Below are 54637 nucleotides of genomic sequence, written 5' to 3' on the forward strand. Positions count from 1 at the left end.
CCACCGGCCAACGCAGCACGCTGGCAAAGCAGGGTGAAATAGTCCGGTATGTGACCAGGTCGGTGCATTCCGTCGGTATGTAGATGGCCACCGAACCGGGTGTCGGAGTAGCGAGCGGACCGGCTGCTGGTGATGTCGGCGCCACGATCCCGGACCTCGCGGACCTGCTCCCCCTCGAAGTCCTGCGGCATCACCTTGCCGAGCATGCGGGAGACGGCGATCAGCAGCGCCTTGGCTTCGGCCAAGGGCGGAGCGGGAGGGGTTTGAATGACGAGGTATCCGCGACCGTGCTCCAGTTCGCGATAGGCGGCCTGCTGGAGCGCCGAGGTGACGGTGGCGGGAATGTCGTTCTGGCTGATCCTCACGGCCACACTTGCGTCGAAGACGAGGTCAGTACTGCTGGCCATGCTCGTTCCTCCTTGCGAAGTGGCGAACTCATCATCGGTGACGCGAGCTTCGCGTTCGCGTCACGGTGGACCTCGGGGTCAAAGGCGTGACTAGCGCGGTGTGTCATCCCCGGAGGTCGTGCGCAGAGGCGCGTCGACAGACCTGCCGCGCTGGCGAGGGCGGTTGCCGTTCTTTCCGTTCGCCGCTTGCCCGCGGTCGGCACGGCAACCCGTCGTGGCGAGACCCGCGTCGTCACGATCATGGAAATGTCGACCGCGTGTCCGACGGATCCGTGGCAGCTTCCGCATTTCGAGCGAAGTCGTTACGAGATCATCCCCCGCCAATCCACGTGAGACAACCAGGTGATGGAACGAATTCCAGCCAAAGTGCTTCGCAGGTTCATCGATTTGCCGAGTTCTCTTGACCTGGAACGGGTCGACGGGGTCGATCCAGAAAGTCGCAAGCGTAAATATTCAGCCGTCAACTGTCAGCGGCTAAGGCCCTTCGGTCTCGACGAAAAATCGCAATGATCACGCCATATCACCACTGGCCCTCTAGTGGATCTACAGTCATAATCTAGACAATTTGTAACAAATTTCACATGGGTCATCCCTGAATTTTCTGGCTTGACTCCCTCCGGTCCGTTATCAATCCCGTTGACCGATCGGATTCAGCTGCTTAGCTTTATTTCGGCGCCCATCCGTTCCTTGTGTGACGCGAGAAGGGTGCCGGTAATGCGAAACGAAACATTGCCCCCCCCAAAAGGTGGGCTCAGGGTTTCGCCCTCAATGCGACGACCGCCCTCGCGTCTCTGCTCGATGTGGAGTGTCGTGATTTCGAAACGTCGCCCCTTGCTCGGTGCGGAGTGCGATTTCGGCAGTCGCATCAGTCAGTACAACGCGCACTATCGCGAGTAGCACGCATGTGTGAAAGGATGTGAAGGGCCATGGATTGGTCCCGTAGCGTAGTGGTAGTGGTGAGCCCGGATTCTTTCATCCGCGGCGTAGGGTGCCGCATCGTGGACGAATTGCTCATGTCCGACTGTGAAGAAGTCGCGGCTCGTGTCGTTCAGCCCGGCAGCCTGCTGCTGGATGTAATTTACGATGATCTCGCTCGGAGGCGAGTGTATTTCGGCACGTACCGGTACCGTGCCATAGACGCGCTCTACAGTCTCGGCCCCTCGCTGGCGCTCGTTCTGCGGGGATCGTCCGGGATACATCAGCGCTTCACCGAGCTCAAGGGTTCCGGCCCGCTGGAGAAGGCGGCCCGCACATCCCTCCGGCTCCGATTCGGCGCGGTCAACACGATTCTGGGGCTTCTGCACATCTCGGACAGCCCCGAAGAGGCGGAACTCGACTGGAAGACCTTCTTTGTCAGAGACTGGAACAACCTCGGGCCCAGTGAACTGCCCGATTCTCCTGCTCGTCTGGGCACTCCTGGGGCACGTGAGCTCGCCAGTCTTCTTGACAATCCGCCCGGCAGCGGCGAGAGCCGTGGCTTCTTCCAAGTACGCGACCAGCTTCGGCGCAGCCTCGTGGCACATCTGTGGGAGCTCTTGCCTCCGGCAGAGACGATTCCCGTGGCCCGGACCCTGGCCGCACTCGACGGGGCCCCGCTGAGCAACGAATTCGTAACCCAGATGGCTGAGAGCTTGGACGGTGCCGCCGATCTCCTGCTGCGACGGACGCTCACCGCTTCCTTCACGCCTGACGAACCGGCACTGGACACGGGCAGGCTGTGGCGGAGCCTGGAGGGCCACGGTGTCAGAGTCGATCCCTGGGCCCGTGCCGTACTCACGACCTCCCAGTACTTCCCTCCCCTCATCCACACCGAGGAATCGCGGATGGCCACACGCTCCGCCATAGAGCCGGCAGCCCATGGCTGAGGCGGCGACGACACGGCTCTGGGTCGGAGGAGAACGGGCAGCCCCACGCCACACCCCACGATGGGCCCAGGAGGAGCGGCAACGGGTACGCGGTACCCTCCTCGGTGCTCACCCCTCTCCGTACCCTTGCCACTTCGGGTCCATCGGTGAGAACAGGGGCACCAACCACTACACCTACTGGGACCTGCATCAGGACTTCGCGAGTGAGGCGCAGGCCACCGCGCGTGCTTTACGGGTGTTCATCGAGATGCAACTCGCCTCGCCGGACGAGCGCCTTTCCCTCCTCATCTTGGCAGGACCTCCCTCGGTGGACGCTGATTTCGCCTGGTACCGAGACCTTTTCTGGCGCATGCTATCCACCGTGCACGAACACGATCAGATTTCGTGGCCCGTGGGCACACTGGGTGATCCAGAGGACCCGAATTGGGAATTCACCTTCGCGGGAGAACCGCTCTTCACCTTCGGCACCTGCCCCGCCTACGGTCCGCGTCGCAGTCGCGTACTCGGTGAATGTCTGGTGATCGGTGTGCAGTGCAGAAGAGTGTTCGATTCGATCAGCGGGTCCACGGCGGCTGGGCGCGCGGCGAAGAAGCGGATACGCCAGAGCCTTGCAGAGTACGAGAGCGTGCCCGTGCTCGAGGACGCTGGGGACGGCCAAGGCTCTACTCTGGAGAAGTGGAAGCAGTACTTTCCTGAGGTCGACGGCAAGCCGTTGAGTGGAAAGTGCCCTGTCCAATGGGAGAAACGGTGAAGCGTTCGAGGTCGGCCCCCACCGGCGCTCCGGTTCTCGTCGTCGACGAGGAACTTCCGGACCAGTGGCCAGAGGGCACATTCCTCACCTCGCCCGCGTGGTTGAGGATGATGGGTGACCGGCCGCCCGGTCGTGCCTACTACTTTCGGCTCCTCCGGGGCGGCCGCACCATCGCTGCAACCACCGGCTACCTCATCGAGGACGCTGACTGTTACGAGTCGTTCAACATCCACGATCTGCTGTGGCGATACCCACCCGTGTTCCCGGATCAGGAAAGACCCTCCACCCGGGTGCCGGAACGGGCTGCTCTCTTCCCCTTCCTCGCGATCGTGCAGCCCGGCTACGAATGCGAGGTGGTCACCCGGGAAGCACGCGTGGAAGAAGCGGTTCGCGACCTCCTCGCCGAGGTCAACCGGTGGGCGCGACAGTCGGGCGCGGTCTGTACGGCCGTGCTCTACGCCGCCGGTCCCGCACTGGCTGCGGCACTGGACGCCGAACAAGGCTGGCACCGCCGCAGCGGCACGGTGCGGTCCGTCCTCGACGTTCCCACCGGAAGTTTCGACGACTACCTGGCCCGACTGTCGAAGAGCGGTCGTCAGAAAGTCCGTTGGGACCTGCGTGACCTGTTGCGCGCGGGAGTTCGCACCACGCTCGTCGACGCAACCGGACTAGGGGACACCGAAGTGCGGCTGCGGATGAATCTCGTCGCCAAGTACGGGGGGTACAGCAGTCTGGCAGTGGAACGGTCCAGGTTGGAGCGGTTGGCCACGCTGTTCCCCTCGGAACGCCTCCGACTGTTCCACTCCACCACGACCGGCGGCGACGTGGTTGGCTTCAGCCTCTTCATATCGTACGGCGACCAGTGGCACGTGTTCTGGTGCGGGTTCGACTACGAGAATCCGGCGTCACGCAGGACGTACTTCGACGCCATGTTCTACTCCCCGGTCCGCGTCGCGCAGACCGAAGAGGTCAGGACGATCGACTACGGCCTGGGCTACGAGAAGAGCAAGAAGTGGCGGGGGTGCCACACCACGCCACGCGACATGTGGGTCACTGACCTTCGCGGAGACGTCGCTCGTTGGTGGGAGCCCGTCGCCTAGAGCGATGAGCCAGATGGAACGCCAACACCCGACGGGAAGACCGCTGCCGGATGACCGAAGCAATGACTGGCCGACTGGAGACGCCGTCTTGGACTTAAGTGTCGAACCACAGGCAGTTGAGCACACCGCACTGATCAACGAGGTATTCGAAGCGGGATTCGACTTCGTCACAGGCGTGCCGGACTCTCATCTGGCCGGATTCCTGAAAGCCCTGGCAGCAGACGAGCGCGCCGGAGAGTGCTTCCTTCCCGGAACCCGAGAGGACAACTGCATCGGCCTTGCGGTGGGAGCGTACCTCGCGGGGGCGACACCTCTGGTGTTCATGAAGAGTGCGGGGCTCGGGACCTGTCTCGACGCGTTGACCAGCCTCGCACTGGTCTATCGGATTCCAGTCGTGCTGCTGGTTTCCTGGGCCGGACACGACGGCCGCGACGTTCCGCACCACAACGTGATCGGTCAGCCCGCTCCGGCCGTGCTCCAAGCGCTTGGCGTTCCGGCCTTGCTCAGCCGGTTCGACGATCCCGCGGACACGGCGGAACAACTGCGCGCGGCACTACGAGAAGCGGTACGCGTCAGCAGCCCCGTCGCGGTGCTGTGTGCGCCCGAAGGGGAGTGACGACGGATGCTGACCAGGGACGACGTGCTCGCACGGCTTGCCTGCACGGCCGAGCGCGAAGACGCGGCGGTGTTCATCGGTAACGGGCTCAATCCCCGAGCACTGCACGCGATCGCCGACCGTGATGAGAACTTCTACATGATGGGCAGCATGGGTCTCGCGCTGCCCCTTGCCATCGGCTTCTCCCGGTGGTCGGGCAGAACCGTGCTCGCCGTCGAGGGTGACGGGAACACCCTCATGGGCGCATCCGCCATGGCATTGGCTCCCACCGCACGCGGGTCCCTCGTACACGTCGTCCTGGACAACCAGGTCTACGAGAGCACCGGTGGGCAGAGCTCACCCGCGCCTGGCTTCTCCTTCGTCGGAGCTGCTCGGGCTGCCGGGTACGCGACGGCGGTGTCGGTCACCGAGGATCTCGATACGTTCTCCGAGGCCCTGTCGGAGGCCGCCGGCGCGAGGCAGCCCGGCTTCGTCCACGTCCGTACGGCAGCCAACTCCGGGCCGCCACCCCCCCGGGTCCCGTACCACCCCGCAGAGATCACCACACGGTTCACCACTTGCTATCGCGTGTACGACACCTGACGAAACGAGGTGACCCCCATGAACGAGCTGCGCATGGGCATAGGCGTGCACAGTCCCATCACAGCGCTCCTGGCGGAGGAAGCCGGCGCCGACGTCCTCTGGCTCGGCAGCCTGGAGATGTCCACCAGCCTCGGAGTGCCCGACCGGGAAGTGCTGGAGCCGCACCAGATAGCCGGGATCGTTCGCGCGATACGGGCTGTGACCGAGCTGCCGATCTACGTTGACGCGGACACCGGTCGGGGCAGCGATGAACTGGCTGTCCTTGCGACCAAACTGTACGAGGAGGCCGGGGCCGACGCGATCTGCGTGGAGGACAACCTCTTCCCCAAGCGGAACTCGCTGGACGACCGTTTCGGGGGCCGGGAGCTGCTGGCCCCGGATGCCTTCGCTGCCCGGATATCCGCCATGGTGGCCGCTCGTCGCTCCCTGAAGGTCATCGCGAGAACCGAAGCGCTGGTGGCCGGCCACGGGGCGGATGCCGCCGTCGATCGACTGCGCTGCTACGCGACGGCCGGCGCAGATGCCCTGTTCGCGCAGGCCAACCGGGCCAGCTCCGACCAGTTGATGTCGGTGGTGGCAGAGATCGCGCCGCTGCGGCCCATGGTGTTGGCGCCTACGGTGCTGCCCGACACCGATGCTGAGACGTTCGCAGCGTGCGGACCGGTGACGGTCCTCTTCGCCAATGTGATCATGCGGAGCCTGGTGGAAGGGACGTCCCGGATACTGCGTGAGGTCATGAGCACCCGCCGCCTGACCTCAGTCTCAGCGGAACTCTCCAGCGTGGAGCGGCTGTTCGAGCTCACCGAACGGATATCGGTGGCCGGTCGGGGCCCGGGTTCCGGCGCTCGGATGTCGGACGGGCGACAACCCGACGGCGCCAAGGCCTCGGAGCAATGGGCCGTACCCGATGTCAAGGCCGTGGCGGACGCCCCGACCGATCGTGAGCGGGCCCGCTCGCTGATGGTGGAGGCGGCGTTCGACTACTGCGCAGGCGGCGCGGGCGACGAGTCCGGTGTCCGGCGCAACATCGATCAACTGGACGCCGTCATGCACGTTCCGCGGGTCCTGCGCGACGTTTCGGAACGCAGCACTGCCGCCGAGCTGTTCGGCAAGCGGTTGGCCGCGCCGATCCTCGTGACCCCGATGGGTCTACAGGCGTTGTGCCATCCGGACGCAGAGGTGGCCACCGCAACGGCAGCCCACTCACTCGGTCTCGGCTTCACCCTGTCCATGTTCAGCTCGCGACCTGTTGAGGACGTCGCGCCGGCAGCGCCCGGTCTGTGGCAGCAGATCTACCTGCTGCGCCAGCGCGAGGTCAGTTGGTCGATGCTTCGCAGGGCCGAAGAAGCCGGGGCAGGTGCGGTGGTGGTCACCGTGGACGTGCCGGTCGTGGGCCGACGCAGCCGGGACGCACGCAACCGGTTCAGCCGGTTCGACGCAGCACCACCCGCCATCGTGCAGGATCCGTCCTTCCTCGACCTCCTCGGGCACCGCAGGAGGCGCACGCCCTCGCTCACCGCGGCCGACCTCGTCTCAGAGATTTTCCCCGACCCCACCGTGTCCTGGGAGGACCTTGCGAGCCTGCGGTCACGCACCCGTCTCCCATTGATCGTGAAGGGAATCCTGAATCCGACAGACGCCGAACGTGCGGTGGGGGCGGGCGCGAACGCGGTGCAGGTGTCGACACACGGCGGCCGGCAGTCCGACCGGCACGTGGCGTCGGTGGACGCGCTTCCCGCCGTGGTGTCGGCCGTGGGCGGCCAGGTGCCCGTTCTCTTTGATTCCGGTGTACGCAACGGGGCGCACATCGCCTCCGCGTTGAGCCTGGGCGCGAGCGCCGTCCTCGTCGGGAGGCCGGTGCTGTGGGGGCTCGCGTCGGGCGGCCAGGAAGGCGTCGCACAGGTACTCGCTTCATTTGTGTCTGACCTGGGCCACGCCATGGACCTGCTCGGGGCCCCCGTCATCACTGACATGAGCCACCAACTGACCGGTTCACGGGAGCAAGCATGACCTCATCGGACTCCAGCCACAGCACCACGGCGCATCGCCATTGGGATGAGATATGGAAGACCACGGGTGGCCGTGCCGATTGGTCCACGGTCGACCCCTGGGTCGCGGACACCATCGACCTGCTGCGCAAGCGGAAGGTACGGGACGTACTGGACCTGGCCTGTGGGATAGGTCGGCACGCCGTCTTCTTGGCTCGGTCCGGCTTCGTTTGCTGGGCGATCGACGCGAGCGATACCGCGATCGACCAGAGTCGCGCGGCGGCGGAGGAAGCGGGCGTGGACCTCGACCTGCGGATCGGGCCGATGAACCGCCTGCCGTATCCCGACGACCACTTCGACTATGTGCTGGCGTACAACGCGATCTACCACGGCGACCGGAACGCGGTGCGCAGCCACGTACGCGAGATCCACCGCGTGCTGAGGCCCGGGGGCCTGTACCAACTGACCATGCTCTCGCGCCGCAACCATCATCACGGCAGGGGCATCGAGGTCGGGCCCGGGGCCTTCGTCCAGCCGGAGGCAACGGACGACAAGGTGCATCCGCACTTCTACTGTGACGCCGCAGAGATGATCGCGATCCATGAACCGGCGGCGCTGGTCAGGGCGCACGACGAGGAGCACGTGGCCCCCGGTTCGTTCCACTGGCACTGCCTGTTCGAGCTGCCCAAGGGGGGAGGGGGGCTCAAGTGACACCGGAGCCCCGGTCGACCCTGCTGGTACGGATCGGGCGCTCGCCGCAGCTCCAGCCCTTCAGGAAGAAGAACTTCCGCTATCTGTGGACCGGGTTCGCCGTCTCGCTCCTGGGCGACGGCATGATGTTCGTCGCCCTGCCGTGGCTGGTGCTGTCGCTGAGTGACACGACTACCGCACTGGCCGCTATCGGCGTGGTGATGGCGGTGACCGCTCTGCCCGCTGCTCTCCTCGCCGGCACCTGGGTGAACAGGTACGGGGCCCGTAGAGTGATGCTCGCCGGGGACCTGCTGCGTGCGGTCGTGATGGCGGCCATCGGGCTGCTGAGCCTGGCGGACCTGCTCACCCCTTGGTACCTCTATCTGGGGCTGGCCGTCTTCTCCGCTGCGGAAGCCGCCTTCGTCCCGGCCTTCAACACCATGGTGCAGACGGTGGTACCGGCGGAGCACCTGGTCGGTGCCAACTCCGCCGACCAGGTCATTCGCCCCCTGATGTGGCGGCTGATCGGGCCGGCCCTCGGTGGCGCGTTGGTCGCCAGCTCGGGCGCCGACTGGGTGTTTGTGGTGAACGGGCTGACCTTCATCGTGTCGTTCGTCCTCCTGCGCAAGGTGAGCGCCGAGCACGAGCCATTGGAAGAGCAGGGCCCCGGGAGCATGTTGGCGGAGAGCCTCGACGGTTTCCGGTACGTATGGCGGCACAAGTGGTTGCTCTACGCGTTCGCAGCCGGAGCCGTGACTGTGATCTGCGTGATGGGACCGTGGAACGTCCTCGTGCCCTTCATCCTCCACGATGACGGGGCACACGGCGCTCAGACCTACGGCCTGGTGCTGGCCGTCGGCGGGGTCGGTCAGATCTGCGGAGCGCTCCTCGTCGGCGGGAAGTCATTGGGCCGACGGTCGCTGGTCTGGCTCTATCTCGCCTGGGGCGGCATGGCGGGCGGACTCGTGGGATTCACCTTCGACGCTGCGCTCGTGCCCGCACTGATCGGGAGCTTTGTGATCAACGCGGCGCTTGCCGTCTCCGCGGTTCTCTGGGGGGCCCTCTTGCAAAGCGCCGTGTCACGGGCCTACGTGGCGCGCATGTTCGGGATCGACTGGGCACTGTCCCAGGTGCTGGTCCCGATTTCGTACTCGCTGACCGGTGCGTTCGCCGGTATCACCTCGACCGATACCACGCTGTTGGCTGCCGCAGTCGGCGGCCTGATCTGCGTCCCGGCCGTGTTGCTCGTGCGGCAGGCACGCCGCCTACCGGAGATGAGGAACTCTTGAGCGACGACGCCCTTAGTGCCATGGCTGCCCAGGACGACTGCACGCGAGCCATCGTCGACGATCTCAAATGGCTGGGGCGGCGCTTCCCCTGGCCCGAGGAGAGCAGCGTCCTCCTCGTCGGATCCACCGCTGAGGGCGTGGCCATGCGTGGCTCCAACGTGAACGTGCTGGTGCTCGATGCACCGGACGATTGGACGCCGGACCACGAAGACACCAGGTCGGTTCTTCGACCGATGAGCCTGGTCCGGAACCACATCATCCCTGGCAACCCCGTCATCAACATGGACGTCCTACGACCACGCCCTTTGCATGACCTGGCCACCCTCGCATCAGGCATGTCCCGCGTCCAGGACCCAGCCACCCCCGATCTGGAACTCCCCGTGCTCGACGTGTTGGAGATCCGCTTCCTCGCCAGGCTCCGCGGGGGGAAGGTCCTCCACGGGCCCGAGACGACGGAACTCTGGCGGGAACGCACAGGAGTTCGCTGGCTGCCTGCCTTCCACTGCGCCACCACTTACCTCACGGCCGTCCACTTCCGCAACAAGGCCATGTCCGCCCACGCCGACCGGTTGCCCCTCGACGCCTTGGTCCTGTTCAGGCTGGCCGTGGAACACCTACTCCTCAGCGCGCTAGCCGCCGAGGGCCGCGTCCTCCACGAGGTGAAGAACCTCGGTCGCCACATCGGCGCGGTCCTTGCCATCCGAAATCAGCCGCCACGGCTGTTCCAGGAGGCCGGGAGCCTTCTGGAACATGGTTCGGAGCCCGGTCCCGCTATCTTCGCCCGTTTCGACCAGTGCTCGGCAGATCTCCTGCGCGGCCTAGGTGGGGCCCCGCACGGCCGTACCGCGGTCGACTACCTCGCGGGACAGGGCCATGCCGAGGCCGAATCGGGCCGTACCCAGAAGGAGCTGGAATGAGCACAACCGAGTCGCAGGCCCCCGAACTCCCCTCAACGGTCCGCGCCGTCGTCGATGGCTTGGCCGGTCTCCCCCAGGTTAGGTCCGTCCGCATCGCCGGTTCGCGAGCGAGGGGCAAGCCCACCAGCCCTGACAGCGACTGGGACATTCTCGCGTACACGGAGGAAGCGCTCCCGACACTCGGCGAGCTGCACCGGCTCCTCCCGTCCGGCACCGAACAGGCGCATCCGTATCCGTTGCACACCGCCAACCCCGGACATCCCTTCCAAGAGTCGGAGTTCACGCTCCCGGTGTCCCCGAGGATCGATGTCTGCCTCCGGCCGTTCGCCCATCTGCAGCAAGAGCAGCAACGGGCCGCCCTCGGAACGTTCACCGTGCACTCCTATCCCAAGACCGCAGGTGGTGTGCCCTCTTACATCCTGCTGAGCGAGGCAGCACTGTCGGCCCCGGTCCACGGTGACGTGGGCAAACCGGTCTGTCCCGACGCACTCGTCGCCGCCGCAGGACCATGGTGGCGGGGGCGGGCCTCCTGCGCCTTGCTGCTGGCGATCGATCACGTCGCAGCAGGTGAACTGCTGGGCGCACTTGAACACATACTCGCAGCAGCCACCTCGGTCGCCCACTCCAGGCTGATATCAGGAGGCAGCTGGTACCCCATCACCAAACGTCTGCTCGATGAGACCGGCGCCATTGAGGACGGGGTACGTGAGCACCTTGCCGGGTTGTCCGCCAGCCGGCTGACCGCAGCCACGGTGCGTCAGGTTGCGGACGGCCTCGGGGTCGACGTGGACGAAGGGCTCGATTGGCTCCAGCGGGGCGAGCACATGGGACCCATCCGTGGGGATCAGGGGCCTGTACGCGTCATCAGTCACCAGAACGAAAGGTAGGGCGCCTCCCCATGCCAGACATCCGAATCCGCAACTGCGTCCCGCACGGCACCGGTCGCCTGCCCAAGTGCTGCCGTCCTACCGAACCGGCCCCGGTGTCCGGCCGGTCCGTCCGCTCGGCCGGAGCGACATCATGAGCCCGCCACGGACGGCGGGCTCCGACGACCACGTCCGACGGGACCTCGACCGTCCCGTCCGCATCCTCGTCGTGGGCTGTGGCGACCTTTCGCTGCGGGTGCTCCACGGGCTGACCACCACCCCCCACCCGCGACACCTGGCACTCCTCGGGCGAGACGGAGAGGCGGTCATCCGCGCGGCCAACACGGTGGCACTCGCCGCCACGCAGTTGGGCCGGGACTGCCCGGTCGAACCCCTCGTGCAGGACCTCGCCGACGTGTCGGGCACTGCGGAGACCATTGCCCGGTTCGACCCGGACATCATCTTCTCGGCAGCCAGCCGCCAGTCCTGGTACGTCATCTCCGATCTTCCTGCCGTCCGTTTCGCCCGCATCGGCGCCGCCCATTTCGGGCCCTGGCTCCCCATGCACCTGGACCCAGTGTTCAAGCTCATGAAGGCGGTGCGCGCTTCAGGCACCAGTGCGGTCGTGGTGAACGCCGCCTACCCGGATGCGGTGCACCCTGTGCTCGCCGGGGCCGGTCTCAGCCCCGCGCTCGGCATCGGCAACGTGGCGAACTCCGTGCCCGCGCTCAGGACGAGCGCGGCCGCGTTCCTCGGATGCGGGCCCGCCGATGTGCAACCCCGCTTCGTGGCACACCACTTCGTCAGCCACCGGATCTCCCGGACCGGCAACAGCGGCGGCGCGGCCTACGACCTGACCTTCTGGCGGGGGGACGAGGAGGTCACCGACCACCTGTCGGTCGACGGCCTGTTCCACTCGTTGCGCTCCCAGTACCGCAGAACAGGGGGACGCCAGGGTCAATTGCTGACCTCGGCCTCTGCACTCAGTGTGCTGGAACCGTTGGTGACCGGGGTGGAGGCGACCGTCCACGTACCTGGCTGGCACGGACTGCCCGGCGGCTACCCGGTGCGGATCACCCGAGAAGGGAGTTCGTTGGACCTGCCTCCGCGGCTTGGCCAGCGGGAGGCCGAGGAGATCAACCGGGATGGTCAGCGCCACGACGGGATCGCTCGGATCACCGCGGATGGGCTGGTCGAGTTCACCGACGAGTCCATGGAGATCATGCAGGAGGAACTCGGCTACACCTGCAAACAATTGACTCTGACCGATGTGGAGGAGGCGGCCACCGAGCTGGCCGCCCGCTACGCCTTGTGCGGCAAGCGATGAGTGTACTGCGCAGGCATGTGCTGGTGATCGACCACATCGGGTACCGGTACTACCAGGACGTGGACGGTCGGAAGTTCCTGCCTGCGGACGAGAACCGAGTCCATCTCCTCACGGACATCCGCAAGCTGGACCAAGCGCGCGGTGACGAGTTGGAAACGGTCATAGGCATTCCCCGGGGCGACGACACACTGTTGGAGGCCGCGGCGCTCATGCGCCACGACGCTCCCGACTTGCCCGTGGACAGTGTCGTGGCCATCAGCGAGGGGCTGCTGCTGACCGCCGCCAGACTGAGGGACAAGCTGGGGGTGCCGGGACCCACCGAACAGCAGGTCCTGGGCTACCGCGACAAGGTCATCATGAAGGATCGACTGAGAGAGAACGGCATCCGCGTTCCCGACTACGCGCCCTTCACCGAGAGTGCCGCACAACGCCTTCTCGCTCGACACGGCAAAGTGGTGGCCAAGCCGCGCCGCAGTGAAAGCTCCGCCGGGATCGCTATCCTGGGTTGCCTCGATGACCTGTGCGGATTCCTCGACGCGACGACCGAGGGCGATCTCACCCCCGATGCGTACGAGGTGGAGGAGCACATCGACGGCACCCTCTTCCACATCGACAGCGTCGTCAGCGGGGGCGTGCCGCTCGCCGCAACCGCCGGCAGGAGCATCGAGGAGACGACGTCCTACCGTCACTTGGGGGCATTCCGGGACGTCGCTGTGGGACAAGGGGAGACACTCGACCGGCTGCTGCGCTTCAATCGTGAGGTACTGGCCTGCTATCCGCACTTCAGCGGGGTCACCCATCACGAGGTGTTCCTGAGCGGGGAGGACGTGGTCTTCTGCGAGATCGGCGGCCGCCCGGGTGGTGGCGGCATCATTCCCGGCTTCTACTCCCGGACCGGAGTCAACCTCGACGAGATGGCCGTCCGGGCGCACCTGGGTGAGGAGATCACCCCGCCGGCTCCCCCGGCCGACCACCTCACCGGGTACGCCCTGGTGTACGCGCCCCCCGGCCGTCTGGAGGCCGACCTCACGCTGCCCGACACCGAGTGGATCATCGACACACAGTTGCGCTTTCGTCCCGGTGACCTGATGGCGCGGCCCACGGCCTGGAATCAGGCAGCGGCCACGGTCACGGTACGGGGGCGGTCCGAGGACGAGGTCACGTCCCGCCTCGATCAGGTGATCGACATGGTCCAGGGTCGACTGCGTGAGGGAGAGGGAAGCGGGGTGAGGTGACATGACGGGGATCGAGGAAGTCGCCATCAGAATCGCGCGGCGCGCGGCGGTGGAGATCCGTACCACGGCTCGTCGGCGATACCGGGTGAGCCGGAAGAGCGGGTTGGGCGATCTGCTGACCGAGGCAGACATCAGGGCTGAATCGGTTATTACGGACCTGCTGGGCAAGATGCGGCCCGGTGACGCCATTCTCGCGGAGGAGTCCGGCTACCAGCCGGGCCACACTGGCGTGACCTGGGTCGTCGATCCACTTGACGGGACGGCGAACTTCGTCCGCGCATCACCGCACTACGCGGTGAGTGTCGCCGCGCTGTCCGACTCGGGGTGCCTGGCCGCCGCGATCGTCCGCCCGGCGGACGGGCAGTGGATGGCTCTGCGTGACGGCGCACTGGACGGCGACGTCAGACACTGCCTGCCTGCGGTGGACACGGGCGCGCGAGTGGCTGTTGCACTTCCGTACGGTGCCGCCGAACTCGTCGAGGCGCGAGCGATCCTCCGCCTGGTGGGGCAGCGTTACGTCGTGGAGCGCACCGGTTCGGCGGCATGCGACCTCCTACGGGTGGTCACCGGCTCGGTGGACGCGCACATCTCGGTGGCGCTTCCGTGGTGGGACACGGCCGCGGGCCACGGCCTTGTCCAATCCAGTGGCCGGATTGTGATGCACCGGCGATCCGCCAGGCGCACCAGGATCGACGTTTCGGGGCGGCCGGAGGTGGTGCGCTCACTGGTACAGCTGCTGGCAGAGCATTCCCATGTCAGCGAGGGCATGGCGTGACCGCGTCCGGTTCCCGCCGCGCAGGGCGCCCCGTGCTGCTGCTGGTTGTGAGCAGACGCCGGAGCTTCACCCGGCACGTTCTCGAACGGTCGGACATCGACACGGTACTGCTGCGTCCACAGACGTCGAGCGTGGAAGTGCCGGACGGCAGACCGGTGTTCCCACTCCGTGCCGGAATCTCGGCAGAGGCGGAAGCTGAACGGTATCAACGGTGGCTCTCACGCATGGGCTTGCCCCGTCCTACGTTCTTCTGCAACCCCGACGAGTCGGCGCAGTCCTTGGCGCACCGGTTCGCGTCTGCCGCCGGACTTCCGCACCTGTCTCCCCGGCAGGTACGGCTGTCTACCGACAAGCTCGCCATGAAGGAACTGTTCGCCGCCGCAGGACTCCCGGCAGCGCGATTCCGCGAGGTCGCCTCGATCGCGGAGGTGAAGGAATTCGCCGACCGGTACGGATGGCCCGTCATCGTCAAACCAGCCGTCTCCGGTTCGGCGGTGGACACCTGGAAAGTGGACGTCGACCAGCTGGGCACGGTCGACCTGGCACTGCGGAGCCGCCCCGAGAGGCGATGGCTTGCCGAGGAGTACGTACAGGGCGTCGAGCATCAGCTGTGTGCCCTGGTGCATGAGGGCCGGGTGCAGGACGCGTACGTTGCTGTCAATCCGGCGCCCGTGCTGGATGCCCTAGCGGGGGCGATGAATGCGGACATCACGTTGGCCCCTTCGGAGCCCGAACCGGTTGACGGACGCGCGGTGGCCCAACGCCTCGCCGGCGCCCTTGCTTTCCGCAGCGGCTATCTGCATGCCGAGTTCTTCATCGGTCATGACGGATCCTTCGTCATGGGAGAGATCGCGGCTCGTATTGGCGGAGCCGAATTGCCCACCAGTCATGGGCTTTCCCGGGGGTTCGATATGTTGGCCGCTGTAACGGACGTCTATGTCGGCCGCCCGCCGCTACTGGAATACACTCGTGACCGCTCAGTGGGTCACTTGCTTTTGCCGGTCCGTCGCGGCGTCGTATCGGGTATCTCGCCTCTTGCGGAACTAACCTCCATGCCCGGTGTGTTGTCCGGCGTGCTCACCGTAGAGGTGGGCGATCGTCTCGACCCGCCAAGGGCTTCCAATGCTTCTAGCGGCCATGTTCATATCGAGGGGACTGATTCGAAAGTCGTACAGGAACGCATGGCTGATGTACTGTCCCGTTTCCGACTAGAGGTGTCAGAGGGCCACCACTAGGATGCACTCCATCCGCAGCCCGGATGAACGCTGGCTGCCTTCCAGTATCCGATGTCTTCGAAGGGTCACCAGATGGTCGCAAGTGTCGCTGTCCTGTCCGACATTCATGGCGTGCTACCGGCCCTGGAGGCGGTACTGGACGAGCCTGATGTCCTGGCTGCCGACCTGATCGTCATCACCGGTGACCATGCGGCCGGTCCGCAGCCGGTCGAGGTGCTCGACCGGCTGCGCGCCCTCGGGGACAAGGCGGTCCTGGTCCGCGGCAACGCCGATCGAGAGCTCGTCGAGATGGCACGGGGGGAGTACCCGGTCGACCAGGCATGGGAGATCGACCTGTGGGCCGCTGAGCAGCTGAGCCCGGAGGACGTGTCGTTCCTGGCGCAACTTCCCCATCCGGTGACCCTGGAGGTCGAGGGCTTCGGTGAGGTGCTCTTCTGCCACGGGACGCCGCGCGACGACGACGAGGTCGTCCTCGTCGATACCCGTCTGGACCGCTGGGCGGAAGTGTTCGCCGATCTGCCCGACGATGTCCGCACAGTGGTGTGCGGACACACCCACATGCCGTTCCTGCGGCTTGTCGACCAGCGTCTCGTCGTCAACTCTGGCAGCATCGGCATGCCGTACGGCAGGCCCGGAAGTTCCTGGGCCCTCATGCACGGAGGGCAGGTGCAACTGCGGCACACCCCGTTCGATTTCGACGGTGCTGTGGAACGGGTGGCCAAGGATTCCGGATACAGGGACTGCCGTGCTTGGGCGGAGCACTACGTCCGGGCGATCACTACGGACGCCGAGGCGGTCCGCACGTTCGGTCCTCGGGACGGACGCGCTGTTTCCTAGCCGAGCGTCAACACCCATAGGGGTCGTGCTCTCGGACGGTGCGGGGGCGCAAGTGCTGATGGCTGGCGATTCGTCAGCAGTGCGCGGGGATTCCATCAAGGATTCCTCCGATCCTCGTCGACCCGAACGCGTCTGGTCGTGGCCGATACTGGTGAGAGGTCTTCCGCATCACTCCTTGTGTGTCTAGCGACCGACCGAGATTCGGCGTGGCCCGAGGCTCTGGACGACGCGGACAACCGGCCCGTACCTTCGGCCGCATGGTTGAATCCCTGCGATTAGCTCCGGTCGGTCCTTACGACCTATCGGCCAACGAGAGCCCCTTCGCCCCCTTGCCCGGGGTCCTGGAGGCCGTACGGGAATCGTTTGGCGAGTTCACTCGCTACCCCGACCCGGCGTGCGCTGAGCTCCGGGCAGAACTCGCCGGCGGCCTAGGAGTATCGGCCGAGGGTGTGGCAGTGGGCGCGGGGTCCGTCGCGTTGATCCGGGACCTGCTGGCGGAGTACGCCGCGACGCCGGACGCCGAGGTGGTGTTCGCCTGGCGCAGCTACGAGGGGTGCCGCGTGGCGGTGCAGCTGGTGGGTGCTGTATCCGTGCCGGTTCCGCTGTGCGCGGACCGGCACGATCTGCCGGCGATGGCTGACTCGATCACCGAGCGTACGTCGATGGTCGTTGTGTGCAACCCCAACAACCCGACCGGTACGATCATTGGCCGCACGGAGTTGGAACAGTTCCTCGATCGTGTGCCCGGGCACGTGCTGGTCGTGGTCGATGAGGCGTACCGGGACTTTTCCTCCGGGCCGGATGCCCCGGACGCGACTCTCGCTGCCAGGCATCGGTCCAACGTGGTGGTCGTCCGCACCTTCTCCAAGGCGTACGGACTGGCTGGGCTGCGCGTCGGTTACGCCCTGGCCGATGAGCCGGTGGCCACCGCGCTTCGGGCGCGCGCGCTACCGTACGGAGTGAGCGCCGCAGCCCAGCGCGCAGCCGTCGTGTCCATGCACGCGCGCGAGGCGCTGGGACAGCGGGTTGCGCAACTCGTCCAGCGCCGCGGCCTGCTCGTCGACGGACTGCGCTCCGCGGGCTTGCACGTGCCCGACAGTCACGCCAACTTCGTGTGGCTCGCCCTCGGTGGGCACACCGGGGCGTTCGCTCGTGCATGCCGTGAGGCGGGAGTGCGGGTCAAGGCGTTCCCCGGCGAAGGCGTGCGCATCACGGTGGGTGAGGCGGAGGCCATTGACCGGGTGATCTCGGTTGCGTCCAGGCATCATCACGGTCCGGTCCCTCTGCAAGGTCACCACTGACCGGCGTTCTGCGGGCGATGCACCACGCAACCGTGCCATTCGTCGTCGGACGTGGTGTCCGTGACACCGTGGTCGCACAGGTGAGGGGCATGGGCCGAGCCGATGGGGTGATACGCGGTGCCCGCTGCGGCGGGTCGGGGGCGGGCACCCGACCCGCCGCCCTCTGAACTCGGGTCCCGCCCGTACACCTGCCGTCGCGTGTCACCGTCCGCGCCCGGCAGGGCAAGGGGCAGGGGCGTGCCGGGCGTCAGCCGCGCGAGGGCCAGGCCACGCCGGTGGAGTCGCCCGCGTACTTGGCGCAGGACTCCGTCAGGGATTCCAACAGGGTCAACGGATCGGGCAACGGGTGCTCGGGGCCGCGCACCCACTCCACCGAGCGTTCCCCGGGGAGCTTCGAGGGCGGGAGCAGGACGTAGGAGCCGCGGCAGTGCCAGCGCAGCCCGGGGTGTTCGTCCATCGTCTCCGGGTGGCAGTCCAGCGCACAGGGCCACCACTCGTCCTCGTCCTCGGGGGTGCCCCGGGTCGCGGTGAAGAAGAACATCCGGTCCCCGCCGGACTCGGCGACCGGTCCGACGTCGATCCCGGCCCCGAGGAGCCGTTCCAGGGCTTCGCGCCCCGCGGCGATCGGCACGTCCAGGACGTCGTGGACCATGCCGGTCGCGGTGATGAAGTTGGCCTCGGGCTGGTTCTGCACCCAGCGTTCCACCTGGGCGCGGTCCGTGGTGGACTGCGTCTGCCAGGCGAACGAGACGGGGTGCTGTCCCGGAGTGGGACAGCCCACCCGGTCACAGGAACAGCTGTAACCGGCGGGGTGGGCGGCGGGCGCGAGGGGCAGCCCGGCCGCGGCGACGGCCAGCAGCAGACGCTCCCGGCTGCCGTCGTCCGCAGCGTCCCCGGCGTCTCGGGGTCGGCGGCCTCGCAGCCACTGGGAAATCCTGCTCTGCCCGCCCGGTCTGCGGCCGTTCTCCACGCCCATGTATCCCCTCACCCAGTCCGTAGTCCCGAGTCCGGCGCGGCGTAGGCGCCGGTCGGCACGGACGGCCGTGGGCTTCTCGTGGGCCCCCACAGCATCCGTGGCCTTCCATGGTCCCACCATCCTGCGCCCAGGGTGGCCGCAGCCCGCAGGCGGGGTGCGCTCAGCGCGGAACGAGGCCGTGCAACGCGTAGTCGACGAGGGCGTCGGCGTAGGCGTGGTCGAGGGGTCCGCTGCGGTGGAGCCAGCGCTGTGCGAGCGGTGCGACGAGCAGTTCCACGGCGATCCGCAGATCGATTCCGGTGCGCACCTGCCCGTTGTCCTGCGCGGACCGCAGGCGCCCCACGTACAGCTGGAGCTGCGGTTCCATGAGCTTGGCGACGAACTCCTCGCCGAGCCGGGCGTTCACCACGCCTTCGGCGGCCAGGGCGCGGGTGGGGGCCTCGAACTTGGGGTCGAGGAGTTCATCGACGGTGGCGCGCAGCACGAACGCCAGGTCGGCCGCGAGGTCCCCGGTGTCCGGGAACTCCGAGGGGTCGCCGCCCGCGGCCTCGGACGCCTGCTCGCTCAGGTCCAGGAAGGCTTCGAAGAGGACGTCGCCCTTGGTGGGCCACCAGCGGTAGATGGTCTGCTTGCCGACGCCGGCTCGGGAGGCGATGCCCTCGATGGTGGTGCGCTGGTAGCCGACCTCGCTCACCAGGGCGAGCGCGGCGTCGTAGATGGCGCGGCGCGAACGTTCGCTGCGGCGCGTGGCATCAGGGCCGCCCCTACGGCCGGTGGGGTCCTGACCAGGAGGTCCGGGCGTGGCGGTCGGGGAACTGGAGTCAGTGGACATGGGTCGAATCTACCGCCCGGCGAGACGCACCGTCTTAATTCATTAGACGAGACGCGACGTCTCGTCTAGGGTGAGCCGCCTCGGCATGAGACGCTTCGTCTCGTACTTGAGGGGTGCGGCGTCCGGCCGCACCGCCAGCGGCATCGACACACGGAGGTGAGGGCACATGGCCCGGAACGGAAACCTGCTCGGCGTGGGGGGCACCCGGAGCAACCTCTCCCGGAAGGACCTGCGCGGGGGGCGCGGCGCCGTACCCGGCGCCGGCACGGACCCCGCCGCGCAGAAGCGGGACCTGCTCCGCAAGCTCCAGGAGGCCCGTGCGGCGAAGGACAACGCGCAGCCCGCTGCCAGTGAGGAGGACGCGAGCACCGCCGCCGACGCGGAGTGACCCCGTGATCCCCGTGCCCGCGTCCTTCGACAGGACGCCCGCAAGGACGCCCGGTGGGACGCCCGGCGGGCCGCCTGCCAGGACACCGAGCGGAATCCCCGTCCCGGGCGACCACCCGTTCGGACCACAGCGCTGAGGGCTCCTCGCACCGCACCACGGTGATGTACGTCTCCCCTCGGGAGCCGTACTGCCGCACCATGGTCAACACCGCCCCCGATCGGGGCGGCACCCTGCGGTCGTGAGGAGCCCTCATTGCCCCGTCACCACGCCACACCCCGGCGTTTCCTCCTGTGCCCACCGGCACACTTCAAGGTCACCTACTCCATCAACCCCTGGATGGACCCCACCAAGCCCGTGGACGTTCCGCTGGCCGTCGCCCAGTGGGAGGACCTGCGCGACAGGTACCGCTCGCTCGGCCACACCGTCGAGGAACTGGAACCCCGCCCCGAACTGCCCGACATGGTCTTCGCCGCGAACGGCGCGACCGTCATCGACGGGCGGGTGCTCGGCGCCCGCTTCGCCCACCCGGAACGCGCGGCCGAGGCCGACGCCCACCTCGCCTGGTTCCGCGCCCGCGGCTGGCGCGAGGTCCGCGAACCCGTCCACGTCAACGAGGGCGAGGGCGACTTCGCCGTCACCGCCTCCTACGTCCTGGCCGGCCGCGGCTTCCGGGCCAGTCCGCTGTCGCACGGCGAGGCGCAGGAGTACTTCGGGCGCCCGGTCATCGGCCTGGACCTCGTCGACCCCCGCTTCTACCACCTCGACACCGCACTGTCCGTGCTCGACGACCGCGGTGACGACGTCATGTACTACCCGGGCGCCTTCTCACCGGGCAGCCGGGCCGTACTCGCGCGCCTCTTCCCCCGTGCGCTGGTCGTCGCGGAACGGGACGCGGCGGCGCTCGGGCTCAACGCCGTCTCCGACGGGCTGCACGTCCTGTTGCCGCAGGCCGCCCTCGGACTGTTCGAGCCGCTACGGGCGCGGGGCTACGAACCGATCGGCATGGACCTGTCGGAGCTGCTCAAGGGCGGCGGCAGCGTGAAGTGCTGCACCCTGGAGCTCAGACCCTAGCTAGTCCTCGTCGGACGGTGGCCAGACGTCGCCCCAGTCCGCGTCGCGCGCGGCGCGGTACCGGGCACCGTGGCGTTTGGTCACCGTCTCGCGGCGCAGTGCACCGTCCTCGCCGCACAGCTCCAGGAGCACCTGGCCCTTGCGGATCTGCGGTCGCCGCACCACCCGCCCCGCCGCGGGGGCGCCGGGGAAGCGGACGGCGGCCACGTAGCTGAACTTCTCGTCCTCGTAGGGGAGCGAGCCGCCCTTCACCCGGCGGTGCAGGGAGGAGCGGCTGACGCGCGCCGAGAAGTGGCACCAGTCGGTACCCGGCACGATCGGGCAGGCGTCGCTGTGCGGGCACGGGGCGAGCACCCGGAACCCCGCCTCTACCAGTCGACGCCGGGCGTCGAGCACGCGCAGGTACCCGTCCGGGGTCCCCGGCTCCACGACGACCACCGCCCGGGCCGCGCGGGCCGCGGCGTCCACCACCGCGGTGCGGTCCGCCGCGGTCAGTTCGCCCAGGACGTAGGAGACGGTCACCAGGTCTACGTCCGCGAGGTCCAGCGCGTCGCCGATCCGGGCGCGCTGCCAGCGGGCGCCGCGCAGCGCCGGGTTCGCCGTCGCGATCTCCGCACCGATCCGCAGGGCCGGTTCCGCCCAGTCGAGGACCGTCACCGGGCGCGGGCCCGGCCAGGTCGCCTCGGTGGCCCAGGTCGCGGCGCCCGTCCCGCCGCCCACGTCGGTGTGACCGGTCGGCGTCCACTCGGGGACCGCGGCGGCCAGTGCCGCCAGTGCGCTGCGGGCCGCCTCGAAGGTCGCGGGCATGCGGTACGCGGCGTAGGCGGCGACGTCCGCCCGGTCCCGCAGCACCGGCGCCCCGGTCGGGGTCTCACCGCGGTACGTGGTGATCAGCCGGTCGACGGCCTGCGCGGCCTGCTTCGGGGGGAGCCCGCCGAGGAGCCCGTCGAGGGCTTCGCGGAGGGGGGCGGTGCTGGTCGCGGCAAGAGTACGGCTCACCGGCACCATTCTAGGGACCCCGCGGGCAGCACTCCGGGACGCCGGCGACGGTGCCGCCGGGAGGGCCGGCGGGGCGCCGACGGGGGTGCGGGCGCGGGCTGTCGGTCCCGGCGCCCCCGCCGCGGTCGGCCCGGGTAGGGTTCGGGGCCGGGAAGGGGACGGTGAAGGGGCCCGATGCGAGCAACGCCAGCAGGACCAGCAGCGCGAACCACCGGGACCGCGGGGGAGGACGGGCACCGCACGCCCCGGCGCCCCGCGGTCGGGACGCCCGCCGTGCTCGTGGCGGTGACGACCCTGACCCTGACCGCGAGCGGCTGCGTGACCGTGCACGGGGAGCGGGAGGTCATCCCCGCGGCCACCCCGGCCGAGGCGAGCCGGGCGCTGAAGGGGTTCCTCACCGCGTACAACGAGGCCGACCGGGCCAACGACCCCGCCGCCGACGCCGACCGGGTCGCCGGCCCGCTCGGCGCGATCGACCAGGCGGGACTACGGGCCCGCCGGACCCTCGCCCCGGGCGGCAACCGGGCCCACGTCCCGCTGAAGCTGACGGACGTCGAGTTCGCCGTCCCGAAGATGGCGGGCTGGCCCAAGTTCTTCGTCGCGGACACCGATTCGGACCGGGACGTGGACGGTGACGCGCGCAAGGACACGCGCTGGCTGTTCGTGTTCACCAAGGCCGGTCCCGACGCCGGGTGGAAGGCGGCGTACCTCACGGTGCTGAGCCCCGACGAGGTCCCCGAACTGCGCACCGACGGGGACGGCCTCGCCAGCCCCGTCGCCCTGGACACCGACGACCTCACGGTGCCGCCCGGGGAACTGGGCGAGCGGTACGCCACGTACCTCGCCGAGGGCGGCCGCGGCTTCGCCGACGGTCCGCACACCACCGGGTGGCGGGGCGAGCGCGAGCGCGGGGCGAGCCGGCCGGGGCTCGCCCGGCAGTACGTCGACCAGCCCCTCGACGGCGGCGCCCACGCGCCGGTGGGACTGCGCGCGCGGGACGGCGGTGCGCTGGTGTTCTTCTCCACCCGCCACTTCGAGAAGCAGACCGTGGCCCCGGGACGCGACCTCAAGCTGGAACCCGCGGTACGGGCCCTGCTGCGCGGCGACGCCAAGCAGTCCGTCACCCTGGAGCACACCTCCAACCAGGCGGTCCACGTGCCGCCGCGCTCGACGCCCGGCTCCGGGGTCGCGGTCCTCAGCCGTATCCAGGGGCTCACCGGCGCCAAGGGCGAATGAGTCGGCGGCCGTTCAGCCGGGGGTGAAGGCGGCCCGCTGTGCGGCGGTGAGGCCCACCGGCACGGCGGTGAACGTACCGGGGGAGGGGCGTTCGACGGACACGGCGCCCAGCGCCCCGGCATGGGCGAGCGCCGTGTCCAGCGCCAGCGCCACCCGGTCCGGGTCCCAGCCCAGCCCCTCCGCCAGGCGGTCGGCGGTGAGCGGCACCCGTGCCTGCACCAGGGCCGCGGTCACCGTCACCGCGTCCCCGAACACCTCGGCCGTGGAGCCGCCGGCCATGTCGTCGCTCAACTCGCCCAGGAACCGGGCCATCCGGGCCAGCCGCCGCCCGGCGTCCGTCCCGGGCCCCACCACGTCCACCCCGCGCCGCGCGGTACCGGCCCACCGCGCATGGCTGCGGGAGCTGTTCTCCCAGGCCCGGAACCACAGGTCGTCGTCGAGGACGTACCGTTCCTGCCGCCGCCCCGGCACCCGCTCCCGCCGCACCACGGCGAGTTCCGTGAGACGTCCCACCGCCGACGACACGGAGGCGGGGCTCACCCGCAACTGCCGCACCAACTCGGCCGCGGTGAGCGCACCCGATTCCGTGGTGAACAGCCGGGCGAGGACCCGGGCGGCCATCCTCGGCAGCCCGTTGGCGGCCATCATCGCGGCGAACTCCTCCGCGAAGTCCGTGACGGCGCGGTCCAGGGCGGCGCGGTCACGGGCGGCGGGGTCCGTGGCGCCGGAGTCCCCCGCACCGGAGTCCGCGGCGCCCGCCGTGGCCCCGGCTCCCGGGCGCGGGGTGCCGCGCCGGGCCCGCCGCCCGGTGGCGTGGTGGGCGTGCTCCGCCCGGTAACCACCGGGACCGCTGTTGCGGGCGACCTCCCGGCTCACCGTCGAGGTGGGCCGGCCGAGCCGCCGGGCGATCTCCGCGTAACCGAGCCCGTCGCCGAGCCCCGCGCCGATGGCCCGCCGCTCCTCCTGACTGAGTCTGCCTCCCGGCATCCGATCGCCTCCCCCGGTGCGGCCCAGTATGCGTTCAGCGGCATCTCATTGCAACGACTTCCCGAGGATCGTTGCCTTCGCCGTCATCGTGGTTGCAATGAAACCTGGCAATCACGCATCTCAGTAAGGGTATTGAGGAGCAAGTCCGTTGACCACCTCCGAGTCGCCCCATAGCTTTCACTCGATTCTGAAAGATCGCGAGGAGGTGCGTTGCGGCGTGCCGGTGGAGGTGAACGGATGACGACGAGCGACGACCCCGAGTTCGCCCTCGAAGCCCACGGACTGCGCATGCGGTACGGAACCCATGACGTGCTGCGCGGGGTGACGTTCCGCGCCCGCCGGGGTGAGGTGCTGGCCCTGCTCGGACCCAACGGCGCGGGCAAGACGACCACGATCGAGATCCTGGAGGGCTTCCGCGCCCGCTCGGCCGGGCGGGCCGCCGTGCTCGGCGTCGATCCGGAACACGGCGACGAACACTGGCGCTCCCGGGTGGGCGTGGTCCTCCAGTCCTGGCGCGACCACGGCAAGTGGCGGGTCGGTGAACTCCTCGCGCACCTGGGCGCCCACTACACCCGGTACGGCACCGGAAAACGCCAACCCCCCTGGGAGAGAGCAGAGTTGCTGAACGCGGTGGGGCTCACCGAACACGCCGACCGGCAGATCCGGACCCTGTCCGGCGGACAGCGGCGCCGACTCGACGTGGCCATCGGCATCGTCGGCCGACCCGAGGTGCTGTTCCTCGACGAGCCGACCGCGGGACTCGACCCCAAGGCCCGGTACGAGTTCCACGACCTGGTCACCTCGCTCGCCGCCGACCGGGCCACCACGGTCCTGCTCACCACCCACGACCTCGCCGAGGCCGACCGGCTCGCCGACCGCATCGTGGTCCTCGCCGGAGGGCAACTGGTCGCCGACGGCACCGCCGCGGAACTCGCCCGACTCATCGCGGGCGAGGACGAGGTGCGGTGGACCCGGGCCGGCCAACGCTTCACCCGATCCGTCGGCGACTCCACCGCCTTCGTCCGCCGACTGTTCGACGCGCACGGCGAGGAGATCGCCGAACTGGAGGTCCACCGGGCCACCCTGGAGGACACCTATCTGAAGCTGGTCGCCGCGGCGGAGGCCGGACGGTGAGCCGGGGCACCGCACCGCGGACGGCACCCGGACCGCTGCGACTCGGCTGGGCGCGGGGGCTCGTGGAGTTCCGGCAGTCCTTCACCAGCGGACCCGACCTCGCCTCCCACCTGGTGTGGCCGCTGCTGATGCTGGTCGCCCTCTGGTACCTGCGCGAGCGGGAGTTCGACGGGACGGACTTCGCCCTGGGCACGCTGGCCCTGCCCGGCATCCTCGGGATGAACATCGCCCTCGGGATGCTGACGATGAGTCAACTCCTCACCGCCGAACGGGAGGACGGCACCCTGCTCCGGGCCAGGGCCGTACCGCACGGCATGCGCGCCTACCTCACCGGCAAGGTCGTGACCGTCACCGGGACGCTCCTCGCGGACCTGCTGATCCTGCTGGTGCCCGGAACGCTGCTCATCGACGGACTGACCGTGGGCGGCGCCGGGTCCTGGCTGACGCTCGCCTGGGTGCTGCCGCTCGGGATGGCGGCGACCCTCCCGGCCGGGGCGGTGCTCGGCGCGCTGTTCACCAGCACCCGGGCCCAGGGACTCGTCCAGATCCCCGTACTGGCGGTGATCGGGATCTCCGGGGTGTTCTACCCGCTGAGCGCACTGCCCGGCTGGACCCAGGCGCTGGCCCAGGTGTTCCCGGTGTACTGGCTCGGGCTCGGCACCCGCTCCGCGCTGCTGCCGGACGCGATGGCCGCCGTCGAGGTGTCCGGGGCCTGGCGCACCGGGCAGACGGTGGGCGTCCTCGCCGCCTGGGCGGTGGTGGGCCTGGCCGTGGCGCCCGTGGTGCTGCGCAGGATGGCCCGCAAGGAGTCGGGCTCCTCGGTGGGCGCCCGCCGCGAACGGGCCATGCAACGCGTCGGCTGAAGCGCACCGCGCTGCGGCCGCCCGCAGCCCGCTCCGGTCGACCGCCCACCGGGGGGCGGGCGGTCGACCGGCCCGGAACCGGTGGCCGGCCGACGGGACGGGAACCGCGGCCGGTCGGCCGCCCGGACCGGGGCCGCGCTCAGTCCCGTCGGGGAACGACCAGCAGCGCGCCGGTACGGGGGTGGGGGAACACCTCGACCGGCTGCCGGTACACCTCCGTCAGGGACGCCTCCGTGAACACCCGCCCGGGCTCGCCCTCGGCTGCGAGCCGGCCCTCCCGCAACACCGCGACCCGGTCCGCGTACGCCGCGGCCAACCCCAGGTCGTGCAGCACCACCACGACCGCGTCACCCGAGGCCGCCCGCTCCCGGCACACCCGCAACACCAGCTCCTGGTGCCGCAGGTCCAGCGCCGCGGTCGGCTCGTCGAGCAGCAGCAGCTGCGCCCGCTGCGCCAGCACCCGGGCCAGCGCGACCCGCGCGCGCTCGCCCCCGCTCAGCCCCGAGAAGGAGCGCCCGGTGAACTCGGTGACCTCGGTCGCCGCCATCGCCGACGCCACGGCCTCCTCGTCCTCGTCCTCCCGTTCGGTGCCGGCCCACGGGGCGCGGCCCATCCGGACGACGTCCTCCACCGGGAACGGGAACGACAGCGTCGCCGCCTGCGGCAGCACCGCCCGCCGCAGGGCGAGGTCCGCGGCCGACCAGTCGGCGGCGGGCCGCCCGGCGATCCGTACCGTGCCCTCGGCGGGCTCCTGGTCGGCGGCGAGCGCGGCGAGCAGGGTGGACTTCCCCGCGCCGTTCGGCCCGACGAGCGCCAGCACCTCACCGGCCCGCGCGGTGACACTGACCTCCGAGAGCACCGGCCGGGCCCCGAGCCGCACGCTCAACTCCTGTGCCTCGGCGAGCACCTCACCGGGCGCGACCGGGTCGGGCAGCTTCCGCGTCCGGGTGGCGAACAGCGACGTGATCACGCCCAGCCTCCTTGCTTGCGACGGGTCCGGCGCAACAGCCAGAAGAAGAACGGGCTGCCGAACAGGGCGGTGAGCACCCCGAGCGGCAGTTCGGCGGGGGCGGCGACGGTACGGGCCGCGAGGTCGGCGCTCACCAGCACCAACCCGCCGCCCAGCGCACTGCCCGGCACCAGGAACCGGTGCCCCGGCCCCGCCGCCATCCGCAGCAGGTGCGGCACGAGCAGCCCCACGAAGGTGATGATCCCCGCCACCGCGACGGCGGCGGCCGTGAGCAGCGCCACCACCAGGATCATGGTGATCCGCAGCCGCTCCACGTCGACGCCCAGGTGCCGGGCGGGACGTTCGCCGAGGGCGAGCAGATCGAGCTTGCGGGCCGACAGCGGGGCGACCAGCAGCCCCAACAGCGCACAGGGCAGTACGGCGAGCACCTTGGGCCAGGTGGCTTGGGAGAGCGAGCCCAACTGCCAGAAGGTGATCTGGGTGATCGCCGAGTTGTCCGCGAAGAACACCGACAGACCGATCAGCGCGCCGGCGAACGCGTTGACGGCGATACCGGTCAGGATCAGCGTCACCACCTCGGTCCGGCCGCCGGAGCGCGACAGCAGGTAGACCAGGCTCACCGTGACGAGCCCCGCGACGAACGCCGCCGCGGTGACCGTCCAGTTGCCGAGGAACGACAGTCCGAACGCGATGGCCACCACCGCACCGACCGCCGCGCCGGCCGAGATGCCGATCACTCCCGGCTCGGCCAACGGGTTGCCGAAGACGCCCTGCATCAGGGCGCCCGCACAGCCGAGCGAGGCACCGACCAGCAGCGCCAGCACCACCCGCGGCAGCCGCACGTTCCACAGCACGCTCTCGCCGACCCGGTCCAACGCCTCGCCGCCGAGCCCCATCCGGTGCTGCACCGAACCGAGGATGTCCGCCATCGGGATGTGGTAGGCGCCGGTCCCGGCGGAGACCAGGGCCATCACCAGCACGGCGGCGATCAGACCGACCGTCAGCAGGGACGCCGCGCCCCGCCGTTTCGGGGGCGCCGCCGCCTTGCCGGTCCCGTCGGCGCCCTCGGCCGGCGGGGTCTTCGCGGGCGCGCCCGGGCCGCCGGACCCGGCGAGCGTGGTCACTGGGCGCCGTCCTTCGCGTAGAGCTGGTCCACCAGGCTCTGGAGCACCTGGTCGGTGCGGGGACCGTAGTTGAGCATCACGCCGTCGTCGATGGACACGATCCTGCGGTCCATCCCCGCGGGCGTCTCGGCGACGCCGGGGATCTTCACCAGACCGTCCACGCCGCCGACCGACTTCAGACCCTTGGTCATCACCAGGACGGCGTCCGGGGCGGCCTCGGCGAGCGCTTCGCTGGTGATGGGCGTGAAGTCCTTGTCGAGACCGGACGCCTTGCCGGCGTCGACCGCGCCCGCCGCCTCCAGCAGCGAGGCGGCGCCGGAGTCCCGGCCGCCCAACAGGTACACGGACGCGGAACCGCGCACGTAGAGGAACGCGACCCGGGGCCGGTCCGCCGCGGCGGCGGGCTTCGGGATGTCCGCCTGGACCTTCTCGATGCGCTCCTGGGTGCGGGCGACGAGTGCGTCTCCCGCCTCGGGCACGCCCAGCGTCCGGGCGACCGCCTCGATGCGGGTGCTCACGTCGGCGAGCCCCTTGGCCGCCTCGTAGACGACGAGGGGGATGCCGGCGTCCCGGATCTGGTCGATCGCCTCGACCGGGCCGGTGGTGGAGTCGGCGAGGATGACCGTCGGCCGCAGGGACAGCACGGACTCCGCCGAGACGTCGTGCGCCCGGGTCACCACCGGGAGGTCGGCGGCCTGTTCGAAGGTCGCGGTGATGTCCTTCGCGACGACCTTCTCACCGAGCCCGAGGGTGAACACGATCTCGTTGAGGCTGCCGCTCAGCGGAACGATCCGGCTGACGTCGGTGACCTTCACCCGGCGTCCGTCGGCCGACTCCACCGTGGCCGGAAGTTGCGGTCGTGCCGTCTGGGTCAGCGGCTCCACCCGGTCGGCTGCGGTCGTCGCGCGGGCCTTCGCCGGGGCGCCGTCGTCGTCGTCCTGGGAACCGCCGCAGCCGGTGAGGGCAAGGGCGAGGACGACGGTGAAGACGCCTGCCAGTCGTGGGATGCGCACGAATCGCACCGTCCTGTCGTGCTTGTCATGAGGTTGGGGTGACCGAAGGGTTCCGGCCACGTCCGGGATAGTTTAGGTTAGCCTTACCTTAATGACCAGGCCCGAGGAGGGGGGATCGATGCTGTCCGGACGGGTTACCCGTACGGTTGCCGCCACGGCGGGCGCCGCACTCATGGGAGTGCTGTTGCTGCCCGCGTCGACGGCGCACGCACAAGAGCGCACGGTGAACGGAGGTCGACTGGACTGGGGACTCAAGTCCTCGTTCCAGCGGTACGTCACCGGGCCCATCGCCAAGGGGAACTTCTCCCTGCAAGGCGGCGCTGCGACCGTCGGCGGAAGTCAGTTCCGCTTCCATTCGGCGAACGGCACCTACGACCCCGACACCGGAGCGTTCCGGGCCGGCTTCACGGGCGGGGTGCGGTTCACCGGCCACCAGAAGCCGAGCGGCGAACTCCAGCTCGACCTCACCATCTCACGGCCCACGGTCCGGATCTCCGGCGGGTCAGGCACCCTCTACGCCGACATGGTGAGCAAGGAACTGAAGACCGGGAAGGTGTCGAACCTCTCCCAGGTGCCCATGGCCTCGCTGAACCTCTCCGGCGTCAACATGCGCGGCGGCGGCTCCCCGATCGCCCTCACCAACATCCCGGCGACGCTCACCACCCAGGGCGCCAAGGCGTTCGCCGGCTACTACACCGCCGGTACGGAGTTGGACCCGCTCAGCCTGTCCGTGGACGTCAAGGCCCCGGACCGGCCGGCCCGGCAGCAGCCCGCCGAGAAGCCCGCGAAGTCCGCCGAGCCCCGCAAGAAGGACGACGAGCAGCAGAAGGCCGACCGCAAGAAGGACGACGAGCGCGACCGGAAGAAGCCCGCCGCCAAGGCGGGCCGCGTCCAGGACGCGGCCGTCGACTGGGGCGTGCGCCGCACCTTCCGCGAGTACGTCACCGGCTCCATCGCCAACGGCAAGTGGACCCTCGCCGACGGTGCCCAGGACGGCGGAGCGCTGTTCCGCTTCCCCAAGGGCACCGGCACGTACGAGAAGAAGGCCCTCGACGCCACCTTCGACGGGTCCCTCCGCTTCACCGGTGACCACGGCCTCGACCTGACCCTCAGCAAGGTCGCGGTGACCACCAAGGGCGCCGAGGGCACCCTGTACGCCGATGTGAAGAGCTCCGACCTGAAGGACACGAAGGTCCCGCTGGTGACCTTCGACACCGCCGGCCTCAAGACCACCGACGGACTCGTCACGGTCACCGAGGCCCCGGCCCGACTCACCGCCGGCGGCGCCAAGGCGTTCGGCGGCATGTACAAGGCCGGAACGCAGATGGACCCCGTCTCCCTCGCGGTCGCCCTCGACGCCAAGGCACAACTCCCCGCGCTGCCCGACCTCGGCAGCGACCCCTCGCCGAGCGCCACCCCCGAGAAGCCCGCGTCCCCCGCCGCGGACCAGCAGGCGGACGCCACCGAGAAGACCGCGTCCAGCAAGGACTCCTCCGGATTCCCCGTGGTCCCCGTGGCCGCCGGTGCGGGCGGCGCCCTGTTCCTGGCCGCCGTCGCCTACGTGATCGTCCGCGCCCGCCGCGGCAAGGCGACCCCCGGCAGCTGACCCCCTTCCCCCTCCCCTCCCCCCGAACGTTCCAAGGAGACCCCCGACCATGGCAGCTCCCCGCCGCCGCCCGACAGCGCTCGTGGTGTGCGCCGCGACCGCGGTGACCCTGGGCGCCACCGCCCTGGCCCTCCCCGCCGTGGCCGCCGACGCGGCCCCCGCCGCCGCCCCGCCGATCGGTCTGAAGAACGGCACCCTCGACTGGGGCTTCAAGGAGTCGTTCCGCAAGTACCTGGTCTCGCCGGTCGCCCAGGGCAAGATCACCGTCTCCGACGGGGCCCAGCAGGGCGCCGGCAACGGCCCGTTCACCTTCGTGGACGGCACCGGCACCTACGACCGGACCTCGCACGCCGTGGACACCACGTTCAAGGGCAGCGTGCGGTTCGAGGGCCACCACGGCGTGCTCGACATCGTCCTGTCCGACCTGAAGGTCAAGACCACCCGGACCGACGGCACGATCTCCGCGGACGTCACCTCGAAGAAGGACGGCCGGACCACGACCGACCAGGACGTGCCGCTCGCCGTGCTGACCCTCACCGGCGTCCGGCCCGGCTCGGGCCCGGGCGGCGCGATGGTCTTCAAGGACATCCCCGCGAAGCTCACCGCGGGCGGGGCGAAGGCGTTCCAGAACTTCTACCAGGCGGGCGACGCGCTCGACCCGGCGACCCTCACCGTCACCCCCGACGCGGGCGGCACGCCGAGCGGCACGCCGTCCGGCACCCCTTCGGGCACCCCCTCCGGTGAGCCCTCGGGCACCCCTTCGGGCACTCCGTCCGGCGAACCGTCCGGCACTCCCTCGGGCACCCCGTCCGGGAACCCCACCGGCGGGACCAACGGCGGGACCAACGGCGGCGGAACGAACGGCGGGTCCAACGGCGGGTCGACGGGCGGTCCGTCCAAGGAGCCGAGCGGGACCCCGTCCACGCCCGGTGAGCCCGGTACCGACCAGCCGAACGACGTCGCGCACGGTGTCCTGTCCTGGGGCATGAAGGAGTCCTTCCGCAGGTACATCAAGTCCGGCGGTTCCATCAAGCTCTCGGAAAGCGCCGTCGACCAGGGCGACTACTTCGACTTCCCGTACGCCAAGGGCGACCTCGACTCCGACGCCCGCAAGCTGGACATGTCCTTCGACGGCACCATGCAGTTCCTGTTCCCGAGCCACACCATCGACATGGCCTTCACCGACATCCGGGTCAAGACCTCCGGTGACCAGGGCGTCCTGATCGTCGACGTCATCACCCCCCAGCGCACCAACCAGGACGTCGAGTTCGCGACGCTGGACCTGTCCGGCATCTCGTACGAGGTCAAGGACGAGGTGCTGTTCCTCGACGAGATCCCGACCGCGTTCACGGCCGAGGGCGCCCAGCAGTTCGCCAACGACACCGTGGGCTCCATGTACGAGGAGGGCATGGAGATCGACCCGGTGACCATCGCCCTGGGGCTCACCGACGACGTCGAGATCCCCGAGGGTTCCGGTGGCGCCTCCGGTTCCGGTGCGTCCGGCTCCGGCGGCACGTCCGGCGGTTCCGCGGGCGGCTCGACCGGTGGTTCTGCCGGTGGCTCCGCCGGCGGGTCCGTGGGCGGCTCGGCCGGAGGTTCCGCGGGCGGTTCCGCCGGCGGCTCGGCGGGCGGCTCCGGGGCACTGGCTTCGACCGGCGCGAACGTTCCCACGGGGTCCCTGCTCGCGGGTGCGGGAGCGATCGTCGCGGCCGGTGCCGCAACGGTGTTCGCGGTGCGCCGCCGCACCACCAACTGACCCCCGGGCTCCCCGTCGAGCCCCACCAGCACAGAGCCCCGCCGTTCCGGAGGATGGAACGGCGGGGCTCTGTCGTACGGGCGAACGAGGGTCGACAGCAGAGGAACGAAAGACCGGACGGTGCACGCAGGGCACCGGGGACGCCCCCTCTTCGCCGTGCTCAACGTATAGCGCACCGGGGGGCTTGCGGCAAGCCCCCCGAAATGACGCAGAATCCACGGCCGAGGCCATCAACTTCAGCCAGGGAGCAGCGATATGGGTGTGTTGTCGTCAACGATCGGACCGCGCGGGGAACAGCCGGTGACGGACGCCGATGTGATCGTCGTGGGCGCCGGCCCGGCGGGGCTGATGCTCGCCGGTGAACTGGGCCTGGCCGGCGTACGGGCCCTCGTCCTGGAACGGCGGACGCAGCGCGGGGAGATCCCCAAGGCCAACGGGCTCGGCGGGCAGATCCTGGAACTCCTCCACTACCGAGGACTGCTGGACCGGTTCGAAGCAGCCTGTTCCGGACCCAGCCACCCGGCCCCGCAGTACCCCTTCGGAGGCGTGCACGTCGACTTCTCGTCCCTGCCGCACCCCCCGCTGCGGGGGCTGACGCTTCCCCAACCGGAACTGGAGCGCCTGCTCGACGAACGCGCCCGCGAACTCGGTGCCGAGGTGCGCTGGGGGCAGGAGATCATCGACGTCGCCCAGGACGACACCACGGTGACCGCACAGGTGCGCGGCGCGGACGGTTCGTACCAGCTACGGGCCCGGTACCTGGTGGGCTGCGACGGCGGGCGCAGCACGGTCCGCGACGGCGCGGGCATCGCGTTCCCCGGCACCACCCATCCGGAGGTCAACCGGCTCGGTCAGCTCACCCTGCACGAGTCGGTGACCCGACACGACGACGGTGACGTCGACGTCCCCGGGCTGGGCCGGGTCCACGCGGGGGCCTTCGTCCGGACGGACCGCGGTGTCTTCGGGTTCGGCTGGCTCACCCCGGAGGTCATGCTGCTCTCCACCACCGAGGACGAGACGACCGACCTCGCGGACGACGTGCCGATGACCTTGACCGAACTCCAGGACAGCATCCGCCACGTGCTCGGTGCGGAGTTCCCGTTGGGCGAGCCGCGCAGGCTGTCGCGCTACACGTTCCAGGCCCGGCAGGCCGAGCGCTACCGTGACGGGCGGGTCTTCCTGGCCGGCGACGCGGCCCATCTGTTCCCCGCGACGGGCGTGGGCCTCAACGCGGGTCTGCTCGACACGGTCAACCTCGCCTGGAAGCTGGCCGCGGACCTCCACGGGTGGGCGCCGCCCGCGCTGTTGGACACGTACCACCGCGAACGCCACTTCGCCGGCGCGCGCACCTTGAAGCACACCCAGGCCCAGGTGGCGTTGCGGCGCGGACAGGACCCGGCCGCCGAAGCACTCCGGGACGTCTTCCTGGAACTGTTCGCCGACGAGCAGCCGTTGCGCCGCGTCGGGGCCCTCATCGCCGGTACGGACATCCGCTACCCGTTGCCCAACCCCAACGGACACCCCCTGACCGGCGCCTTCGCCCCCGACCTCACCCTGCACGTCGACCGGGGCACCACCAGCCTCGCCGAACTCACGCGCACCGCACGGCCGGTCCTCCTCGACCTCGCCGACCGCTCGGACCTCCGCGAGACGGCCCGGCCCTGGCGCGACCGGATCGACGTCCACACCGCCAAGGCCGATGACCGCCCGGCCGACGCCTTGCTGGTCCGCCCGGACGCGCACGTCGCCTGGGCCGCGACCCCCGACGAACCCGAGGCCACGGCGGTGCGCGGCTTGCGCGACGCCCTCACGGACTGGTTCGGCGCGCCGTCCCGCTAGGCGTTGGTGCCGGAGCGTGCGAGGGTGACGAGTCCGGCGAACGCGGAGACGGACACGTTCAGCACGGGTCCGTCGGGGTTCTTGCTGTCGCGGACGGGGACGATGCCGGTCGCGGGGGCGTTGGACGGTGCCCACTCGACGCAAGCGCCGCCGTTGTCGGTGCTGTGCGAGGACTTGACCCACGGTGCGGGGGAGTTGGTCGTGGCCGTCACAGAGTGCCCTCTCGTGGCTGTGTGATCGCCGGCCCTTCCGCGAGGTAGTTGCCTCCGGGGCGTGAGGCAGCGGGGCTCGGGTCGTGTTGGCTTCTTACAACTCGACGGCCCGGGCGAGGGCGACGAGCCCAGCGAACGCGTCGGTGGAGAACATCAGCACGGGTCCGTTCGGGTTCTTGGAGTCTCGGAGGGGGACCACACCGGTTGCGGACGCATCCGACGGTGCCCACTCGACGCACTGACCACCGTTGCCGCTGTACGAGGACTTGATCCACTCAAGGGGTGCGGTCGTCATGGGGTGCCCTTTCGTAGCGGATGGATCGTCTGCTGTTCCGGAGGATGGAGCGGCGGGGCTTGCAAGCGTGCGCTACTGGTTCGCGGCCCGGGCGAGGGTGACGAGTCCGGCGAATGCGGTGGCGGATACGTTCAGCACGGGTCCGTCGGGGTTCTTGCTGTCGCGGACGTGGACGAGGCCGGTCGCGGAGGCGTGCATGGGGGCCCATTCGACACAGGAACCACCGTTGTCAACGCTGTAGGAGGACTTGACCCACAGGGTGGGGGAGTCGGTTTTGGTCATCACAGGGTGCCCTTCCGTAGGTGTTCGATCGGTGGCTCTGGTGTGATGACTCCCCGTTGAGGCGGGATCGCAAAAGCCCCGCCGTTCCGGAGGATGGAACGGCGGGGCGCATGCGCGGTCGCTACAGGTTCGCGGAGCGCGCGAGGGTGACGAGTCCGGCGAACGCGGTGGCGGACACGTTCAGCATGGGTCCGTCGGGGTTCTTGCTGTCGCGGACGGGGACGATGCCGGTTGCGGATGTGTTGGACGGTGCCCACTCGACGCAGGCGCCACCGTTCTGAGTGCTGTAGGAGGACTTGACCCATCTCAGCGTGGGGGAGTTGGTCATGGCCATCACAAAGTGCCCTTCCGTAGCCGTTCGATCATGGCGACAGACTCCGCTTGGGACGCTGCCTCAGTCTGTAGCCGATGGTAGTTCCTCATCAGCGGCAGAACGGAGGACAAGTCGCGGTCCAGATGTCCTTGGGTCTGGGACTCCGCGTAAGACATCAGAGACCGATCGGCCATCGTCAAGAGATAGACCAGTCGACTGAACGGCTTCCGCTCTGCCATGGAGTACGGGGCGATCTGAAGCGAGGTGTTCGACTGCCGGGCGAACTCGACCAGCCGCGCCAACTGAGCATCCATGACTGCTGGCCCGCCGATGGGATTGCGGACACAGCTCTCGTCCAGGACGGCGAAGATGATCGGCGAGGGCGATCGTGCAAGCGTCGCTTGCTGCTCAATCTGGACGTTGACACGCTCAGCCGCTTGCTCGGGTGTGATGTCGCCTCGCTCGACCACACCGTCCGCAAGTGTCTGTGCGTACTCCCGGGTCTGAAGTAGCCCCGGGATAAGGCCAGATTCGAAGATCCTGATCTCAGCCGCACGAGTCTGGAACCCCACGTACTCAGGGAACCCCTCCAGCAGGCTTCCATGCTGCATCTCGTGCCACTGACGTACGAATGTGGCATCCGTACCCGTCAGGCCAAACGCCGTGTCGACAACCTTCGCAAAGTGTAAAGAAGGCGACTTGCGCGTAGTTTCAACTCCTGAAATATGCCCGCTGGATACGCCAGTGAGTTTGGACAGTTGCGCTTGCGTCCAGCCGCGCTTCTCACGTGAGCTGCGTAGACGGGCTCCGAATGCTGCCTGCGGCGACGCGTCCGGGTTCAAATCCTTGCGGTTCACCATCGATCCCCCAACTGATCTGTCCTCGCAGCCACGTTGATTGGGTTCCGGCCCTAGGTCACTGTGAGTGCTCCGGGTAGTGATGTCACTACGGAGAGGAGCGAACTCGTGTCCCGGAAGAAGGTAGCGGAACCGCAACCCCAACTGCGCGTTGGCGAACTCGCGTACGACACCGCCCGCGCCGCGCTGGGGGTGGTCATGGCTACGGACACCGCCGGGCGGTACTCCCTCCGGCCGCCCCGGGGTGGGGTCGAGTGGGACGCGCCGTACGAGGACGTTCGTCCCGCCACCGTGACGGACCAGTTGCGGCCCGCGCTGACCGAGGTCAACACCCGCAGCAGGTACGGGGGTTCGCCGTGGGGGTGACCAGGGTGTTCCGGCACGTCACCTGGACGTTGAAACGGTTGGAGTTCTGGGGGGTCGGCGCGCACATCCAGTGCGTGTCGGGGACCCCGCAGTGCGGCGCCACCTCACCCGCGGAACGGCGAACGCCGGACGGTGTGCTCACGTGGGCCGAAGAACACCTGCGCCGGACCGGCCACCGACGCTACGACCGGGTCCTGTTCGACACCGTCCAGTGGGACCCGCCCGAGGACGTCGACCCGCGCACCATCAAAGGAGTGACCACGTGAGGTGGCGTTCGTACGCCGTCGCACTGTTCCTCTGGGGCGCGTTCCTCGTCGCGGTGATCCTGCTGTGCGCCCTGGCGCTGGACCAGCGCTGAGATCTGGACGGACCACCACCAGCCCCGCCCCGGGTGGCGGTGCCGCAACCGGCACCGCGGAGGACTCACGGGGCGGTCACCCCCTCGGATCGTCGTGCCCGCCACACGACCCGGGGGAAGGGGGAGCGGGACCGCATGCCCGCCCCCGGCCCCGGCCGTTGCCCGTGCCCGCACGGCCGGGGCCCCGAAACCACCGAACGGCTCGCCGGGGTACGGCAGCCGGACGGGCGGGGCCCTGCCCCCTCAGCCGGAGACCTGACCATGGACCACCGCATCACGAGCCCCGAGCACTGCGCGGAGGCGTCGGCATGACCCGTGACGCGCTCACCAGCGAACCCCCCGTACCGTCCGGCGCACACTGCTGCATCTGCGGGCAGTGGACCGTGGCACCCGTGGTGATCGGATACAGCAGTGCGAGCGGGCCGGCGTTCGTCACGCACCGGGTGTGCCCGCAGCACCTGAACACGAGGGGTCCCTGCACCACGGACCACGGCAGCGACACCTAGAGCGTGTCCGGTGCCCATGCGTCGTCCGGGGTGTGCGGCCCTGAGGCGCGCAGATGGTCGCGTAGCGCGGTCAGCACGGGGTGCTGGTCCCCGATCCGGGACAACAGCACGTGCGTGTACACCGGGGTCGGTTCGTGCAACGGGATGCGCCGCAGGTCGTGGGTCTGCGGCCACAGGTACCGGTCCCCCCTGCCGACCAGGGTGGCCAGCGAGGCCGACTCGGCCAGCGCGTCCATCAGGGCCTCGTCACCGAAGTGGGGGCCGAGCGCGTCGATGCTGAGACCAAAGGCCTCGGACAGCGCCTGGTAGAAGGCCGCCCACTCCGTGCCCGGTCTGATCCCGGGGATCCAGATGCGGTGGCCGGCCAGATCCGACGGCCTGACCCAAGGCGCCTTCGCCAAGGGGTGGCCGGGCCCGACCAGGAGCTCCAGGGGCGCGTCCAGGAGGGGTTCGGCGCTGATCCCGGCGGGAACCTGGTCCACCGGCAGGGCGCGGAAGGACGCGTCGATGGTTCCTTCGAGCACCGCCTGCGCGGCCTGCGCGGCATTCTCGTTGCTCAGTGTGACCGCGTTCAGGCTCATCTCGGGGTGGGAGCGGTAGAACCGGTAGACGGCCTGGGCCGGAGCGATGCGCCGGTTGAGGACATCGACGCGCAGGGGTCGGCTGCCGGGGCGCACCGCCTGTTCGGCCTGCTCGAAGGCTGCGAGGACCTTCTTGGCGTGCGGCAGGAAGACCTGCCCGTCCAGACTCAGCCGGGAGCCTCGCGAGGTTCGCACCAGGAGCATGACCTCAAGGTGCCTCTCCAAGGCGGCGATCCGCTTGGAGACCGCCTGCTGACTGATCCCGAGCTCGTCCGCCGCTGCCTGGAACTGGCCGGTCTCGGCGACGGCCGCGAACGTCCGCAGCGCTTCAACATCCACGGTCCCACTCTAGTTCCACAACCACGGGTTGTTCCTGGTGTGGTGCAGGGTTGTTTGATCGAGTGTTCCGCGCAGTGGTGGGATCAGTGCATGTCTACCCGCACAGAGCAGATCATGTATGTCCGGACGGCCGAGTTCGCGCGCCATGCGGAGCGGATCGTGGAAGTGACCGACGTGACGTCTCGACTGAACGTGCTGCCGTTCAGCGACGGAGAAGGTCGTGCAGAACTACTTTCCGTTGTGTTCGGTGGCCCGCTGCCGGAGTCGGTGACGATCTACCCGCCGTTCTTCACCGAGTGCGGGCTCAACACGACGTTCGGGGAGAACGTCTTCGTCAACCAGGGATGCACCTTCATGGACAAGGGAGGTATCCGCATCGGGAACGGCGTCATGATCGCCCCGAAGGTCAGCCTCATCACCGGCGGCCATCCGCTGCCCCTGGCCGAGCGCCGCGAGTACCTCTCCTACGCCCCGATCGTCATCGAGGACGACGTCTGGATCGGGACGGCTGCCGTGATCACGCAGGGGGTGACCATAGGCGCCGGTGCGGTGGTCGCTGCGGGTGCGGTGGTCACGCGTGACGTTCCCGTCGGTGCCGTGGTCGCGGGAGTGCCCGCCCGAGTGATCAAGCAGATCGGCTGAGCCCGGCCGATCGGCCGTTCCCGCGTGGGCTGACCAGGACGATCCACCACGCCGTGGACGGTCAGGGCCGACCCCTGGCCGTCGTCGCGACGCCGTCCGCGGCCCACGACGAGTGGCGGTGACCAACTCACACCGCGCGCTGCATGCAGACCAGTTGATCCCGTTCGTCCCACGACTCGGTGAGGGCGAAGCCGAGCCGTTCGTACAGGGCGACGGCCCCGGTCCGCCACTTCCACACCGACAGCCGCACAGCGCTCACACCGGTCTCCGCGGCATGCGCGAGTGCGGCGCCGAGCAGGTCGGACGCGATGCCCCGGCCCCGGAACTCCGGGGACGTCCAGAGCCTCTTGATCTCCGACCGTCCACCGGCGGGGGCGGTCACCACCACGCACCCCACGGCGGTGTCCCCGCTCAGGGCCAACAGGACGCAGTCGTCGCCGAACGCGGTCCGCGGAGCCGAGATCTCGTCCCGGTAGCGGTCGGGCAACTCGTCCACGGCGGCAACGGCCCGGCCCTTCTCGGCCTCCGTCCGCAGGTGGTAGGCCGCCAACAGACCGGCCAGCCCCTGCTCAACGGCAGGGGTCCGGCCCGGCCAGCGGACGACGGCCACCTCGCCTTGATCGTTCTTGGTCACGGTCGGACCGTAACGCCTTCCAGCGCCCGGGACATCGGATAGGCGCGCTCCGCGGGAAACAGCCGTTGGGCCTTGGCGGCGTGACCGGTGCGCATCAGTGCCGCGGCCTTGCGGACCTGGGGGGTGAGGTCGGTGAGATCGACGATCCACTCGTCGGTGAACGTGCGGATCAGCTGGCGGCCGATGCCGACCTGGATGCTGTAGTGGTTCAGTGCCGCTCCCCGCGGCGAGCGTTCCGGGTCCCACTGGACGTGCACGGCCGCCCGGGCCAGCTCTGCCGGGTCACCGGTCGTCAACACGGCCCGGGACAGGGCCTCTTCCCAGCCCTCCCGAGTGATCCGCACGGCGAGAACACGTTCCTGGCCGGGCTTGCGGGCCCAGTTGCTGCGGTGCATCAGCCACCGGAACGACGGCTTGATCCACGTCATCCGCTGGAACGAGAACGGCGCGACGAACCGGCCCGCCCGCAGTGCCGCGTCAGCGATGGCGGACGGGTACGCCTGGTAGACCACGATCGTGCGGGCGTCGTAGTCGGCACGGATCTGATACGGAGGCGTCATGCGCCGCACCCTGCCATCCGGGCGGTCGACGCGGCGACCCGATTTCGTGCGGCCACGGCGGCGCCACCACCCCGGAAAGAGGAACGGACGGCGCCGTGAGGGGCGCCGTCCGTCGAGTGGTTACTTGTTGAGGAAGCCGTCCCTCAGGCGCAGCTCGTTGTACCCGTTGGCGTCGTAGTCGTCGGAGTACGTCAGTGCCAGTCGGCCGTTCGGCGCCAGCGAGACCGCGCTTTCCGTCTGGTCGTGGCCGGTGACCACGTTCATCCGGGTGGCGGGCAGACGGTCGGCGGTGCTGCCGTCCGCGTTGAAGCCACGGGCCCACACCTCCTGGTAGCTGGGGTCGTCCAGCTCCAGCCGCAGCTTCTCGCTCCAGGCGACGACGAAGTCACCGCCGTCGGAGACGGTCACGTCGGGGTCGACCTGGTCGTCGATGCGGCGCTTGTTGTCCGTGCCGGGGGTGGTGGGCACCTCCGGAGCGACCGGTGCGCCGGCCGCGGAGAACATCCGGTGGTGGACCCGTGCCTCACGAGGCGAGTTGGGGCTGCCGGTACCCGGCTTGTAGAAGTCGTCCCAGACGGCGACGGTCCGGCCGTCGGCGGCCTGCGCGACGGCGGGATTGGTCTGCTGCCCGTCGGTGAGGGAGTTCGCGACCTTGCGCGGCACGGCGAAGCCGCCCGTGGCGTTCAGCTTGGCGAGGCCGATGTTGATGCCGCCGTTGCCGTCGGCGTCCTCCTCCCACACGATCGCGGTGTTGCCCGCACCGTCGATCGCGGCGTCGGGACGGCGGTTGGAACCCGCGGTGGCCCCGGAGTTGATGGTGCTCACCTGGACGTCGGGGTGGCTCCGCGTGCCGGTGGCGCTCCAGCCGCTCGCCTTCACCTGGCTGAGGGTGGTGCCGTTGGCCGTGTCCTCCCACGCCACCGTGTAGGACCCGTCGTCCGCGACCGCCACCGTGGGCCGCAGCTGGTGACCGTCGGCGGAGGCGTGCGGACGGGGCAGCGTGGTGACGTTGCCCGCCTGGTCGATCTTGCGGACCTGGATGTTCGCGTGCTTGTTGCCGTCGGCGTCTTCCGCCCACACGACGATCGCATTGCCGTGCTGGTCCACCCCGACGTCGGGCTTCTGGTGCGACCAGGAGGTTCCCGCGGAGCCGGAGACGCTCAGCTTCGTCTCCGACCGGAGCGGCGAACCGTCCTTGTACATCCGCAGGTACACATCGGTGCCCAGCTGGGTGTCGGCGGGGTTGTGGCGGTCGCCGTGCTCGTACGCGACCGCGAGGTACGTGGAGGTTCCGGAGCCGTTCGAGGCGGTGGCGCTGGCGTGCTGGTCACCGTCCGCACCGGCATTGACCCGCGAGTAGTGCTGGGAGGTGCTGCCGTACTTGGCCGCGTCGATGTCGACCACGGAGGCCCGCAGCTTGTTGAAGTTGGCGAGGTACGCGTCGTAGACGCCCGAATCGTTGATGCGCAACATGGTCTCGTCGTTGCGCTTCAGGGCACCCATGGTGAAGTTGTGGGAACCGGTGTACGTGCGCTGGACGCGCTGGCCCTGGGTGTTCTCCCACTCGGTGAGCAAGTACTTCGAGTGCACCGTGCCGTAGTTGCACGAGTGCTTCGTGGTGTAACGGCAGCCGCCGGGGCGCATGCCGTAGGCGTTGACGTTGGTCTTGGTCATGTCGTTGACGCCGGCGTTCCCGTCGAGGCCGTCCACGTCGCGGACCACGGCGTCGATGACACAGCCCGCGGCGCGCTGGTCCCGCAGGGCCTGGTAGAGCTGGGGACGCAGATTGTTGACGTCCCCGTTCAGCGACGAGGTCGACAGCCGGATGCGGCCGTTCCTGGCGCAGTCCACCTTCCTGATCTGCTCGGCGACGATGTCGTCCGCCCGGGGGAAGAAGTACGCCTCCACCGGTGCGTTCAGATCGTCGACGGCGTTGTCGTAGTCGGCGTCGGTGGTAGCGGTCGAGTGCGAGACCTGCCGGTTGAAGGCCGCACGGTACTTGGCCGCGAGGGAGGCGTTGCCCGAGATGGTGATGGCGTTGTTGAGCTCGCCGTTCTGGCTCGGGGTCATGTTCTGGGAGGACTGCCAGACCACGTTGGTGCGGCCGTCGTTCAGCGCGTCGAAGACGACGAACTTGTTGTGGTTGATGGCAGTGGTGGTGTTGGTGGCGTTGAGGCAGCCCCTCTTGCACTGGGTCAGCTTGCTGTTACCCGTCAGACCACTGATCAGGCTCGTCGGCTCACTTGCAAAGTCTTCTACGACGACCTTCACCGTGACGTTCCGGTTGTGCGCCTCGAGTAGCTTCTTCTCTATCTCGGGGGGCTTCGGAACAGCGGGATCGTAGTTGTCGCCGAGCATGTACATGCTCATGTACAGCGTGCTGCCCGGCTTGGCGAGGTCGATCAGGGTGCCGAGGCCCGTGCTGATCGAGGTGTCGTAGGGGCCCTCCGGCTTGGTGTAGTTGAAGGTCGCCGTGTAGTTGCCCGTGGTGACCTCCTCGGCCTGGGCGGCCGTGGGAGTCAGCAGGGTCACCCCCAGTGCGGCGGTGGCGAGGGCCACGAGGCTTCGGCTGGTGCGTCTGCGCAAAGTACCTGTCCAATCCGTTGACGTGCGGAAACAGCGGAACTGTAATCGCATTTTGCGATCATGAACGCTGGCCTTCCACCCCCTCACCCCCCAACCGACCGTGTGGCACGCGGACGCCCACCGGGACCCACCGACCAGGTGCACGCGGAACTGCGCACCCCCCGGCGCACGTTGCGGAACGACGCTGGCGCAGCCGGTCGCACCGGAGGGAGCGGGGAACTGCGCGCGGACACCCCCACACCGGCGGATGCCCGCGAGGTCGACCGCCGGATTTCCGAGTGGCCCGCCGCCCAGGCACAATGCACCGGTGACCCAACTCGACGTACTACGAGTCTTCTGCGGCCCCGACGGCGCCAGGGGCGGCAACGAGCTGGGCGTCGTCCGGGACGGCACCCCCCTCCCCCAGGAGGCGTCCCGCCAGAAGATCGCGGGCAAGCTCGGGTTCAGCGAGACCGTCTTCGTGGACGACCCCGAGCGCGGCGCGATCGACATCTACACCCCCACCCTGCGCCTCCCGTTCGCGGGGCACCCCTGCGTCGGCGCGGCCTGGCTGCTGGACGTGCCCGAACTCGTCACCCCCGCCGGTGTGGTGGGCGCCCGCCAGGACGGGGAGTTCTCCTGGATCGAGGCGCTCCCCGAGTGGGCACCCGAACGCACCCTGCGGCAGTACGGGTCGGCCGCGGAGGTGGACGCCCTGGAGGTGCCGCCGCCCGGCGAGTGGATCTACGCCTGGGCGTGGGAGGACGAACGGGCGGGCCGGATCAGGGCGCGGGCCTTCCCCGGCCGTGACGACGGCATCCAGGAGGACGAGGCGACCGGCGCGGCGGCCCTGCTGCTGACCGCGGAACTGGGCCGCGCCCTGAACATCCGCCAGGGTTCCGGTTCCCAGCTCCTGACCGCCCCGCAGCCCTACGGGTGGGTGGAGGTCGGGGGCCGCGTCCGGCTGGTCCAGTCGGACGTGCCGCTGCCCGACTAGCGCGCACGTCGAAGGCCCCGCGCCCCCGGACGGAACCGGGGCGCGGGGCCTTCGACGTGCGGTGACGGCTCAGGCGCTGAGCGGGAACTCCTCGCCCAGGGCGTGGAACACGGCCGTGTTGAGTGCGAACGCCCGCTTGCACTCGATGACGATCCGCTGCTTCTCCAGGTCGTCGGCCTGCACCCCGTCCAGCAGTTCGCGGTAGTTCCGCTTGAACGCGGCCGGGTTGGTGATCTCGTCGAAGACGTAGAACCGGACGCCGTCGCCCTTGCGGGCGAAGCCCCACGCCTTCTCGGCGCGGTCCCGGATGATCTGCCCGCCGGAGAGGTCGCCGAGGTAGCGGGTGTAGTGGTGGGCGACGTAGCCCGCGGGCCACTCCCGCACGCACTGCGCGACCCGGTCCGCGTACGCGGTGGTCGCGGGCAGCGGGGTCAGACCCGTGCGCCAGGAGGAGCCGCGCAGATGGGCGAGGTCCCGCTCCAGCGCCTCGCGCCGCATCAGCTCGGGCTGCACGAACGGGCCCGCGACGGGGTCGTTGCGCAGGGAGTCCGCACCGTCCTCCAGCGCCCGGTACACGAACCAGAGCTGCTCGGTGTAGCGGGCGTAGGCGTCGATTCCGAGCCGTCCGCCGAGCAGGTCGCCCATGAAGGAGGAGGTCTCCGCCTCGGTGTGGGCGTCCTGGGACGCGGTGCGGATGAGCGAGGAGAACGACGTCGTGTCCATGGGACCTCCGGGAGCCGGCGAGACGGGGAACGGGGAGCGGCGTGCCCCGATCATCTATGGTTAGGCTAACCTAAGTCAACAGGATTCCGACAGGCTGTCGGGAAAAAATGTACCCGGACGGGGGCGTGTTGGTCACCCCCGTCCGGGAAGCATTTCCCCCTCAGGCCGGGCGCCTGCGCAGCCATGCCGTGCCGCCCCAGGTCAGCAATCCGGCGAGCAGGACGTAGATCCCCGCCTCCAGGAGCTGGAACGTCCAGTACCGGTCCTTCGGCTGGTAGGCCACGTCGACCCGGATCTTCATCGCCTCGATGCAATCCGCCCGGGGCGGGAATCCCTGGTGGGCGCAGATCTCCGCGCCCCTCGCGACCTTCCCCGAGGCGTTGACGGCGGTGCCCGGCCCGGACACCACCCAGTCGCCCGCCATCGAGACGGTCACCTCCAGGCGGGTGTCGCTGCCGGAACCCCGGTGCCGGAGGCCCACGCCCGTGATCCCGGACTTCGACCAGTCCTCGGGACCGGTCACCGGCACCGTCGCGGTGGTCGGCGTCATGAGGTGCGGGCGCACCGCCAGCGGGACCAGGAGCTGCACCCCCAGCACCACGGCCATCGTGACGACCACGGCGGGCATCGTGCGGCGGACCAGCAGCCCCGTGCACGCCCCCACCGCGAAGGCGAAGGCCGCGTAGCCGAGCGGCACCACTCCGCGCGCCTCGAAGACCAAGGGGGTGAACCGGTCCTGGGCGATCGCGTCGATCGGCCGCGCCCACCAGGTCACCATCAGACTGAGCACCCCCGTGACCAGCACCGCGGCGGCGCCCACGATCAGCAACCGGACCAGCAGCCAACGGGTCCGGGAGATGCTCTGGTTCCAGATGAGCCGGTGCGTCCCGCTCTCCACCTCACGCGCGACCAGGGGAGCGCCCCACACCATTCCCAGCAGCGCGGGCGCCGCGATGAGCACCGCCCCGACCAGGCCGGCCAGCGTCTGTTGTTCCTGGACGTACGAGTTGAGCGAGTCCCCGCACCCGCTGCCGCAGGCGGCCCGGATCTCCGCGAAGCCGGCGCGCATGTTCCGGCCGGTGACCAGCAGGAACACCCCGAACGCGGCGAGCGCGCCCAGTGCCACGGCGCCCTGCATCCGGAACTGCCGCCAGGTCAGCCACATCATGGGCGGACCCCCTGTTCCCGGTCCTGCTTCCGCCGTGCGCCCGCGGTCCTGCCCTGCGGGTCCTGGGCCATGTAGAGGAGGACGAGGTCCTCCAGTCCCAGCGGCTCCATCTCCCACGCCGGATCGGGCACGTCGATGACCGACCGCACCACGAAGGTGCTCTGCCGCTCGGTGTGCTGTTCCCGGACCACCTCCAGCCCCGGCGGCAGCGAGCCGGGGTCCCGGCGGGCGGTGGTGAGCCGGAAGTGCGTAGCGAGCAGGTCCTCCACGTCCCCGGCGAGTCGGACCCGCGAGCCGACCAGGGTGACCAGGTGGTCGCAGGTGCGCTCCAGATCGGTGATCAGGTGCGAGGAGAGGATCACGGAGGTCCCGTACTCCGCCACGTGCTCCATCAGTCCCTGGTGGAACTCCCGCCGGGCCAACGGGTCCAGCGCGGCCACCGGTTCGTCGAGGATCAACAGATCGGGCCGCTTGGCGACGGCCAGGGTGAGGGCGAGTTGTGAGCGCTGGCCCCCGGACAGTCCCCCCGCCCGTTGTTCGGGGTCGAGGCCGAGGCGGGCGATCCGTCGTGCCGCGAGCGGGGCGTCCCAGCCCGGGTTCAGCCGCTCGCCGAGCCGTAAGTGCTCGGAGACGGTCAGCCGCGCGTACACGGGACTGTCCTGGGCGACGAAGCCGACCCGGGCGAGCTGGGCGGGGCCGCTGCCGGGTCGTTCGCCGAGTACGCGCAGGGTGCCCGAGGTGGGGGTGAGCAGCCCGCAGGCGAGTTGCAACAGGGTGGACTTCCCCGCCCCGTTCGGCCCGACGAGACCGACCACGTGACCGGCGGGCACGCTGAGGGTGCAGTCGCTGAGCGCGGTGCGTCGGCCGTACCGCTTGGTGAGCCCGGTGGCCTCCAGTGCCGGCGCCGTGTTCATCGTGCGGCCCCCGTCTCCGGCAGGGGGTCACCGGTGCGGTCCCCGAGCGTGCTCTGGAACAGCGCCTCGATGCTCTCCTCGGCGAGCCCCGCCGCCCGCGCCCGGGCCAGCCAGTCGACCAGTTCGTGCCGGAGCGGTGCGTACTCGGGGCGGACGGTGTCGTCCAGGGTGCGGGTGACGAAGGTGCCGACTCCGGGCCTGGGTGCGACCAGTCCCGCGTACTCCAGTTCGCGGTACGCCTTGAGCACGGTGTTGGGGTTCACCGCCATCTGTGCGGCGACCTCCTTGACGGTCGGCAGTCGGTCGCCCTCCGTCAGTACGCCCAGTCGCAGCGCCCGGTGGACCTGGTCGACGAGCTGTCGGTAGGGCGGCACGCCCGATCGCGTGTCGAGGTGGAACTCGATCATGCTGTCCCTCGCTCCTCTCTATTCATCTAGCTAACTAGCACTATAGAACCATAGAGCAAGTAGGAGTCACGTGAACGGGACGTGCACTGCTCCCGCGCGGGTGCGTCGTTGGTTGCTCGCGCAGTTCCCCGCGCCCCTTTCGGGCGTGTCCTGGTGGGGGTGCGCTGCTCCCGCGCGGGTGTGTCGTGGTTGCTCGCGCAGTTCCCCGCGCCCCTGAGGTGCGTCCCTGCCGGGGTGCGTTGTTCAGCGGGGTGCGTCGCGGTGGCCGGGTCGTGCCGCAGGCGACGGCGCACCCCGAGCGAGACGCCCCGATCAGGGGCGCGGGGAACTGCGCAGAACCAGGGCGCACCCGCGCGGAACAGCGAACCCGCACCGGAACGCACCCGAAGGGGGCGCGGGGAACTGCGCGAGCAACCACGACGCACCCGCAGGTTCCCGACAGGGGGACGCACAGCGAAGAGCCCGCCCCCGGACGAGAAACCGGGAACGGGCTCAAGCAAGAGCGGGTGCAGCCGAAGGGCTACGGCAACGTAAGGATCTCCGTACCACTGTCGGTGACGACCAACGTGTGTTCGAACTGCGCGGTCCGCCGCCGATCCTTCGTGACGACGGTCCACCCGTCGTCCCACAGGTCGTACTCGTGCGTGCCGAGCGTCAGCATCGGCTCGATCGTGAACGTCATCCCCGGCTGGATCACCGTCGTGGCGTGCGGACTGTCGTAGTGCGGGACGATCAGACCGGAGTGGAACGACGTGTTGATGCCGTGCCCCGTGAAGTCCCGGACGACCCCGTACCCGAACCGCTTGGCGTACGACTCGATGACCCGCCCGATCACATTGATCTGCCGGCCCGGCCGCACCGCCTTGATCGCCCGGTCCAAGGACTCCCGGGTCCGCTCCACGAGCAGCCGCGACTCCTCGTCCACGTCCCCGACGAAGTACGTGGCGTTGTTGTCGCCGTGCACCCCGCCGATGAACGCGGTGACGTCCAGATTGACGATGTCGCCGTCGCGCAGCACCGTCGAGTCGGGGATGCCGTGGCAGATCACCTCGTTGACGGAGGTGCACAGCGACTTCGGGAACCCCCGGTAACCCAGGGTGGACGGGTAGGCGCCGTGGTCGCACAGGTACTCGTGCGCGACCCGGTCGAGCGCGTCCGTGGTCACACCGGGCGCGATGGCGCTCGCCGCCTCGGCCATGGCCCGCGCGGCGATGCCGCCCGCGATCCGCATCCGCTCGATGGTCTCGGCGTCCTGGACCTCGGAGCCGGTGTACGGGGCGGGGCCGGGCTTGCCCACGTACGCCGGACGGATGATGTGCCCCGGGACGGTACGGGTGGGGGAGAGCTCGCCGGGCACGAGCAGTGGCTGCGCAGACATGCAGCGAGTGTAGCCAGCCCGGACCGGGCGGCATGGCCCGAACGTCTGCCGGGTAGGCGGTCAGCGGTACCGCAACGGCGGGTGCCGACCTCGACCCCGTCCACAGGGTCCCGCCGGGCGCGACGGGCGCGAAGTGCGCCAGGAGAGGAAGATGGGCACATGGCGCTGTTCAAGAAGCGGGCGGTGGGCAAGCCGGGGGAGTGGTACTACTGCCTGGAGCACCAGAAGGTGGAGGAGGGCCCCGAGTGTCCCGCCAAGGACCGGCTCGGGCCGTACCCCTCCGCCGAGGAGGCCCGGGCGGCGATGGAGATCGCCCGCGAGCGCAACCACGAGTGGGAGAACGACCCGCGCTGGCACGATGCGGTGGCCCGCGGCGAGGACGACGACCGCTGACCCCGCCGTGACACGGCACCGTCCCGGCGCGGGGGCGTGACACCCCCGCACCACCGGAACCTCACGCCCCCGCGTCCCCGGAGCCGGACACCCCGGCCGGCCCGACCGACCCGGGGGCGTCCGGCGAACCGGCCGCCCCCGCGGTCGCGGCCTTCTTGCGCAGGGCGTCGGGATCGGTCTCCGCGTCGTACGTGAACAGCTTCGGCAGGGTGGCCGACAGCAGGGCGACCGAGGCCACGCAGGCCAGCCCGCCGGACCAGAACGCCGCCCGGGTCCCCGTCCAGCTCGCCATCGCGCCCGCGCGGACCTGCCCGAGCTGCGGACCCACGCTGTACGACAGCACCTCGATGCCCGCCAGCCGGCCGCGCAGGTGGTCCGGGATCGTCTGGTTCCAGATGGTGCTCCGGCCCAGCCCGCTGATCAGGTCGCCGGCCCCGGCGAACGCGAGGCACAACAGCACCGGCCACACCGTGTCGAACCAGCCCGCCGCCGCGATGGACAGCCCCCACAGGGTGGCGCCGCCGATCACCAGCAGACCGTGCCGCCGGGAGCGGGAGAGCCAGCCGCTGGTGAGACTGACGGCCAGCGAGCCGATCGCCCCCGCCGCGTACATCAGCCCGAGCGCCCACTCGGCGTCCAACTCGTCGGCGAGGAAGGGGAAGATGACGTTCGGGAAGGCGAAGAACATCGCCGCGAGGTCGATCGCGTACGTGCCCACCAGCACGGGACGCGACCAGGCGTACCGTGCACCCTCCGTGAGCGCGCGCAGGGACGGCTTCTCGGCGTCGTGGGACGGCGGCGCGGGAGCGAGACGTCGACACATCACCACCGACACCACGAACGTGAACAGGGTGATCCCGTACGCCGCCGCGCTGCCCCAGAACGCCACGACGACCCCCGCCAGCGTCGGGCCCGCGATCTCCCCGGCCTGCCAGCGCAGGGAGTTGAGGGCCGCCGCCGCGGCGAGTTGATCGTGCGGGACGATCCGGGCTATCAGCGAGTCCAGCGCCGGACGCTGGAGGCCGACCAGCGCGGCGACGCCCGCGGCCACCAGGTACAGCGGCCACAGCATCGGCTCCGGCAACAACGCGTTCACCAGAAGGATCAGAGCCAGGAACCCGAGCCCCGCCTCCGTCGCGACGATCACCTTGCGACGGTCCACCGCATCGGCGAGGGCGCCCCCGTACAGTCCGAAGACGACCAGCGGCACCAGTTCGACCGCACCCATCGCCCCGACCGCCAGGGGGGACCCCGTCAGGTCCTTGATCTGGAGGGGCAGCGCGATGAGCGCCATCGCCGCACCGCAGTAGGTGATCAGGCCCTGGGTCCACAACAGCCGGAAGTCCGGGGTGGACCGCCAGGGCGCGAGGTCGGGCAGGAGGGAACGGAGCCGACCCGGCGGGGCGGGGTCCGGGGACGCCGGGGCCCCGGGAGTGACGGACTGCGGCGGTTCGTCGGGCCTGACGGGGTCGGGAGTCACGCGTCCCCATCTTCCGGGGTGAGCCGACCCGCCGGCAAACGGATTTCCGCCCCCGCCGGTCGACCCGGCCGGAATTCCCCCGTCCGCCCGGACCGTCCCGTCACGGCGGTCACCCCCGTACCGGACTGCGGGCCTCCACCGTCCGGGGATTTCCCCGAGGCCGTTCCGTCCTGCAAGATGACCCGAGATTTCGTCCCCGTCAGCGCGTCAGCGCGCACCGGAAGCAGGAGCCTTGAGCGAGCAGCCTCCCCAGCCCCCGTCCGGCCACCCGGGCTACCCGGGCCCCGGCCCGAACGACCAGAACCCGTACGGTGCCCCCACGCCCAACCCCTACCAGCAGCAGGCCCCGCCGCCGCAGCCCGGCTACGGCTATCCGCAGCAGGCGGGCTACGGGTACCCGCAGCAGGGCGGCTACGTGCCCCCGGGCACGTACACGGGCGACCCCAACGCCCCCTACGGCTACGACCCCATGGGCCGTCCGTACTCCGAGAAGTCGAAGGTCGTCGCCGGGGTGCTCTCGCTGCTCCTGGGCAGCTTCGGCGTCGGACGCTTCTACATAGGTCACGTCGGTCTGGGTCTCGCCCAGCTCTTCACCTGCGGTGGACTGGGCATCTGGGCCCTCATCGACGGCATCGTCATCCTCGCCGGCAGCGACACGACCGACTCCCAGGGACGGCCGCTGCGTGGCGGCTGACACCCCGGTCGCGCGCGGTGCGGCGGCGCGGCTCCTGCGGAACCCGGCGGTGGCACCCGTGGTGGTGCTCACCGCCGGGCTACTGGGCGCCGGCTACCTGTACGTCACCGATCCGCACGAGGGCGGCCAGTTCCTGCCGCGCTGCCCGTTCCGCCTGGTCACGGGCTTGCTCTGCCCCGCCTGCGGGGGGACCCGCATGGTCTACGACCTGATGCACGGTCACTTCGCCGCCGCCTGGGCCGACAACCGGATGCTGCTGCTCGCCGCGCCCTTCGCCCTGGCGCTCCTGGGCCGCTGGGCCTTCGAGGGGCTGCGCGGACGTCGCTGGCGGCCCGCGTTCAGCCGGCGGACCCAGATCGTGATCCTCTCCGTCGCGGTGCTGTGGACCGTGGTGCGCAACACCGTGTGACCCCGCGCCGCGTGACCCCCCGCGCCGTGTGACCTCGCGCACAGCTGCCGGGTCCCGCCGGACGGCGGCCGGGGCTACCCGTCGGAAGAGTGTCGTGAATCACTGGTTTGATCACGGTACGGGCACGATCTCCCGCACCCCCTCCCGCTAGGGGCGCCGCGCTCTTTACGCTGCCACGTCACAGGGGGGCGATGCAGAGTGCGGCGGTCTACGCCGGGCTTTCCTCCTGCGTTCGTACCGGAACAATCAGATTCGGTACCAGTTCCGCTCAAACCAGGAGAAACACTCATGGCCGTCCCCACGCCTGACGCCCCCTTCGGGTACGACCCCCAGGGCCGTCCCTACTCGGACAAGTCCAAGATCGTCGCCGGCATCCTCCAGCTGTTCCTGGGCACGCTCGGCATCGGGCGCTTCTACGTCGGCTCCGTCGGCGTCGGTGTCGCTCAGCTCCTCACCTGCGGTGGTCTGGGCATATGGGCCCTCATCGACGGCATCCTGTTCCTCACGAGCAGCGACCGCACCGACAAGGACGGCCGCGTCCTGCGCGGCTGAGTCCTCGCCGCTCCCGGCCGCCGCTGCGGTCAGGGTTCCCGGGCACCCACCCGGGAGTGATCCGCCACGACGCCACCGCTGCCCGGCCGCTCCCCGGCAGCGCGAGCGTCGTGACGTGAGGGCGCGTAGCCCGGTCCACGGCGGACGGCGGACGTCCGCACACGTGAAGCGCACGGCCCCGGTCGTGCGGTCACTCGCCCCGGGGGGGATCCGGGGGGACCAGAACGTCGGGGGAACCACACGGACGACACCGGCGACGCGCCCGACGAAGCACCGCTCCGGCTCGACCGGCGCGACCCACCCCGACCGGCTACCGATCACCCGGTGACCGACGAGCGCACCCCGAGGGAGGTGTGCGGGCCGACAACGGCCCGCACACCTCCCTCACCCGTTGGCCGCCACAATCAGGACCGCAGCCGTCCTAGTCGCGTCATAACGTCTCGCGCATGAGCACTGGCACGACACCCACGCCCCCGCCCGCGATCCGCTTCTCGGTGGTCACCTTCGACTGCCCGGACCCCGCCGAACTGGCCCGCTTCTACGGCGACGCCCTCGATCTGCCCGTCGCCTACTCCACCGACGACTTCGTCCTGCTCGCCCGGGAGGGCTCGGTCGGGCTGGGCCTCAACCGTCTGGTCGACTACCGGCGCCCCACCTGGCCGGACCCCTCCCAGGAGAAACAGGCCCACCTGGAACTGGGGGTCGACGACCTGGACGCCGCCCAGGCCCGGCTGCTCGCGCTGGGAGCCGTGGAGCCCGCGGTCCAGCCGGAACCCGACCGGTGGCGCGTCCTGCTGGACCCCGCGGGCCACCCGTTCTGCATCACCACGGTGGTCTGAGCCCGATCGGCGGGGCCGCGCGAGGCCCGCAACGGCCCGCGCGGCCCGGCCGCCTCGAACCGAACGCACCGTCCGGGACGGGGAGTTGGGTCGCCATCCGCTGGTGTGCCGGGCGGTCGGTGCGGTCGCCGGCGGTGCGAGCTCCGCCGTGCGCGGCCGTGAGGTCCGCCACGCTGAACGAGATCACCGCGACGCATAGGGTCGGGGCATGACTTCTACCGACAGCGCACCGTCCGCTTCCCCCACGCCCCCTCCCGCGAAGGCGCCCGCCAAGGACCCCCGGGAGCTGCCCGACGTCTCCGGGCTCGTCGTCGGCGTGCTCGGCGGCACCGGCGACCAGGGGCGCGGCCTCGCCTACCGGCTGGCCCGCGCCGGCCAGCGGGTGGTCATCGGGTCCCGGGCCGCCGAACGGGCCGAGGCCGCCGCCGCGGAACTCGGCCTCGGGATCGAGGGCGCCGACAACGCGGAGTGCGCCCGGCGCAGCGACGTCGTGATCATCGCGGTGCCGTGGGACGGCCACGCCAAGACCCTGGAATCGCTGCGCGACGAACTGCGCGGCAAGATCGTCGTCGACTGCGTCAACCCGCTCGGCTTCGACAAGCAGGGCGCCTACGCGCTCAAGCCCGAGGAGGGCAGCGCCGCCCAGCAGGCTGCCGCGCTGCTCCCGGAGTCCCGGGTCACCGCCGCCTTCCACCACCTGTCGGCGGTCCTGCTCCAGGACACCTCGATCGAGGAGATCGACACCGACGTCATGGTGCTCGGGGAGGACCGCGCCGACACCGACGTCGTCCAGGCCCTCGCCGGACGGGTCCCCGGGATGCGCGGGGTGTTCGCCGGTCGGCTGCGGGGCGCCCACCAGGTCGAGTCGCTGGTGGCCAACCTGATCTCCGTCAACCGTCGCTACAAGGCGCACGCCGGACTGCGGATCACGGACGTCTGACCGGCGCGCGGATCGGCCGGCCCGCCCGTCACCCGTACGGGCACCGGGCGCGGTGGACGCGCGGGGGGCGTGCGGGCGGCCCCGGGCCATGGGGGACACTGGAGCGAAGCAGTGTCCCCCGACAGGAGCCGACCCCCATGTCCCGCCTCGCCCTCTTCGCCCTCGTGGTCTGCCTGCTCGCCGTCGCCGCGGCGGTCGTGTCGTTCGTCAACGGCAGCTGGCTCGGCGTCCTGTGGGTGCTGATGGCGGGACTGTCGTCCAACATGGCCTGGTACTACGTGCGGCGCGACCGGCTGCGGGCCCGCACCGCCCCGACCACCGGCGGCTGATCCCCCGCGGGGCTCACAACGCCTCGCACAGCGGATTCGTGTCCCGCCAGAACCGGAACAGGTCGTACCCGCAGTACGTCTCTAGGTCCCCGACGCACAGCGAGCGCAACAGCGCGTCGACCACGTCGAAGAACGTCCGGTTGACCTCGGGGATCCACAGCACCGCGAAGACGAACAGCAGACCGAACGGTGCGAACGGCTCCACCTGGCGCCGCACCCGGTGCGACAGCCACGGCTCGATGACGCCGTAACCGTCGAGGCCCGGCACCGGCAGGAAGTTCAGGATCGCCGCGGTGACCTGGAGCAGCGCCAGGAACCCCAGCGCGTAG

Annotated in this window: 60 protein-coding genes (2 of these 60 running past the window's edge); 36 read left to right on the forward strand and 24 right to left on the reverse strand. The window is 69.9% G+C overall.

From position 1 onward, the window contains the following. Positions 1 to 407: the 5' portion of a TauD/TfdA family dioxygenase gene (locus ACFYOU_RS09160; RefSeq protein ID WP_391304365.1), read on the reverse strand. It extends 430 nt beyond the left edge of the window; the window shows 407 of its 837 coding nt (coding positions 1–407); its start codon is at positions 405 to 407; the stop codon falls past the left edge of the window. Between the two features lie 926 nt (positions 408 to 1333). Between ACFYOU_RS09160 and ACFYOU_RS09165 the strand changes: the two genes are divergently transcribed. From ACFYOU_RS09165 to ACFYOU_RS09240, 16 genes are all read left to right on the forward strand, one after another. Then, positions 1334 to 2272, forward strand: coding sequence for a nucleoside-diphosphate kinase (locus ACFYOU_RS09165; protein WP_391304366.1), 939 nt, complete (start codon positions 1334 to 1336; stop codon positions 2270 to 2272). Then, positions 2265 to 3023, forward strand: coding sequence for a YqcI/YcgG family protein (locus ACFYOU_RS09170; RefSeq protein WP_391304368.1), 759 nt, complete (start codon positions 2265 to 2267; stop codon positions 3021 to 3023). The genes ACFYOU_RS09165 and ACFYOU_RS09170 overlap by 8 nt, the downstream gene beginning before the upstream one ends. Continuing rightward, on the forward strand, positions 3020 to 4123 hold the full coding sequence (locus tag ACFYOU_RS09175; protein ID WP_391304370.1) for a GNAT family N-acetyltransferase: 1104 nt from the start codon (positions 3020 to 3022) through the stop codon (positions 4121 to 4123). The genes ACFYOU_RS09170 and ACFYOU_RS09175 overlap by 4 nt, the downstream gene beginning before the upstream one ends. A gap of 4 nt (positions 4124 to 4127) precedes the next feature. Then, on the forward strand, positions 4128 to 4739 hold the full coding sequence (locus ACFYOU_RS09180; protein ID WP_391304372.1) for a thiamine pyrophosphate-binding protein: 612 nt from the start codon (positions 4128 to 4130) through the stop codon (positions 4737 to 4739). A 6-nt stretch (positions 4740 to 4745) separates the two neighbouring features. Next, complete coding sequence (locus ACFYOU_RS09185) at positions 4746 to 5321, forward strand: thiamine pyrophosphate-dependent enzyme (protein ID WP_391304374.1); 576 nt, start codon at positions 4746 to 4748, stop codon at positions 5319 to 5321. An 18-nt stretch (positions 5322 to 5339) separates the two neighbouring features. Beyond that, positions 5340 to 7331, forward strand: a complete 1992-nt coding sequence (locus ACFYOU_RS09190; RefSeq protein WP_391304375.1) for an alpha-hydroxy-acid oxidizing protein — start codon at positions 5340 to 5342, stop codon at positions 7329 to 7331. Continuing rightward, on the forward strand, positions 7328 to 8020 hold the full coding sequence (locus ACFYOU_RS09195; protein ID WP_391304376.1) for a methyltransferase domain-containing protein: 693 nt from the start codon (positions 7328 to 7330) through the stop codon (positions 8018 to 8020). The genes ACFYOU_RS09190 and ACFYOU_RS09195 overlap by 4 nt, the downstream gene beginning before the upstream one ends. After that, positions 8017 to 9288: an MFS transporter gene (locus ACFYOU_RS09200; RefSeq protein ID WP_391304378.1), complete on the forward strand. Its 1272-nt coding sequence runs from the start codon at positions 8017 to 8019 to the stop codon at positions 9286 to 9288. The genes ACFYOU_RS09195 and ACFYOU_RS09200 overlap by 4 nt, the downstream gene beginning before the upstream one ends. Beyond that, positions 9285 to 10205, forward strand: a complete 921-nt coding sequence (locus tag ACFYOU_RS09205) for a hypothetical protein (RefSeq protein ID WP_391304379.1) — start codon at positions 9285 to 9287, stop codon at positions 10203 to 10205. The genes ACFYOU_RS09200 and ACFYOU_RS09205 overlap by 4 nt, the downstream gene beginning before the upstream one ends. Continuing rightward, positions 10202 to 11092: a hypothetical protein gene (locus tag ACFYOU_RS09210; protein ID WP_391304380.1), complete on the forward strand. Its 891-nt coding sequence runs from the start codon at positions 10202 to 10204 to the stop codon at positions 11090 to 11092. Before ACFYOU_RS09205 ends, ACFYOU_RS09210 begins: the two co-directional genes overlap by 4 nt. A 133-nt stretch (positions 11093 to 11225) precedes the next feature. Further along, positions 11226 to 12398, forward strand: a complete 1173-nt coding sequence (locus tag ACFYOU_RS09215) for a hypothetical protein (protein ID WP_391304381.1) — start codon at positions 11226 to 11228, stop codon at positions 12396 to 12398. Beyond that, on the forward strand, positions 12395 to 13633 hold the full coding sequence (locus tag ACFYOU_RS09220; RefSeq protein ID WP_391304382.1) for an acetyl-CoA carboxylase biotin carboxylase subunit family protein: 1239 nt from the start codon (positions 12395 to 12397) through the stop codon (positions 13631 to 13633). The genes ACFYOU_RS09215 and ACFYOU_RS09220 overlap by 4 nt, the downstream gene beginning before the upstream one ends. Before the next feature lies 1 nt (position 13634). Continuing rightward, positions 13635 to 14408 carry an inositol monophosphatase family protein gene (locus ACFYOU_RS09225; RefSeq protein WP_391304383.1) on the forward strand — a complete coding sequence of 258 codons (774 nt, stop codon included), beginning with the start codon at positions 13635 to 13637 and terminating at the stop codon, positions 14406 to 14408. A gap of 32 nt (positions 14409 to 14440) precedes the next feature. Beyond that, entirely contained in the window at positions 14441 to 15643 is a 1203-nt protein-coding gene (locus tag ACFYOU_RS09230; protein WP_391304384.1) for an ATP-dependent carboxylate-amine ligase, read from the forward strand. 51 nt (positions 15644 to 15694) lie between these two features. Continuing rightward, positions 15695 to 16480 carry a metallophosphoesterase family protein gene (locus ACFYOU_RS09235; protein ID WP_391304386.1) on the forward strand — a complete coding sequence of 262 codons (786 nt, stop codon included), beginning with the start codon at positions 15695 to 15697 and terminating at the stop codon, positions 16478 to 16480. A gap of 257 nt (positions 16481 to 16737) precedes the next feature. Continuing rightward, positions 16738 to 17781, forward strand: a complete 1044-nt coding sequence (locus tag ACFYOU_RS09240) for a histidinol-phosphate transaminase (protein WP_391304388.1) — start codon at positions 16738 to 16740, stop codon at positions 17779 to 17781. Positions 17782 to 18028: 247 nt separating this feature from the next. Here ACFYOU_RS09240 and ACFYOU_RS09245 read toward each other — a convergent pair whose 3' ends face one another. Beyond that, complete coding sequence (locus tag ACFYOU_RS09245) at positions 18029 to 18757, reverse strand: bifunctional DNA primase/polymerase (protein WP_389769627.1); 729 nt, start codon at positions 18755 to 18757, stop codon at positions 18029 to 18031. Between the two features lie 160 nt (positions 18758 to 18917). Then, complete coding sequence (locus tag ACFYOU_RS09250; protein ID WP_391304389.1) at positions 18918 to 19589, reverse strand: TetR/AcrR family transcriptional regulator C-terminal ligand-binding domain-containing protein; 672 nt, start codon at positions 19587 to 19589, stop codon at positions 18918 to 18920. Between the two features lie 166 nt (positions 19590 to 19755). On the opposite strand from ACFYOU_RS09250, the gene ACFYOU_RS09255 reads away from it, so the two are divergent. Both ACFYOU_RS09255 and ddaH read left to right on the forward strand, forming a co-directional pair. After that, entirely contained in the window at positions 19756 to 19977 is a 222-nt protein-coding gene (locus ACFYOU_RS09255) for a DUF6243 family protein (protein WP_391304391.1), read from the forward strand. Between the two features lie 252 nt (positions 19978 to 20229). Then, entirely contained in the window at positions 20230 to 21048 is an 819-nt protein-coding gene (gene ddaH / locus ACFYOU_RS09260; protein ID WP_389769619.1) for a dimethylargininase, read from the forward strand. Here the strand turns inward: ddaH and ACFYOU_RS09265 are convergent, their stop codons facing one another. Then, positions 21049 to 22056, reverse strand: coding sequence for a small ribosomal subunit Rsm22 family protein (locus tag ACFYOU_RS09265; protein ID WP_391304394.1), 1008 nt, complete (start codon positions 22054 to 22056; stop codon positions 21049 to 21051). Positions 22057 to 22332: 276 nt separating this feature from the next. Here ACFYOU_RS09265 and ACFYOU_RS09270 point away from each other — a divergent pair, with 276 nt between their 5' ends. Next, entirely contained in the window at positions 22333 to 23283 is a 951-nt protein-coding gene (locus tag ACFYOU_RS09270; protein ID WP_391304395.1) for a hypothetical protein, read from the forward strand. A gap of 12 nt (positions 23284 to 23295) precedes the next feature. Here ACFYOU_RS09270 and ACFYOU_RS09275 read toward each other — a convergent pair whose 3' ends face one another. After that, on the reverse strand, positions 23296 to 24270 hold the full coding sequence (locus tag ACFYOU_RS09275) for a helix-turn-helix domain-containing protein (RefSeq protein WP_391304396.1): 975 nt from the start codon (positions 24268 to 24270) through the stop codon (positions 23296 to 23298). A 237-nt stretch (positions 24271 to 24507) separates the two neighbouring features. Between ACFYOU_RS09275 and ACFYOU_RS09280 the strand changes: the two genes are divergently transcribed. Together ACFYOU_RS09280 and ACFYOU_RS09285 are read left to right on the forward strand one after the other, a co-directional pair. Beyond that, on the forward strand, positions 24508 to 25404 hold the full coding sequence (locus ACFYOU_RS09280) for an ATP-binding cassette domain-containing protein (RefSeq protein WP_391304398.1): 897 nt from the start codon (positions 24508 to 24510) through the stop codon (positions 25402 to 25404). Beyond that, positions 25401 to 26267: an ABC transporter permease gene (locus ACFYOU_RS09285; RefSeq protein ID WP_391304399.1), complete on the forward strand. Its 867-nt coding sequence runs from the start codon at positions 25401 to 25403 to the stop codon at positions 26265 to 26267. Before ACFYOU_RS09280 ends, ACFYOU_RS09285 begins: the two co-directional genes overlap by 4 nt. A gap of 139 nt (positions 26268 to 26406) precedes the next feature. On the opposite strand, the gene ACFYOU_RS09290 is transcribed toward ACFYOU_RS09285, so the two are convergent. From ACFYOU_RS09290 to ACFYOU_RS09300, 3 genes are read right to left on the reverse strand one after another with little or no spacing between them, the layout of a single operon-like run. Further along, positions 26407 to 27243 (reverse strand): heme ABC transporter ATP-binding protein, encoded by an 837-nt coding sequence (locus ACFYOU_RS09290; protein WP_389769688.1) that lies wholly within the window; start codon positions 27241 to 27243, stop codon positions 26407 to 26409. After that, positions 27234 to 28361, reverse strand: a complete 1128-nt coding sequence (locus ACFYOU_RS09295; RefSeq protein ID WP_391304401.1) for an iron chelate uptake ABC transporter family permease subunit — start codon at positions 28359 to 28361, stop codon at positions 27234 to 27236. The genes ACFYOU_RS09290 and ACFYOU_RS09295 overlap by 10 nt, the downstream gene beginning before the upstream one ends. Further along, a complete protein-coding gene (locus tag ACFYOU_RS09300; protein ID WP_389769600.1) occupies positions 28358 to 29383 on the reverse strand; it encodes a hemin ABC transporter substrate-binding protein in 1026 nt (341 codons plus the stop codon). The genes ACFYOU_RS09295 and ACFYOU_RS09300 overlap by 4 nt, the downstream gene beginning before the upstream one ends. A 109-nt stretch (positions 29384 to 29492) precedes the next feature. Here ACFYOU_RS09300 and ACFYOU_RS09305 point away from each other — a divergent pair, with 109 nt between their 5' ends. From ACFYOU_RS09305 to ACFYOU_RS09315, 3 genes are all read left to right on the forward strand, one after another. Next, a complete protein-coding gene (locus ACFYOU_RS09305; RefSeq protein ID WP_391304957.1) occupies positions 29493 to 30980 on the forward strand; it encodes an HtaA domain-containing protein in 1488 nt (495 codons plus the stop codon). A gap of 49 nt (positions 30981 to 31029) precedes the next feature. Then, entirely contained in the window at positions 31030 to 32736 is a 1707-nt protein-coding gene (locus tag ACFYOU_RS09310; protein WP_391304402.1) for an HtaA domain-containing protein, read from the forward strand. A gap of 300 nt (positions 32737 to 33036) precedes the next feature. Then, positions 33037 to 34575 (forward strand): FAD-dependent monooxygenase, encoded by a 1539-nt coding sequence (locus ACFYOU_RS09315; RefSeq protein WP_391304404.1) that lies wholly within the window; start codon positions 33037 to 33039, stop codon positions 34573 to 34575. Here the strand turns inward: ACFYOU_RS09315 and ACFYOU_RS09320 are convergent. The 5 genes from ACFYOU_RS09320 to ACFYOU_RS09340 form a co-directional block, all read right to left on the reverse strand. Then, complete coding sequence (locus ACFYOU_RS09320; protein ID WP_391304406.1) at positions 34572 to 34787, reverse strand: DUF397 domain-containing protein; 216 nt, start codon at positions 34785 to 34787, stop codon at positions 34572 to 34574. The genes ACFYOU_RS09315 and ACFYOU_RS09320 overlap by 4 nt on opposite strands. A gap of 94 nt (positions 34788 to 34881) precedes the next feature. Then, complete coding sequence (locus ACFYOU_RS09325) at positions 34882 to 35082, reverse strand: DUF397 domain-containing protein (protein ID WP_391304408.1); 201 nt, start codon at positions 35080 to 35082, stop codon at positions 34882 to 34884. 72 nt (positions 35083 to 35154) lie between these two features. After that, on the reverse strand, positions 35155 to 35364 hold the full coding sequence (locus ACFYOU_RS09330) for a DUF397 domain-containing protein (protein ID WP_391304410.1): 210 nt from the start codon (positions 35362 to 35364) through the stop codon (positions 35155 to 35157). 121 nt (positions 35365 to 35485) lie between these two features. Then, complete coding sequence (locus ACFYOU_RS09335) at positions 35486 to 35692, reverse strand: DUF397 domain-containing protein (RefSeq protein WP_391304412.1); 207 nt, start codon at positions 35690 to 35692, stop codon at positions 35486 to 35488. A 5-nt stretch (positions 35693 to 35697) separates the two neighbouring features. After that, entirely contained in the window at positions 35698 to 36537 is an 840-nt protein-coding gene (locus ACFYOU_RS09340) for a helix-turn-helix domain-containing protein (protein WP_385761433.1), read from the reverse strand. A 105-nt stretch (positions 36538 to 36642) separates the two neighbouring features. Here ACFYOU_RS09340 and ACFYOU_RS09345 point away from each other — a divergent pair, with 105 nt between their 5' ends. The 3 genes from ACFYOU_RS09345 to ACFYOU_RS09355 all read left to right on the forward strand — a co-directional run bounded on the left by ACFYOU_RS09345 (position 36643) and on the right by ACFYOU_RS09355 (position 37764). Beyond that, positions 36643 to 36900: a hypothetical protein gene (locus ACFYOU_RS09345; protein ID WP_391304414.1), complete on the forward strand. Its 258-nt coding sequence runs from the start codon at positions 36643 to 36645 to the stop codon at positions 36898 to 36900. Next, positions 36891 to 37166, forward strand: a complete 276-nt coding sequence (locus tag ACFYOU_RS09350) for a hypothetical protein (RefSeq protein WP_391304416.1) — start codon at positions 36891 to 36893, stop codon at positions 37164 to 37166. Before ACFYOU_RS09345 ends, ACFYOU_RS09350 begins: the two co-directional genes overlap by 10 nt. Positions 37167 to 37566: 400 nt before the next feature. Continuing rightward, positions 37567 to 37764, forward strand: coding sequence for a hypothetical protein (locus ACFYOU_RS09355; protein WP_391304417.1), 198 nt, complete (start codon positions 37567 to 37569; stop codon positions 37762 to 37764). Here ACFYOU_RS09355 and ACFYOU_RS09360 read toward each other — a convergent pair. After that, on the reverse strand, positions 37761 to 38684 hold the full coding sequence (locus ACFYOU_RS09360; RefSeq protein WP_391304419.1) for a LysR family transcriptional regulator: 924 nt from the start codon (positions 38682 to 38684) through the stop codon (positions 37761 to 37763). The two genes, ACFYOU_RS09355 and ACFYOU_RS09360, sit on opposite strands and share 4 nt — an antisense overlap. A gap of 114 nt (positions 38685 to 38798) precedes the next feature. Between ACFYOU_RS09360 and ACFYOU_RS09365 the strand changes: the two genes are divergently transcribed. Continuing rightward, a complete protein-coding gene (locus ACFYOU_RS09365) occupies positions 38799 to 39326 on the forward strand; it encodes a DapH/DapD/GlmU-related protein (protein WP_391304959.1) in 528 nt (175 codons plus the stop codon). Between the two features lie 127 nt (positions 39327 to 39453). On the opposite strand, the gene ACFYOU_RS09370 is transcribed toward ACFYOU_RS09365, so the two are convergent. The 3 genes from ACFYOU_RS09370 to ACFYOU_RS09380 form a co-directional block, all read right to left on the reverse strand. Then, positions 39454 to 39960, reverse strand: coding sequence for a GNAT family N-acetyltransferase (locus tag ACFYOU_RS09370; RefSeq protein ID WP_391304420.1), 507 nt, complete (start codon positions 39958 to 39960; stop codon positions 39454 to 39456). Beyond that, positions 39957 to 40520, reverse strand: a complete 564-nt coding sequence (locus ACFYOU_RS09375) for a DUF4291 family protein (RefSeq protein ID WP_391304422.1) — start codon at positions 40518 to 40520, stop codon at positions 39957 to 39959. Before ACFYOU_RS09375 ends, ACFYOU_RS09370 begins: the two co-directional genes overlap by 4 nt. Before the next feature lie 120 nt (positions 40521 to 40640). Continuing rightward, positions 40641 to 43106: a phospholipase D-like domain-containing protein gene (locus tag ACFYOU_RS09380; RefSeq protein ID WP_391304424.1), complete on the reverse strand. Its 2466-nt coding sequence runs from the start codon at positions 43104 to 43106 to the stop codon at positions 40641 to 40643. Positions 43107 to 43413: 307 nt separating this feature from the next. On the opposite strand from ACFYOU_RS09380, the gene ACFYOU_RS09385 reads away from it, so the two are divergent. After that, positions 43414 to 44082 carry a PhzF family phenazine biosynthesis protein gene (locus tag ACFYOU_RS09385; RefSeq protein ID WP_391304426.1) on the forward strand — a complete coding sequence of 223 codons (669 nt, stop codon included), beginning with the start codon at positions 43414 to 43416 and terminating at the stop codon, positions 44080 to 44082. 69 nt (positions 44083 to 44151) lie between these two features. Here ACFYOU_RS09385 and ACFYOU_RS09390 read toward each other — a convergent pair whose 3' ends face one another. The 5 genes from ACFYOU_RS09390 to map all read right to left on the reverse strand — a co-directional run bounded on the left by ACFYOU_RS09390 (position 44152) and on the right by map (position 48672). Further along, positions 44152 to 44805 carry a heme oxygenase (biliverdin-producing) gene (locus ACFYOU_RS09390; protein ID WP_389769564.1) on the reverse strand — a complete coding sequence of 218 codons (654 nt, stop codon included), beginning with the start codon at positions 44803 to 44805 and terminating at the stop codon, positions 44152 to 44154. A gap of 160 nt (positions 44806 to 44965) precedes the next feature. After that, a complete protein-coding gene (locus tag ACFYOU_RS09395) occupies positions 44966 to 45973 on the reverse strand; it encodes a transporter (protein WP_391304427.1) in 1008 nt (335 codons plus the stop codon). Further along, entirely contained in the window at positions 45970 to 46887 is a 918-nt protein-coding gene (locus tag ACFYOU_RS09400) for an ATP-binding cassette domain-containing protein (protein ID WP_391304428.1), read from the reverse strand. The genes ACFYOU_RS09395 and ACFYOU_RS09400 overlap by 4 nt, the downstream gene beginning before the upstream one ends. Continuing rightward, positions 46884 to 47294 carry a GntR family transcriptional regulator gene (locus tag ACFYOU_RS09405; protein WP_389769555.1) on the reverse strand — a complete coding sequence of 137 codons (411 nt, stop codon included), beginning with the start codon at positions 47292 to 47294 and terminating at the stop codon, positions 46884 to 46886. Before ACFYOU_RS09405 ends, ACFYOU_RS09400 begins: the two co-directional genes overlap by 4 nt. Before the next feature lie 520 nt (positions 47295 to 47814). After that, positions 47815 to 48672, reverse strand: a complete 858-nt coding sequence (gene map, locus ACFYOU_RS09410; RefSeq protein WP_389769552.1) for a type I methionyl aminopeptidase — start codon at positions 48670 to 48672, stop codon at positions 47815 to 47817. A 159-nt stretch (positions 48673 to 48831) separates the two neighbouring features. Between map and ACFYOU_RS09415 the strand changes: the two genes are divergently transcribed. Then, entirely contained in the window at positions 48832 to 49065 is a 234-nt protein-coding gene (locus ACFYOU_RS09415) for a hypothetical protein (RefSeq protein ID WP_389769548.1), read from the forward strand. Positions 49066 to 49126: 61 nt separating this feature from the next. On the opposite strand, the gene ACFYOU_RS09420 is transcribed toward ACFYOU_RS09415, so the two are convergent. Further along, entirely contained in the window at positions 49127 to 50443 is a 1317-nt protein-coding gene (locus tag ACFYOU_RS09420) for an MFS transporter (RefSeq protein WP_391304960.1), read from the reverse strand. A gap of 334 nt (positions 50444 to 50777) precedes the next feature. Here ACFYOU_RS09420 and ACFYOU_RS09425 point away from each other — a divergent pair, with 334 nt between their 5' ends. The 6 genes from ACFYOU_RS09425 to ACFYOU_RS09450 all read left to right on the forward strand — a co-directional run bounded on the left by ACFYOU_RS09425 (position 50778) and on the right by ACFYOU_RS09450 (position 54308). Beyond that, on the forward strand, positions 50778 to 51239 hold the full coding sequence (locus ACFYOU_RS09425) for a TM2 domain-containing protein (protein ID WP_385485894.1): 462 nt from the start codon (positions 50778 to 50780) through the stop codon (positions 51237 to 51239). Then, on the forward strand, positions 51229 to 51648 hold the full coding sequence (locus ACFYOU_RS09430) for a DUF2752 domain-containing protein (RefSeq protein WP_391304431.1): 420 nt from the start codon (positions 51229 to 51231) through the stop codon (positions 51646 to 51648). The genes ACFYOU_RS09425 and ACFYOU_RS09430 overlap by 11 nt, the downstream gene beginning before the upstream one ends. Positions 51649 to 51936: 288 nt before the next feature. Continuing rightward, positions 51937 to 52200 (forward strand): TM2 domain-containing protein, encoded by a 264-nt coding sequence (locus tag ACFYOU_RS09435; RefSeq protein ID WP_385485890.1) that lies wholly within the window; start codon positions 51937 to 51939, stop codon positions 52198 to 52200. Between the two features lie 446 nt (positions 52201 to 52646). Then, a complete protein-coding gene (locus ACFYOU_RS09440; protein WP_391304433.1) occupies positions 52647 to 53039 on the forward strand; it encodes a VOC family protein in 393 nt (130 codons plus the stop codon). A gap of 208 nt (positions 53040 to 53247) precedes the next feature. Continuing rightward, entirely contained in the window at positions 53248 to 53979 is a 732-nt protein-coding gene (gene npdG, locus ACFYOU_RS09445) for an NADPH-dependent F420 reductase (protein WP_389769538.1), read from the forward strand. Positions 53980 to 54116: 137 nt separating this feature from the next. Beyond that, on the forward strand, positions 54117 to 54308 hold the full coding sequence (locus ACFYOU_RS09450) for a hypothetical protein (protein WP_389769535.1): 192 nt from the start codon (positions 54117 to 54119) through the stop codon (positions 54306 to 54308). A gap of 13 nt (positions 54309 to 54321) precedes the next feature. Here ACFYOU_RS09450 and ACFYOU_RS09455 read toward each other — a convergent pair whose 3' ends face one another. Beyond that, positions 54322 to 54637, reverse strand: the final stretch of a protein-coding gene (locus ACFYOU_RS09455) for a site-2 protease family protein (RefSeq protein ID WP_391304436.1). The gene runs 482 nt beyond the window's last position; only the last 316 of its 798 coding nucleotides appear in the window; its start codon lies beyond the right edge, outside the window; it ends in the stop codon at positions 54322 to 54324.

It is taken from the genome of Streptomyces sp. NPDC005955, from assembly GCF_042871255.1.
Classification (GTDB): Bacteria; Actinomycetota; Actinomycetes; order Streptomycetales; family Streptomycetaceae; genus Streptomyces.

What these genes read in the sequence shown, in the direction of transcription:
- ACFYOU_RS09180 (WP_391304372.1), top strand. Translation starts at nt 4,128, where the DNA reads ATGAGCCAGATGGAACGCCAACACCCGACGGGAAGACCGCTGCCGGAT.
- ACFYOU_RS09330 (WP_391304410.1), bottom strand. Translation starts at nt 35,364, where the DNA reads ATGACCAAAACCGACTCCCCCACCCTGTGGGTCAAGTCCTCCTACAGC.
- ACFYOU_RS09325 (WP_391304408.1), bottom strand. Translation starts at nt 35,082, where the DNA reads ATGACGACCGCACCCCTTGAGTGGATCAAGTCCTCGTACAGCGGCAAC.
- ACFYOU_RS09275 (WP_391304396.1), bottom strand. Translation starts at nt 24,270, where the DNA reads ATGCCGGGAGGCAGACTCAGTCAGGAGGAGCGGCGGGCCATCGGCGCG.
- ACFYOU_RS09440 (WP_391304433.1), top strand. Translation starts at nt 52,647, where the DNA reads ATGAGCACTGGCACGACACCCACGCCCCCGCCCGCGATCCGCTTCTCG.
- ACFYOU_RS09250 (WP_391304389.1), bottom strand. Translation starts at nt 19,589, where the DNA reads ATGTCCACTGACTCCAGTTCCCCGACCGCCACGCCCGGACCTCCTGGT.
- ACFYOU_RS09450 (WP_389769535.1), top strand. Translation starts at nt 54,117, where the DNA reads ATGTCCCGCCTCGCCCTCTTCGCCCTCGTGGTCTGCCTGCTCGCCGTC.
- ACFYOU_RS09165 (WP_391304366.1), top strand. Translation starts at nt 1,334, where the DNA reads ATGGATTGGTCCCGTAGCGTAGTGGTAGTGGTGAGCCCGGATTCTTTC.
- ACFYOU_RS09400 (WP_391304428.1), bottom strand. Translation starts at nt 46,887, where the DNA reads ATGAACACGGCGCCGGCACTGGAGGCCACCGGGCTCACCAAGCGGTAC.
- ACFYOU_RS09210 (WP_391304380.1), top strand. Translation starts at nt 10,202, where the DNA reads ATGAGCACAACCGAGTCGCAGGCCCCCGAACTCCCCTCAACGGTCCGC.
- ACFYOU_RS09225 (WP_391304383.1), top strand. Translation starts at nt 13,635, where the DNA reads ATGACGGGGATCGAGGAAGTCGCCATCAGAATCGCGCGGCGCGCGGCG.
- ACFYOU_RS09375 (WP_391304422.1), bottom strand. Translation starts at nt 40,520, where the DNA reads ATGACGCCTCCGTATCAGATCCGTGCCGACTACGACGCCCGCACGATC.
- ACFYOU_RS09310 (WP_391304402.1), top strand. Translation starts at nt 31,030, where the DNA reads ATGGCAGCTCCCCGCCGCCGCCCGACAGCGCTCGTGGTGTGCGCCGCG.
- ACFYOU_RS09365 (WP_391304959.1), top strand. Translation starts at nt 38,799, where the DNA reads ATGTATGTCCGGACGGCCGAGTTCGCGCGCCATGCGGAGCGGATCGTG.
- ACFYOU_RS09215 (WP_391304381.1), top strand. Translation starts at nt 11,226, where the DNA reads ATGAGCCCGCCACGGACGGCGGGCTCCGACGACCACGTCCGACGGGAC.
- ACFYOU_RS09280 (WP_391304398.1), top strand. Translation starts at nt 24,508, where the DNA reads ATGACGACGAGCGACGACCCCGAGTTCGCCCTCGAAGCCCACGGACTG.
- ACFYOU_RS09190 (WP_391304375.1), top strand. Translation starts at nt 5,340, where the DNA reads ATGAACGAGCTGCGCATGGGCATAGGCGTGCACAGTCCCATCACAGCG.
- ACFYOU_RS09405 (WP_389769555.1), bottom strand. Translation starts at nt 47,294, where the DNA reads ATGATCGAGTTCCACCTCGACACGCGATCGGGCGTGCCGCCCTACCGA.
- npdG (WP_389769538.1), top strand. Translation starts at nt 53,248, where the DNA reads ATGACTTCTACCGACAGCGCACCGTCCGCTTCCCCCACGCCCCCTCCC.
- ACFYOU_RS09240 (WP_391304388.1), top strand. Translation starts at nt 16,738, where the DNA reads ATGGTTGAATCCCTGCGATTAGCTCCGGTCGGTCCTTACGACCTATCG.
- ACFYOU_RS09185 (WP_391304374.1), top strand. Translation starts at nt 4,746, where the DNA reads ATGCTGACCAGGGACGACGTGCTCGCACGGCTTGCCTGCACGGCCGAG.
- ACFYOU_RS09390 (WP_389769564.1), bottom strand. Translation starts at nt 44,805, where the DNA reads ATGGACACGACGTCGTTCTCCTCGCTCATCCGCACCGCGTCCCAGGAC.
- ACFYOU_RS09265 (WP_391304394.1), bottom strand. Translation starts at nt 22,056, where the DNA reads ATGGTGCCGGTGAGCCGTACTCTTGCCGCGACCAGCACCGCCCCCCTC.
- ACFYOU_RS09395 (WP_391304427.1), bottom strand. Translation starts at nt 45,973, where the DNA reads ATGATGTGGCTGACCTGGCGGCAGTTCCGGATGCAGGGCGCCGTGGCA.
- map (WP_389769552.1), bottom strand. Translation starts at nt 48,672, where the DNA reads ATGTCTGCGCAGCCACTGCTCGTGCCCGGCGAGCTCTCCCCCACCCGT.
- ACFYOU_RS09415 (WP_389769548.1), top strand. Translation starts at nt 48,832, where the DNA reads ATGGCGCTGTTCAAGAAGCGGGCGGTGGGCAAGCCGGGGGAGTGGTAC.
- ACFYOU_RS09255 (WP_391304391.1), top strand. Translation starts at nt 19,756, where the DNA reads ATGGCCCGGAACGGAAACCTGCTCGGCGTGGGGGGCACCCGGAGCAAC.
- ACFYOU_RS09235 (WP_391304386.1), top strand. Translation starts at nt 15,695, where the DNA reads ATGTCTTCGAAGGGTCACCAGATGGTCGCAAGTGTCGCTGTCCTGTCC.
- ACFYOU_RS09355 (WP_391304417.1), top strand. Translation starts at nt 37,567, where the DNA reads ATGACCCGTGACGCGCTCACCAGCGAACCCCCCGTACCGTCCGGCGCA.
- ACFYOU_RS09305 (WP_391304957.1), top strand. Translation starts at nt 29,493, where the DNA reads ATGCTGTCCGGACGGGTTACCCGTACGGTTGCCGCCACGGCGGGCGCC.
- ACFYOU_RS09335 (WP_391304412.1), bottom strand. Translation starts at nt 35,692, where the DNA reads ATGACCAACTCCCCCACGCTGAGATGGGTCAAGTCCTCCTACAGCACT.
- ACFYOU_RS09220 (WP_391304382.1), top strand. Translation starts at nt 12,395, where the DNA reads ATGAGTGTACTGCGCAGGCATGTGCTGGTGATCGACCACATCGGGTAC.
- ACFYOU_RS09340 (WP_385761433.1), bottom strand. Translation starts at nt 36,537, where the DNA reads ATGGTGAACCGCAAGGATTTGAACCCGGACGCGTCGCCGCAGGCAGCA.
- ACFYOU_RS09245 (WP_389769627.1), bottom strand. Translation starts at nt 18,757, where the DNA reads ATGGGCGTGGAGAACGGCCGCAGACCGGGCGGGCAGAGCAGGATTTCC.
- ACFYOU_RS09195 (WP_391304376.1), top strand. Translation starts at nt 7,328, where the DNA reads ATGACCTCATCGGACTCCAGCCACAGCACCACGGCGCATCGCCATTGG.
- ACFYOU_RS09435 (WP_385485890.1), top strand. Translation starts at nt 51,937, where the DNA reads ATGGCCGTCCCCACGCCTGACGCCCCCTTCGGGTACGACCCCCAGGGC.
- ACFYOU_RS09170 (WP_391304368.1), top strand. Translation starts at nt 2,265, where the DNA reads ATGGCTGAGGCGGCGACGACACGGCTCTGGGTCGGAGGAGAACGGGCA.